The organism is Hymenobacter daeguensis, assembly GCF_054780555.1.
Genome location: NZ_BAAGWC010000001.1, coordinates 57672 through 113851 on the forward strand (window position 1 = coordinate 57672; position 56180 = coordinate 113851).

The following is a 56180-nucleotide window of genomic DNA, read 5'->3' on the forward strand; positions in this document are numbered from 1 at the left end:
GCCCCTTCGCCCCGAATGCGCAGCTGAGCTAGCCCCGAAAACGGCTGCCATTCGCCGCCCGCCGCCTGCCTGCGCCGGTTCATCTCCTTATTTCCTGAACATGAAAAATATCCTGAAAGTCATCGGGGTCCTCCTCGTCCTGCGCGTTGTTTTCCGGTTGTTGCGTGGCCGCCGGGGCCGGTTTGCCGGCGGCCCCTGGCGCCGCCGCATGGCGGGCTACCGCGCCGCCTTCGAGGCCATGCCCGGCGCGCCGGTGCCCATCGACGAGCCGTGGGGCCGGCCCACCCGCGGCCCCCGCAACGGGGCGGCCCGTTCCGTGACGGTTGACTAAGCGCCCGTCCTTTTTTCACTCCCTCAATTTTCTTTTGTCATGTACACCCAACAAGCATCCGATTCCGATTCTCATTTCCAGCAACATTCCTTCGCCGGCTGCGGCGGGCGGGGGCGGCACTGGGGCCGTCATTTTGGCCAGCGCGGCCACCGGGGCGGGCATCCCTGGGCAAAGTTCTTCGGGGCCTTCCAGCCCGTGCCCGTCAACATCGAAACCACCGAAACCAGCTTCGTGCTGACGCTCTTCGCGGCCGGGCTGGCGAAGGAAAACATCCGCCTCACGGTGCAGCACGACGTGCTCACCATCGCCTACAAAGGCACCGATGCCGCGCCGGAAAGCGACGAAGCCGACCCGCGCTACACCCGCCGCGAGTTCCGCAATGCCTCCTTCGAGCGCGCTTTCCAGCTCAACGGCAAGGTGCTCACCGACGGCATCACGGCCGCCTACGCCGACGGCATCCTGACCGTGAAGCTGCCCAAAAACCCGGACACCAACCAGCCCGCGCAAACCATTGGCGTGAGCTAACCCGGGCTGGCCCAGCCCGGGCTTAGCGAAAACAAAAGCCTCAAAAATGCCTTTCACAAGCGTTTTTGAGGCTTTTTGCCATTCCCATGAAACGGTGTACCGGCCACAGAAGCTGACGCCGGCACGGGAACTTTCCCAGCCCGACGGGGGGCCACCGGCCGGTACGGCTGTTTTTTTAAGCTCAACCGGGAGCCCGCCGTTCTATCTTCGGCGCATGAAACCTTTCTTCTTCTGCCTGCTGCTCGGCCCCGGTAGCGTTCTGGCCCAGGCTCATAAGCCCGCCCCCCGGCCGGCCTCCCTTGTCGACAAAACCTTTGGCTTCCGCGATGTGGGCCTGGAAACCGACATTGCCGACCACCCGGAAATGAAGGCCATTGCTGGCGCGGACTCCGTGGCAAGCGACCCCGACAAGACGTATTATTTCCGGCCGCGCGAAAGCCCCCAGATTGGCGAAACCAAGGCCACGGTCATCCAATATTTTTACTACAAAGACAAAGCCGAAGGCGTGCTTGTGGTGGTGAGTGGGGCCGCCGAGCGGCAGAAGCTGCTGACGGCGCTACGCGCCAAATACGGCGAGCCCACCCAGGCACCGGCCGCCGCCAAAGCCAAAGCCCCTGAGGAAGAAGCATTTTTGTGGCCGGGAAAGAAAGCCACGCTCACCCTCAGCAAAATGGCGCCCAACGGCGATGCTTCGCTGCTGCTGCTCTCCAACGCGCTGTGGCAGCGCGAGCAGGCCGACCGCAAGCGCAAGGCGGGCGCGGGGCTGTAGCACACCGCCTCGTGCGGGCAGCTTTCAGTCGGGCTTCATGCTGAAGCCGCCGCTGGACACAAGCCCGTCAGCTGGCTGGAAACAGCTTGCGGCAAGGCCGTGGCAACGTATTTTCGTGCTATGCTGCTGTTCATTGAGGCCGCACCGGCCACTGCTTCGCCCGGCCTGCCGTCGTGGCTGGCCCTTCCGCTGTTGGCGGTGGCCCTGCTGGGCGCGGCCGGGCTTTTTTATAGCATCCGCGGCCTGGTCCGGCTGTTCAACCCCGCCGAGAATGCCTTCACGCTTTCGGCCGCGCAGCCCGTCTTTCGCTTCGTGCTCACCCGGGCCGGCTCCTACGAGGTGGGCTGCACCCGGCCCGGCCGGTGGGGCCTGCGGTTTTCCCTACCGGCGGTGGTGCTGGAAGTGCAGGCCCTGCCCGCCGGCGCGGTGCAGCGCCTCACGCCCCCGCGCTGGAGCCGCACCCAGCGAAGCAGCCTGAGCGGCGACACAACGCTGCGCTTCGCTACTTTCCGGGCCGCCACGCCCGGCGAGTACGAGCTGCGCAACCCCGGCGCGGCGCAGTTCGGCCCCGGCGACCAGCTCCGCATTATCCCCGACGCAGGCGCAAAAACCGTGTTTTTCATCCTGGCCATCATTGCTTCGGCCTTCGCGCTGCTTGGCGGCGGCATCGTGGGCCTGCTGGCGCTGCTGAGCTGAAACCACGGCACCACAGCCCGGCCGCACCAGCACTCCGCGTCTGGCGGATTTGGACAGGCCCGGAAAAGAAAAAGCCCTGTTTCCAACGTGGAAACAGGGCTTTCTGCTGAGAGGATGGGATTCGAACCCACGATAACCTTTTGGGCTATACACACTTTCCAGGCGTGCTCCTTCGACCACTCGGACACCTCTCAAGGTTGGCGGTTCGTGCCGCAAAGATAGAAGCGAAAACGAGTTAAGAGGTAAAAGTTGTGCGCCGGGAGCGGTGATTCTGCTAACTCCCCCCTTTTAACGCGCAACTCTTCACTCATTTTCAAGGCGTTATCTCGCCCCGCAAATCCAGCATCAGCAGCTCGCGGGTGCGCTCGTCGCTCAGGCCGAGGCCGAGCACGAACATGAGCTTGGTGACGGCTGCCTCGGTGGTGATGTCGTCGCCGCCCACCACGCCCAGGTCGGCGAAGTGGGCGCTGGTTTCGTACTTGCCCTGCACCACGCGGCCTTCCTCGCACTGGCTCACGTTGAGCAGCCACACGCCGCGCCGGCGGGCTTCGGCCAGGCAGTTGAGAAACCACGGCGCGGTGGGCGCATTGCCCGAGCCGTAGGTTTCGAGCACGCAGCCGCGCAGGCCGGGCACGCCCAGAACGGCCGCCACCACCGCCTCCGTGATGCCGGGAAACAGGCGCAGCACGGCCACGGCGGTTTCCAGCCGGGTGTGCACCCTGAGGCGGGCCGCGGGCAGCGGGCGGATGCTTTTATCATCGAATTCGAGGGTGATGCCGGCGCGGGCCAGCGGCAGGTAGTTCTCGCTTCTGAAGGCGGCAAACTGCTGGCTTTCCACCTTTTTGGCGCGGTTGCCGCGAATGAGGATGTCGTTGAAAAACACGCACACCTCGGGCACGCGCACGGTGCGGGTGTGCGGCTGGCGCGCTGCCGCGATTTCGAGGGCCGTGACGAGGTTGCGCTGGGCATCGGAGCGGCTGGCGCCCACCGGCACCTGCGCCCCGGTGAACACCACCGGCTTGCCCAGGTGCTCCAGCACGTAGCTCAGCGCCGCTGCCGAGTAGGCCATGGTATCGGTGCCGTGCAGCACCACGAAGCCATCGAAGTCGGCGTAGTGCCGGCCGATGAGCTGGGCCAGAAACAGCCAGTCGGCGGGCGTCACGTTGCTGCTGTCGATGGGCGCGGGCAGGCTCACCAGCTCGATGCGGAAGGGCAGGCGGGTCAAATCGGGCATCTTGCGGTCGAGCCGGCCGAATTTCATGGGCACCAGCTCGCCGCTGTTGTTGAAGGCCATGCCCACCGTGCCGCCGGTGTAGATGATGAGCAGGCGCGGGGCGGTGAGGTCGGCGGCAGCGGCCCGGGTGGGCAGCGGGAGCAGCGGCAGGCTGAGGTCGGGCATGGGCGGGGGCAAGCGGGGCGCGGGGGGTGGCGTTTCGGGAGCGCAAGGTAGCCCGTCGATTTTTTTTCCAACAAACGGCCCCGGTTGGCTGTCTGCCGTATTGCCTTCGGCCTTTACCTAATTTGCATGAACCCCACTTCTTCTGACCAGCCGGTTTCCGACGTTCTCCTCATCGGGGCCGGCATCATGAGCGCTACCCTCGGCGTGCTGCTCAAATCCCTCGACCCCGGCCTCACCATCTCGGGCTACGAGCGCCTCGACGCCGTGGCCGCCGAAAGCTCCGACGCCTGGAACAACGCCGGCACCGGCCACTCGGCCTTCTGCGAGCTGAACTACACGCCCGAGCGGCCCGACGGCTCCATCGACATCAGCAAGGCCGATAAAATTGCCGAGCAGTTTGAGCTGAGCAAGCAGTTCTGGGCTTCGCTGGTGGTGGGCGGCCAGCTGCCCGACCCCACGGCCTTCATCAAGAGCATTCCGCACATGAGCTTTGTGTGGGGCGCGGCCAACGTGGAGTACCTGCGCAAGCGCCACGCCGCGCTGCTGCACTCGCCGCTGTTTCAGGGCATGGAATTCAGCACCGACCCCCGGCAGATTGCCGAATGGATTCCGCTGGTGATGGACGGGCGCGACCCCGCGCAGCCGGTGGCCGCCACGCGCATGGCCGTGGGCACCGACGTAAACTTCGGGGCCCTCACCCGCTCCCTGTCTAATTACCTGAAAGGCCAGCCGGGCGTCGATTTCCACCTGGGCCACGAGGTGGAGAAAATCAAGCGCGAGCCCGACGGCACCTGGCGGCTGAAAATCCGCAACCTGGCCACCGACGAAAAGGTGGTGGCCCGGGCGCGCTTCGTGTTCATCGGGGCGGGCGGGGGCTCGCTGCCGCTGCTCGAAAAGTCGGGCATTCCGGAGGCGTATGGCTTCGGCGGCTTCCCCGTGAGCGGGCAGTGGCTGAAGTGCCAGAACCCCGACGTCATTGCCCGGCACGAGGCCAAAGTGTACGGCAAGCCCGCCGTGGGCTCGCCGCCCATGTCGATGCCGCACCTCGACACGCGCCAGATAAACGGCCGCAAAGAGCTGCTGTTCGGGCCCTACGCGGGCTTTAGCACCAAGTTTTTGAAGAAAGGCTCGTACACCGATTTGTTCCGCTCCATTGAGCTGGGCAACATCCGGCCGCTGCTCTACGCCGGCGCCCGCAACCTGGGCCTCACCAAATACCTCATCGGCCAGGTGCTCCAGACGCCCGCCGAGCGCACCGCCGCCCTGCGCGAATACTACCCCGAAGCCAACCCCGCCGACTGGCAGCTCGAAGTAGCCGGCCAGCGCGTGCAGGTTATCAAAAAGGATAAGAAGGAAGGCGGCGTGCTCGAATTCGGCACCGAGATGGTGACCTCGGCCGATGGCTCCATTGCCGCGCTGCTGGGGGCCTCGCCGGGGGCCAGCACGGCCGTGGCCATCATGCTCGATTTGGTGCAGAAATGCTTCCCCGAACGTGCCGCCACGCCCGAGTGGCAGGCGCATTTCCGCCACCTGGTGCCCTCCTTCGGCCAGAAACTGGCCGACAACCCGGCGCTGGCCGCCGCCGTGCGCGAGCACAGCCGCGGCGTGCTGCGGCTGGAGGCATAGGGGAATATTGACTCGATAAGGAACGGGCAGCGTAGCCTTATGCGTGCCCAGCCTGTCATCCTGCGCTGCGCGCAGGATGACAGGCTGGGCACGTGCTGTTTTGATTTATTCTAAAAACTCCCTTCCAGGCCCGAAAACAAGCCCGTACCTTGCGGGCTTATTGCCGGGCTTATCGGCCCGGGCCTACGCTTTCTGAACAATGATTAAACTGGAACCCTTCACCTCCGACGACTTCACCCAGCTCATGGAATGGGTGGACGACGAGCGGCTAATGAAAGAGTGGAGCGGCTCGATGTTCTCTTTCCCCCTCACCGAGGCCGGCCTGAGCTGGTACGTGGAAGGCGCGAACGACATCAACGACCCCAATGTATTCATCTACAAGGCCGTGGACTCGAAAACGGGCGTCACGGTGGGGCACATCTCGCTGGGCGGCATCAGCACGCGCGACCGCGCCGGGCGCATCACCCGCGTGCTGGTGGGCAACACCACCGAGCGCCGGCGGGGCATCTGCCAGGGCATGGTGAAGGCGCTGCTGCGCATTGGGTTCGAGGACCTGAAGCTGCACCGCATCAGCCTGGGCGTGTACGATTTCAACCACGCGGCCATCAACTGCTACCTCAAGTGCGGCTTTCGGGAAGAAGGCCGCCTGCGCGACGTGGTGCGCCACGGCGACGGCTACTGGACGCTGGTGGAAATGGGCATGCTGGAGGACGAGTGGCGGGGGCTGCACCCGGCCAGGTAGCCAGCCCGTGCTTTAAGCCAGCAGCTTTGTTTCCGTCAGCTGCTCGCTCAACTCCCACAGCCGGCGGGCGTTTTCCGGCGTGTTGAAGCTGCTTTTCACCGGCACGGCCTTTTTCTTGTCGAAATACCCGCCGCTGATGGTGGCCACTTCGGGGGCCGAGGCCAGGAAAATATTGGTTTCGGCTCCTTGCTCGGGCGAAATCATGAACGGGCGGCCCAGCTGCACCAGCACGCTCATCAGGCCATGCGCGCCGCTGCCGAAGCTGCTGGCCACCACGCCGGGGTGCAGCGCATTGGTGGTGACATTGGCAATGCCGTGGGCGCGCAGCCGGCGGGCCAGCTCCTGCGTGAACATGATGTTGTAGAGCTTGGTGTTGGCGTACACGGCCAGCGCCCCGTAGTTTTTCTCCGACTGAAAATCCGCAAAATCGGGCCGCGCCATGCGGTACACCGTCGACGCGACATTGACCACGCGGGCGGCGGGGCTGGCTTGCAGCTTGTCGAAGAGCAGGCTGGTGAGCAGGAACGGCCCGAGGTGGTTGGTGGCCAGGCCCAGCTCGTAGCCGTCGGGCGAGCGCCGGCGCTCGGCTCCGAGGATGAGGCCGGCGTTGTTCACCAGCACGTCGAGGCGCGGGTAGCGGGCCTTGAACTCCGCCGCAGCGCGGCGCACCTGGCCCAGGTCGGCCAGGTCGGCCAACAAGACATCGACCTGGTCGTGGCCGGCGGCGGCTTTGATTTTTTGCTGGGTGGCGGCAGCTTTGTCGGCGCTGCGGGCCAGCAGCACCACGTGCGCGCCCATTTTGGCCAGCGCCGTGGCCGTTACTTCGCCAATGCCGGACGTGGCGCCGGTGACGAGGACAATCTGATTCTGAAGATTAGGCATGAGAAAAGGGCGATGAAATGACACCGCTGCCTGCGTAAACGTAACGGCGGCGCAAATGCTTTTTCTTTCGCTCGGCCGCGTGCAGCCGCAGCATTGCTGCTGCAGGCTTACTTACTTGGCAGCAGTGCATCGACTGCGCGCGGCCGGTCGTTCTTTTGCGCTTGAAAAATTCATTCCTCCCGCCTATGAAAGCCCTGCTGCTCATTGATATTCAAAACGACTTCCTGCCCGGCGGCCGGCTGGCCGTGCCCGAGGGCGACGCCATCATCGGGCTGGTGAATGACTTGCAGCCGCGGTTCGAGCTGGTGGTGGCCTCGCAGGACTGGCACCCGGCCGGCCACCAGAGCTTCGCCAGCAGCCACGCCGGCCGCTCGCAGTTTGAGCAAATTGACCTGCACGGCCTGCCGCAGGTGCTCTGGCCCGACCATTGCACCCAGGCCAGCGAGGGCGCGGCCCTGGCCCCGGCCCTGCACACCGAGCGCATCGAGGCCATTTTTCGCAAGGGCATGAGCCCGGAAATTGACAGCTACAGCGCGTTTTTCGACAATGGCCACCGCAAAAGCACCGGCCTGGCCGACTACCTGCGCGGCCGGGGCGTGACCGAGGTGTACCTGGCCGGCCTGGCCGCCGACTACTGCGTGTATTTCAGCGCCAAAGACGCGCTGGCCGAAGGCTTCGCCGCTACCATCATCGAAGATGCCACCCGCCCCATCTCGGCCGAGGGCTGGGAGCAGGCCAGGGCCGACCTGCTGCAGCACGGCGGCCACCTGGTGCCGGGCAATGCGCTGCCGGCTGTTTAATATGCCGGCTGTTTAATTGGGGCAGCGGCGCATATTTGCGGCTCGTCGTCCGCGCCATTCGCTCATCATTTTTCAACGCTGAGACGCAGGTATGCGTCTCTGCCTCCTCTTTATGGCTGCTTCTTCTCCCCTGTCCTTCGGTGGCTTTGTGGCCATGCTGTTTTTCCTCGCCATTGGGGCGCTGGTGGTGTTTTTTGGCCTGCACTGGCTGCACGTGCCGGTGGGCAGCCTGGTGGACTGGCTGGTGGGCGTGGGCATTTTGTGGTGGCTGGGCGTGGTGACCACCCTGCCCTGGAACGCGCACTTTGCCGCCCTCGGCGTGGTGGAGGAAGCGCAGGCTTCGCGGGAAAAAGGCATTGCCGTGAACGAGGAGCACGTGGCCTTTGCGCGGCGCATGGCCACGCGGTTTCGCACGCTGGCGGTGGGCCTGCACCTGCTCACGGCGGCGGTGCTGCTGGTGCTGGCGTATTTCCGGGTAGTGGCGGTGGGCTACCCGGCGGCCATTGCAGCGCTGGCGCTCACCTTTGCCCGCCCCGCCGCCCGCGCCTACGAGCACCTGGCCGAGCGCCTGCAGCTGATGAAGCACCAGGTGCACTACCCCCGCGAAGACGTGCTGGAGCTGCGCAACCGCGTGCTGGCGCTGGAAACGCAGCTCAAGGCCGTCAACACCTCGCTCGACGTCACCGAAACCGATTCCTGGGCCCACCAGCTGGCCCAGGGCCAGGCCGCCGACGCCCGCCATTTCGACCGCCTCGACCGCCTGGTGGAAGAGCTGACCCGCCAGAACGCCCGCGAGCACGAAGCCCTGGCCCGCCAGACGGCCCAGGAAATTGCCAAGCTCTCGGAAGATGCCCGCTTTCTGAACCAGGTGCGCGAGCTGATTCGCTTCGTGAAAACGGCCTAGTGCGCCCCACACGTCGCCAACAGCCGGGCGCGGGCTCCGTTATTGCACGGCGATGGGAATCCGTCCCCGCGATTCCGCGCCCGGCAGGCAGCGCACCGCCGGCCGCGTCATTTTCGAGTCGGATACCCGCGCCGGGCGGGCGTTCGACGTCGTGCTGCTGGCAGGCCCCGGGGCACCGGCCCGCTGCTGAATTCTGCTGGCGCGGCGGCGGGAAGCTGTAGTGCCAAACGAGGCTTCAGCCAGGGTCTTTCCGGCGAATCCCGACGGTTGGCCGGCCCTTTTCGGGCCGCAGCGGCCTGGCACTGCGCCATGCCACCGCCCCCCTTCCCGCAGCGGCAGTTTGGATGCAACATCAAAAGGGCTCCTCGATTTGAGGAGCCCTTCTGGCATTAGCCGGAGCCCAGGACTATTGCTTCAGCAGCTTGGTGGTGGCGGTGCCGGTAGCGGTGCGGGCCTGCAGCACGTAGAGGCCGGCCGCCGCCGGCATTGGCAGCACAATGCGCTGGCCACTGGCCACGCTCACCTCCTGCTTCGACACCAGGCCGCCCAGGCTGTTGAACAGCTGCAGCTGCACCGGCTGGCCGGCCGCGCCCCGGATTTCGACCTCGGCCGCCTGGCCGGGCACGGGATTGCCGTACACGAGCAGCTGTAAATCAGCCGCGGCGCGGCCGGGCAGCGTGGCCGTGACGGTGGCACAGGCCGTGGGGACGTTGGCCGACCAGTCGCTGGGGGCCATGCCGATGAGGGTGCCCAGGTGGCCGTTGCCGGTGAGGTCGGCGGTGGTGGTGCCGGTGGCTTCGTTGAATTTCCAGTAGGCTTCGAGGTTGGCCGCGGTCGGCGGCACGTCGCAGCGGTTGGCCACGATTTCGGCGGCGGACAGGGCGCGCTTCCACACCCGCACTTCGTCGATGGAACCATCGAGGCAGCGCGAGCTGGCGTAGTTGCGGGCAATGGAGAAGGTGCTGTTGGCAATGGCGTTGCCGCCGGCCGTCATCGAGGCATCGAGCACCCCGTTGATGTAGAGGCGCATGGTGGCCCCGCCGCTGGCCCCGTCGTAGGTGGCGGCAATGTGGTACCAGGTACCGGCCGTGAGCAGGGTGTTGGCCTGCAGCTTGCGGGTAACGCCGCCCAGGTTGGCCACAAACTGCAGCCGGTCGCCGGTAATGCCCGCGTCGCCGAGGCGAATCTGGGCCACGTTGCTGCCATCCTCAATGCCGATGATGCTGGAAATAAAGGGCGAGCTGGTTTTGAAGGTGTTGGCCTTCACCCAGCACTCCAGGCTGAACGGGCTGCTGTTGAGCGAGATAGCGCCAGCATCGACGTACTTGCCCGCCCCGTCGAACAGCAGGGCGGTGTTGCCGCCCACCGGCGGCGCGGCCACCACCGTGATGTAGCCCACCCGCGTCACGGAGTCGCGGCCGATGGCGTTCTGGGCGCGCAGCTTCACGGTGTAGGTGCCGGGCGTGGCGTAGGTCACGGTGGGGTGCACGGCGGTGCTGGTGGCCGCCGAAGCACCGGGCAGCGTCCAGACATAGTCCGTGGCGTTGGTTGAGCTGTTGACGAAAGTGACGGGCTGGGTGGTGAGGACGGTGGTAAACTCCGTGGAGAAGCCCACCGTGGGCCGCGTGGTCACGGCCGCGCCGTTGTAGAGGTTGAGGCGGCCCAGGTTGAGGCGGTAGGCGGGCACGGCGGTGGTGCTGGTGGCCTGCACGCCGACGATGGCCAGCTCGCGGCCGGCGTAGGGCGCCAGGTTGAAGGTATTGGTGTGCCAGAGCGTGTCGGTCACGGCGGGCAGGTCGAGCAGCTCGGGCACGGCCAGGTTGTCGGAGAAGTAAAGGGCCAGCTTGGTATTGCTGTTGCCGGCCACGCCCATTTTATAGGTCAAATCGCAGCGGGTGGGCGCGGTAACGGCAATTTTGGTCTGGTAAATCTTGAGCTCGGCGCTGTTGAGGCCGCTGAGGCTGCCGGCAAATCGGATGGAGTTGCCGCCGTAATAGGCGCGGGCAAAATCGAAGTCGGCCGTGATGCGGGCGACGCCGGTTTTGGCCCACTGCCAGGAGGGCATGATGCTTTGCTTGGCCATGTCGGTCCAGGCCTTCACCACCAGCACGCCGTTGTTGGCGAAGTTTTTCCCCTGCCCGACCGAGAAATAGGAGTTGAACGGCAGCGCGTTGATGACGCTGCGCACGGGCAGGTAATAGCCCAGGCCCTTCCAGCCGGTGGCGTCGGTGGTGGTCACGTCGAGGTCGTTGCCGGCGAAGATGCGCTGCTCGGTGCGGTAGAAGCTGACGTAGTCGGTGGGGTCGTTGTTGAAGTTGCTGAAGCCGCCGTTGAAGGTCAGGTTCGGGGCAAACAGGGCCAGCGACAGCTTGGGCTGGGTGAGGCCGGTGCCGGTGAAATAGTTGTCAATCCAGGTCGTGTTGTTGAACAGCGACTGGTTGGAGCGGTTGGGCCACAAATCGGCGCCCATGTACACGTCGAACGGGTCGCGGCCCAGGCTGTTGGCCGTGGCTACCGAGGTATTGATGTTGGTAGCGCCGGCCCAGAAATAGTTCGTGAAAATGGCATCGCTCACGCGGGTCGAACCTTCCTGAAACAGCAGCTGGTTGTTGGCATTCAGCGCGTTCTGGTAGGAAATACCGCCGCTGGGCAGCATGGCATCGTACCAGTGGATTTCCATGCCGGCCGGCTTGATGACTTGCAGGCGCTTGAGCAGGTTGCGGACTTCGGTAGCCTCCGTTGTGGTCAGGGGCGACTCTTCGTTGAAAAACCAGCCGTCGAAGCCGTAGTAAGTAGCCACGTCAATCAGCTTCTGGGCCCCGATGTAGTTGCCGGCGGCGTCCTTCGCAATGAGGGCCTGGAAGCCCGCGCGGTCCGTGAAGACGGTGCCAATGACTTTCACCCCGTTGCGGTGGGCGGTTTCGACCCACGGCCGGCACGGAATGCCAATGGGGCTGGCAAACCAGGTCAGCACGTCCACATACTGCCAGTGCGTGAAGTTGTAGAGGTTGAAGCGGGGCTGCTCGTTGAGGTAGCCCGAGAAGTTGTTCATGCCGTCGGGGCACCAGTTCACCTTCGTGCTAAAGCTTTGGGCCGGGTTCAGCTGGGTGGTGAGGGTGTTCTGGCGCACGGCCAGCGGCACGGTGCTCACGTTGGCCGGCACGGCGGTAGCGCCGGTGGCCGTCCAGGCCATCAGCTGGGCCGGGGTGAGGGTGGTGTATTGCGCGGCCGGCTCAATCTGCGCGTAGGCAGCCAGCGAAGTGCAAAGCAATACCAACAGCGGCAGGCACTTGCGTAAGTAGGGGTGCATCATGGACAACGAAGGGGGTGAGGGGAAATGAGGGATATTTACGGGGTGGTAAATTTTCGCTCAAGGTACGCCACAGTCCTTGTTGCCGCCATGAAAAAGCTACAGCACAGGCGTTAAAAAGCCTGTCTGTAGCTTTGCCAAATGTTTAAGCCCCTCGCCTCTCTGCTGCTCGCGGCCGCCACCCTGGCCGGCTGCCAGCAAACGCCGCCCCCTGCTTCCGGGCCCACCCAAGCCGAAGCCCCTGCTGCCGCGGCGCCCGCCGCCGCCCCGCAACTTACCGAAGCCGATGCCCGGGCGGCGGTGGGCAAGTACGTTCAGGGCCAGCCCAATGCGGCACTTTTCCTCGTCGATTCGGCGCGGGTGAACGACAACGAGAGCACCTGGCAGGTGCTGGTGCCCCGCACCGACTGGGCCAAACGCATGCCCAACGCCGCCCGCTTCGAGGTAAACAAAGCCACCGGTGCCGTAAGCACGGGCGCGGTGAAATAGGGCTTACAGCCGCTTGGTCAGCAGCATGCCGGAGTAGGCGTAGCCGTTCACGTTCAGGCCCTGCATGGGGGCCAGCGAAACGCCCGTGCTGTTCTTTTTCTTGTGCAGCTGCGGCACCAGCACGCCCATGGTAGCACCCACGGCGTAGCCCACCACGTTGTCAGAAAGAAAGTGCTTGCCGGCCTCGATGCGGGTGTAGGCCACGGCCGCCGGCACCACGGCCGCCGCCGCCCACACAAAGGGCTCGCCCGCGTAGCCGGGGTTGAAGTCGTGCATCACCTTGGCGGCGAAGAAGGTGGCCGTGGCGGTGTGCGCCGTGTGCCCGGCAAAGAAGGAGTTGGTGGCGATTTTGCCGCTGCGGCCGCTGCCGCCTTCGGTGCCGTAGAGGTAGGGCCGGTAGCGGTAGATGTTGCCCACGCTGGTCGTGAACAGCGCGTCGGAGGCCAGCATGGCTTCCACGTACATGCCCAGCACCTGGCCGTAGCGGCCGCGCACCTTGTCGTTGAGGGCCAGCAGGCCGGGCGCAATCACCAGCGTGGGGTAGCACAGCAGGTCGCTGGCCGTCTGAAAGTTGTCGCTGTAGTAACCGGCTGACCACCGGTCGAAGCCTGGCACGTCTTCCTTTTTGAGGTTGGCCAGCTCGGCATCGCTCAGGCCGCTTTTTTGCTGCACGCGGTAGAGGCCGAAGGCACTGGCTGCGCCCAGGCCCAGGATGATGGGGCCATCGACGGCAAAGCGGGTGTGGTAAGGAGAGTCGGCCTGCTGGGCCGAGGCGGTGGGAGCAGCGGCCGTCAGCAGCGTGGCGGCCAGGGCGAGGGAGGAAAAGAGCTTCATGGGAGTATTGAGAACGGATGAAGCCCCAAACGGGAAACCGCCGGCCGGGGTTGGCCACCGTCGGGCCTGGCTCCTGCCGTTCCGCCCCGCTATTCCGGCTCATTACAAGTACGACAGCCACCAATGCGAATGCCGCTGCTTGTAGCCCTGGTACCAGCGGCAGGGCCAGTACAGCAGCAGCACCACGGCCAGCCACACCGCGTAGGCCCGCAGCAGGCTGGGCTGGTAGCCGGCCGGCAGGGCCACGCCGGACGGTGGAAAGGCCAGGTTGAACGGCTTGCCAAACGCCACCCACGTCCAGATAAACGTGCCGGCGCTGATGAGGGCAAAATGCAGCAGGAAATAAAACAAGGGCACTTTGCCGAAGGTGCTCAGCCAGCCGCGCACCCGGCCCGGCCAGCCTTCGGCCACCGACAGCAGCAGCAGCACCAGGCCCAGCATGAGGCTCAGAAACTGCAGCGACGGGGCCTGTTTCGTGACGTTCAGAAACGACAGCCCGGTGTAGAGGCGGCCCCGCGGCTGATGCAGCCACGGCGAAGGGTCGCCGTACCGATTGATGAACCGCAGCACCGCGAAGAGCAGCACCGCCGCCCCGCCCGCCAGGCGCAGCCAGCGCTGGCGCACCGGCAGCGGCGCCCGAAACCACGGCCCGATGACGTAGCCCGCCGCCATTACCGCCGCCCAGGGCAGGATGGCGTAGGCCGCCAGCATGGGCAGCCGGGGCGTGAGCGGGAAAACGAACGGGCTGTTGTACAGCAGGGCCGGCCCGAGGGTGGCCCACGTCACGGGCTGAATGGCAGGCAGGGCATCATGCCCAAAGATGACCACCAGCGCGAACGCAGCCACCAGCCAGCGCGGCAGCCAGATGAGCCCCGCCAGCAGCACCATGCCCCAGCCCAGCGCCCAGATTACCACCAGCAGGAGCAGGTTATACGTCCCCCATTGCAGGATAAGGTTCATCACCACCAGCTCCAGCACCACCAGCCACAGCCCGCGCATGAGCAGAAAGCGGCTCACCCGGCGCTTATCGGGCTGCTTTTGCTGATACAGAAACACGCTGGTGCCCGCCAGCAGCATAAACGCCGGCGCACAGAGGTGCGTGACCCAGCGCGTGAAAAACAGCGCCGCCGACGCGTGCGCGACATCCTCGGGCCGCACGGTGGCAGGGCTCCAGAAGTCGCGGATGTGGTCGAGCGCCATGATGACCATCACCAGGCCGCGCACCACGTCGATGGCCTGTACGCGGGGCGTGGCCGCCCGGGGGGTGGGCGCTGGGGGCGAAACCGTGGGGGACATAGCAAAGCGAAGAAGTTGGCAGCGGCCAAGTTAGGCAGTTTTGCCGATGCTTCGCCCCTACTCCTTCACCGTGGCGCCGTGCACGGCCAGGGCCTCGCCCAGCAGCCAGCGCCGCACAAACACGTCATCGGCAGACACCTTGCCCAGCACGCGGTATTTCGAGCCGAGGGCCCCGCTGCTTTCGGCCGCCTCGCGCACCACCGTGCCGGGGCCCACGTAGGACGAGTGCACCATTTGCACGGCCCCGCCCTCGCGCACCCGCAGGAAGGCCGCGTGGAAATCGAGCCCCAGCACGTAGAGGCCCGGCCCCAGCGCCCGCACCTGCCGCACAAAATCGGCCTGCTCCACGCCCCAATAGCGCGTGATGTGCGCTTCGGAGGTCAGGTTTTTGATGATGACTTCCGAAGCCTGTTTGGCCAGCACGGTGCGCTGCAGGCGCAGGCCGGCATCGTGCAGGGAGGTGGTTACGAAGTAGCCGCAGGCAATGCTGCCGCGCTGGGGCTCCCAGGTGGTGCCGTAAAAAGCCCACGGCGTGCCCTCCCAAGCCGGAAAAATGGTGCTGTCGAGGGCCGTGAGGAATAGCTGCCGCGCCTCGTTGATGCGGGCCGCGCGGGCGCCGGCCGTGGCGGCGCTCCGGTAGCGCCGGGCCAGGTGCAGGCGGCGCGCCTCGAACCGCTGCAGCGCGGCCCGGTAGGCCGGGGCCGAAAACGTGGCCAGCGCCGCGGGCGTATCGGGCCCGGCGGCAGCAGTATCGGGGGCAGAGGTTTGGGCAAAGCAGCCCCGCAAGCCGCCCAGCAGCAGCAGGGCCAGAACACTGATTTTCATACCGAAATGGGTGCCGGCAGCTGGAAGCGCCGGCTGGTTTGCACAACGGTATATGGTGGGGGTTTTATTGTGGCGACGGCCCGTTACGCATTCAATGCCAGCCGTCGCCTCCTGAGCGCAAGCGCAAGCCCTGAAGGCAGCCCTGCCCGGCGGCAACGCCCAGGCCCGTTTCCACGTTGCCGGGATTCCGCTCACTGCTTCATTTCATGCTTTTTCGCCTCCTGCTGGTCTTGCTGCTGGCCGCCGCGTGCGGCCCGGCCCGCGCCTATTCCGTGCTTACCCACCAGGCCGTGGTCGATTCGACCTGGGACGACTGCCTTGCCCCGCTGCTGCGCCACCACTACCCCGGCGGCCCCGCCGAGGCCCTGGACGAAGCCAAAAGCTACGCCTACGGCGGGGCCATTTTGCAGGACATGGGCTACTACCCGCTGGGCTCCACGCTTTTCACCAACCTGACGCACTACGTGCGGGCCGGCGACTTCGTGCGCAACCTGCTGCGCCAGGCCCGCAACCGCAACGAATACGCCTTTGCCCTGGGCGCGCTGGCCCACTACGCCGCCGACAACACCGGCCACCCCGAGGGCACCAACCAGATTATCGGCACGGTGTACCCTGATTTGAAGGCGAAATTCGGGCCCGTAATCACCTACGAGCAGGCCACCGTGCGGCACACCGAGCTGGAATTTTCCTTTGATGTGGTGCAGGTGGCCGCCGGCCGCTACCGCACCCAGGACTACCACAAGGCCATCGGGTTTCGGGTGGCGAAGGACGTGCTGGAACGGGCTTTCCGGCAAACGTATGGCCTGGAGCTGGGGCAGGTGTTCCTGAACGTGGACGCCAGCGTGGCCACCTTCCGCTTTGCCGTGAACCAGCTGCTGCCGGCGGCGGCGCGGGCCGCCTGGCACCACAAGCGCAAGGAAATACGGGCGCTGAGCCCGCGGGCCCGGCGGCGCGACTACCTCTACCACAACCACCCGCGCAAGTTCCGCCAGGAGTACGGCACCGACTACGAGCGGCCCGGCTTCGGGGCGCGGGTGCTGGCGCTGGTGCTGCGGGTGCTGCCCAAAATCGGACCGCTGAAACCCTATGCCTTTACGCTGCCCGATGAGGCCGGGGCCCTGCAGTTTCACCGCAGCTACCGCGCTTCGCTGGCCAGGTTCTGTGCCCTCACCAGGCAGCAGCCCACGGACACCACCAAAACCCTGCCCCTGCCCGATACCAACCTCGACACCGGCCAGCCCACCCGCCCCACCGCCTACGCCCTGGCCGACCAGACCTACGGCGAGTTGCTGCGCGAGCTGCACAAGCACCAATTCGAGCACCTCACCCCCGCCCTGCGCCAGGCCCTGCTCGCCTTCTTCGCCAACGGCGTGCCCACCGCCACGCAGGAAACCGACCACGACGACGCCAAAAAAGAGCGCAAAGCCGGGGACGACCGCCGGGAAACCGAAGCGGCCCTGGCAGCGCTCCGGCAGTTGGCCCCGGGCCCCGGAAAATGAGCTGGCCGGGCTGGCAGGGGCTTGCCGGCCCACCGTTCCGCATCGCCGCGGCATCGCCGCCGCGCACCGTTTGCGGCCGAACGCGCTGGTGGAGGGGCGCGTATGCGGGGAAACGTTTTCTTCAAAACCAGCACTCGTATGCAGAGGCTTTCGTGGTGGCTGCTCAGCTTTTTACTGGCAATGGCGGCACTGGCGCACGCCGCCGTGCCGCCCGCCGCCCTGCCCCCGCGCCCCCGCCCGGCCCGGTTTGTCAACGACCTGGCGGGTGTGCTTGCGGCCGGACAGCGCATGGCGCTGGAGCAAAAGCTGCAAGCCTACAATGACTCAACCACGACCCAGATTGCCGTGGTGCTGCTCAAGAGCGTGGCCCCGTACGAGGTGGCCGATTTTGCCCAGCAGCTGGGCGAGGCCTGGGGCGTGGGCCAGAAAAGCCGCAACAACGGCATCGTCATCCTGGCGGCGGTGGACCAGCGGCGGGTGGCCATCCAGACGGGCTACGGCCTGGAAGCCCGGGTGCCCGACTACGTCACGGCCCTCATTATTCAGCAGCAGTTTCAACCCAACTTCAAGCAAGGGCGCTACTACGAAGGGCTCGACCAGGGCATCGACGTGATTATTCACCGGGCGGCGGGCGAGTTTTCGCCGCTGGCGCCTCACCCGCTTTCGTGGTCGGAGCAGCCGTGGTGGGTGTGGGTGCTGCTGCCGTTCATGGGGCTGGTAGCACTGCTGCTTATCTACGTGGTGTACAACGCTTTTTTTGTGAAAGGCGACAGCCGCCGCCTGGGGGCGCGTTCGACGTTCAGCAGCTCGTCAAGCAGCAGCAGCAGCAGCTCGTCGTCGGGCAGCAGCTCCAGCAGCTTTGGAGGCGGCAGTTTTGGCGGTGGGGGCAGCAGCGGCAGCTGGTGAAACGGGCTGTCATTCGGCCCGGCTGCTGATGCCGGCAGTAGGGCGGGGCGCTTAATCGGGCGAACTGCCGTATAGCCCTGGCGGCCGGGCTGCTTTCGCCCCCAGGCTGCTTCACTCATCATCTCACCCCAAATTCCTGCCCATGTCGGCCCCGCTCCCCACTCTTTCATCCACCTCTTCTCCTGCTGCCGCCGCGCCCGTGGTGCTGGCCGGTGCCACCGGCGCGCTGGGCCTGCTCATTGCGCACCACCTGCGGCGGCGCGGGGCCGCCGTGCGCGCCCTAGTGCGCCCCGAAAGCAGCGCGGGCGCCGAAGCCGACTCCCTGCGCCTGCAGGGCGTGGAAGTGCTGCCCGTGGACTACCGCGACGCGGCCGCCCTCGCCCGGGCCTGCGCCGGCGCGAGGTGCGTGGTATCGGCACTCTCGGGCCTGCGCGACACCATCGTGGACACCCAGACGCGCCTGCTCGATGCGGCTGTGGCGGCCGGCGTGCCGCGCTTTATTCCTTCCGATTTCTCGGCCGATTTCACGAAGCTGCCGGAGGGCGCCAACCGCAATTTCGACCTGCGCCGGGCGTTTCAGCAGCGGCTCGACCAGGCCCCCATTCAGGCCACGTCCATCCTCAACGGCATGTTTATGGACTTGCTCAAGGGGCAGGCGCCGGTGGTGCTGCCAGGCCCGCGCCGGGTGGTGTACTGGGGCGATGCCGACCAGCCGCTGGACTTCACCACCATGGTGGACACGGCCAATTACACGGCCGCTGCCGCCCTCGACCCCACCACGCCCCGCTACCTGCGCGTGGCCGGCCAGGTAGCCAGCATCCGGCAGCTGCGCGACGAGGCCAGCGCGGCGACGGGCAAGGCCTTCAGGCTGTTCCGGGTGGGCAGCTTGGGCTTGCTGGCCACGATGATTAACGTGACGCGCACGCTGGCACCGGCCAAAAACGAACTATTTCCGCCCTGGCAGGGCATGCAGTACCTGCACAACATGCTCAGCGGCCAGGCCAAGCTGAGCGAGCCGCTGGACAATGCCCGGTATCCGGACATCCGGTGGACGCCGGTGCGGGAAGTATTGCGGTAGCCGCCCCGGGGTTCCAGGAAAGGCAGTCGTGGCATGGCTGACCGCCTTCCCTGGTTCATCTGTGCCTGATTCCAACCTTTCAGCCCCGCACCGGGTACAAACTACTCCCCCGGCGCGGCCCTTATGACTGAACGACTCACGCACTTCCTCACGCATTTTCCCGATATTTTCACTGGTTTGGCCGTGCTGCTGGGCGGCATCGCGGCCGGTCTGGTGGTTCGGTTCATCCTTTTTGGCGGGCTGCGGGCCTACGCCCGGCGCGAAGACTCCACGCTGGCCCGCTCCATTGTGCGGCACCTGCGCATGGCCAGCGTGTGGTTTCTGCCGGTGCTGGCCATTTCGCTGCTGCTGCCGCTGGTGCCGCTGCCGCCCAAGCCGTTTGAGGTGCTGCGCCGCTTCGTCGAGTTCGTGCTGATTCTCAGCTTTGCCTGGGGGCTCATCAAAACGCTGGACATTCTGCAGGACCTGGTGCAGCTGCGCTACCACGTTGGCACTTCCGACAACCTGCGGGCCCGCAAGCTGCTCACGCAGCTGCAGTTTCTGAAGAAGCTGGCGGCTTCGCTCATCGGCTTTGTGGCCGTGGGGCTGGTGCTCATGAGCTTCGAAACGGTGCGGCGCCTGGGCACGGGCCTGCTCACCTCGGCCGGCATTGCCAGCGTGATTGTGGGCTTTGCCGCGCAGCGCTCCATCAGCAACCTGCTGGCGGGGTTTCAGATTGCCTTCACCCAGCCCATTCGCATCGACGACGTGCTGGTGGTGGAGGGCGAATGGGGCCGCGTGGAGGAAATCACCTTCACCTACGTGGTGCTCAGCATCTGGGACGAGCGCCGGCTGGTGCTGCCGCTCAACTACTTCATCGAGAAGCCCTTTCAGAACTGGACGCGCACCAGCGCCCGCCTCACCGGCGCGGTCTTTCTCCAAACCGACTACACCGTGCCCATCGAAGCCCTGCGCACCGAGCTGCGCCGCCTGCTGGAAGCCAGCCCGCTCTGGGACCAGCGCGTGTGCGTGCTCCAGGTCACCGACTCGAAGGAGCGCACCCTGGAGCTGCGGGCGCTGGTGAGCGCCGCCAACGCGAGTGCGCTGTGGGACCTGCGCTGCGCCGTGCGCGAGGGGCTGGTGGCGTATTTGCAGCGCGAGTTTCCGGGGGGCCTGCCGCGCACCCGGGCCGAGGTGGCAGTAGCGCGGACTTTGTAGCCCGCGCTACTTCGCGTTTGCCTTCTCCAGCAACCGCACCACCAGGCCCGTCCAGCCGGTTTGGTGGCTGGCCCCGAGGCCGTGGCCGTCGTCGCCGTGGAAGTATTCATGAAAGAGCAGGTGGTCGCGGAAATGCGGGTCGGTTTGCTGCTTTTCGTGCGAGCCGAAGGCGGGGCGGCGGCCGTTTTCATCTTTCAGAAACAGGCGGGCCAGGCGCCCGGACAGCGCATCGGCCACCTGCGCCAGGGTGTGCTGCCGGCCCGAGCCGGTGGGATATTCCACCGTGAAAGAGTCGCCGTAGTAGGTATGAAACCGTTGCAGCGACTCGATAATCAGGTAATTGACCGGAAACCAGACGGGGCCGCGCCAGTTGCTGTTGCCCCCGAACATGTCGGACACGGCCTCGCCGGCCACGTAGGTCACGTCGAAGCTGTCTTCATCGACGTGGTACTCGTAGGGATGGTCGAGGTGGTAGCGCGAGAGCGAGCGGATGCCGTAGTCGGAGAGGAATTCGGTTTCGTCCAGCATGCGGGCGAGCACGCTGCGCAGGCGGCTGCGGCGCATGAGGCCCATGAGGTGGCGGGCAGCCTGGCCGGGGTCCTGCCAGCGGCTCACCAGGTCGGCCAGGCGGGGGCGGCGCTGAATGAGGGCCAGGGCCATTCGCTCAAACTCGGGCACGGTTTGCAGCAGCTCGTCGTCAATCACCTCCACCGCAAACAAGGGAATGAGCCCCACCATGGAGCGGATGCGCAGGCGCGTGCGCGAGTCGTCGGGCGCGTGCAGCACGTCGTAGTAAAACTGGTCCTCGTCGTCCCAGAGGTTGAACTGGCCGCCGCCGCCGCGCGTCATGGCATCGGCAATGTAGAGGAAATGCTCGAAGAACTTCACGGCCATTTCCTGGTAGTTGGGGTTGGTTTTGGCCAGCTCCAGGGCCATCCGCATCAGGTTGAGGGCAAACATGGCCATCCAGCTGGTGCCGTCGCTCTGCTCAATTTTGCCGCCCGTGGGCAGCGGCGAGGAGCGGTCGAACACCCCAATGTTGTCCATGCCCAGGAAGCCGCCCTCGAAGATGTTGCGCTCGTCGCGGTCCTTGCGGTTCACCCACCAGGTGAAGGTCATCACCAGCTTCTGAAACACGGCTTCGAGGAAGGCGGTGTCGGGGGCGCCGTGCAGCTTGCGGTCCATCTGGTACACGCGCCAGGTGGCCCAGGCGTGCACGGGCGCGTTCACGTCCTCAAACTTCCACTCGTAGGCGGGCATCTGCCCGTTGGGGTGCAGGTAGCCGTCCTGGCACAGCAGGCGGAGCTGCTGCTTGGCAAAGTCACTGTCGACCATGGCCAGCGGCAGGCAGTGAAAGGCCAAATCCCAGGCCGCGTACCAGGGGTACTCCCACTTGTCGGGCATCGAAATAATGTCGGCGTTGTGCAGGTGCCGCCAGGTCGAGTTGCGGCCGTCGAGGCGCTCGGGCGGCGGCGCGGGGCGGCCGGGGTCGCCGTCGAGCCACTGGCTCACGTCATAGTAGTAATACTGCTTGCTCCAGAGCATGCCCGCAAACGCCTGGCGCTGCACGCTGCGGGCGTCGGCATCGGTCAGGCCTTCCTGAATGCACTCGTAATACTCGTCGGCCTCGAAGCGGCGGGCGGCAAAGAGCTGGTCAAAATCGGCAAACGGCTCGGCGTGCACGGGCTGGCTGAGGCGCAGGCGCACGGTTCGGGCCTCGCCGGCGGGGATGGTGAGCGGGTAGCGGGCGGCGGCCTTGGTGCCGCGCCGGGCGGGGTTCACGGCCGTCTTCTGGCCGTTCACGATGTACTCGTTGATGCCGTCTTTGTAGTACAGGCCGGCCTTGTTTTTCCGCTTGCGCTTCTTGCCAAACAGCACGGGGCTGGTTTCGTTGTCGCAAAAGAGCAGCTCGGCGGGCTGGTCGCAGTAGAGGCGGTATTCGCCCAGGTCGCGGTGCACGGCTTCAATGAACTGGTTGTCGGTGCCGCGCAATTCGGGCCGGTGGTCGTCGTAGCCCAGCGTCCAGGTGTTGCGAAACCAGAGCTGGGGCAGCACCTGCACCTCGGCCGTTTCGGGGCCCCGGTTGTGCAGGGTAACCTGCACCAGAATGTCGTCGGGGCCGGCTTTGGCGTATTCGATAACGACATCGAAGTAGCGGTTTTCATCGAAAATACCGGTATCGAGCAGCTCGTACTCGGGCTCCTGGCGGGAGCGGGCGGCGTTTTCGGTCCGCAGCTCGTCGTAAGGAAAAGCCTGCTGCGGGTACTTGTACAGCATCCGCATGTAGGAGTGCGTGGGCGTGCTGTCGAGGTAGTAGTAATGCTCCTTCACGTCCTCGCCGTGGTTGCCCTCGGGGTTGGTGAGGCCGAAGAGGCGCTCCTTGAGCTGGTTGTCGGCCCCGTTCCAGAGGCCCAGGGCGAAGCACAGCAGCTGCTTATTGTCGCTGATGCCGCCGAGGCCTTCCTCGCCCCAGCGGTAGGCGTAGGCGCGGGCCATGTCGTGGCTAATGTAGTTCCAGGCGTCGCCGTGGGCGCTGTAGTCTTCGCGCACCGTGCCCCACTGGCGCTCGGTGAGGTAGGGGCCGAATTTCTTCCAGGCGGTGGCGCGGGTGCGGGCTTCGGTCAGTCGTATTTGCTCTTGCATAGCTCAGGGAGGGGCCGGCGCACGGGGGCAGCGGCAGGCATTAAAGCAGGCTTACGCAAGGATTGGGACCGATGGCTGAGGTAGCACGGACTTTGCCGTTTGCCTTTCCGGGAACGTTTGCTGGGCAGCGCGGGGGGCCGCGTCCGGGCTACGGCTTCAGCCGCTTCACCACACGGCAACCACGCAAAACATGGCAAACGGGCGTAACACGGCAAATACGCGCCGCACGGCAAACAGCTGTGACACGGCAAACACGCGCTACACGGCAAACACGAAATACAGGGCACTTGCAGCGGTTTGCGGGCCGCATGAGCGGGTTTGCGGGCCACTTGCGGCGGTTTGCAGGCCGCATGAGCGGGTTTGCGGGGCACTTGCGGCGGTTTGCGGGGTGCATGAGCGGGTTTGCATGCCGCGTGAACGGGTTTGCGGGGTACTTGCGGGCACTTGCAGGGCGTGACAGCGGGTTTGCACGGCAAAAACGGAGGGTAGCGGGGGCTGGACTTTCAGCACGCACCTTCCTACATTTGAAGCGGTTGCGCCACAGTGGCGCCGCTGCAAAACTTCAGTGGAATAATGCCAACAACTACCGCAGAAACAGCCCGCCTGTTTCGGTGCCGGCTCGAAGAGCTGGGCCCGCTCAACGACATGGTGCTCGCCATGTTTACCGCCAACCAGGCCGATTTCGGCAAGGCCTCGCCCGATTACCTCGACAAGGACTACCTCAAGGACTGGAACGCCCGCACGGAAGCCTTTGCCACGCTGGTGCCCACGGGCGTGCGCCGGGCCTCCGACAAGGAGGTGACTAAAACGATGGCGCAGGTGGCGAAAAGCCTGCGCGACCCGCTCAACTTCCTGGACCTGCGCCTGACCCGGGCGGCCAAAAAGGGCGGCCTGACGGCCAGCGTGGCCGATTTTGGGCTGGGCAAGGTGCGCACCGAAATCACGACCCGCGACATGGAAGGCCTTGACAGCGCCCTGGGCCACTTGCTGCAGCTGGTGCAGCAGCCGGCCAACCTAGCGGCCCTCACCGCCCAGGGCCACACGCCCGCCGACACGCAGGCCTTGACGGATGCCCGCCAGCAGCTCAGCGCCTTCAACACCGCCCAGAACACGAACCAGAACGCGGCCCTGGAACTCACCGACGAGAACGTGAAGGCCGGCAACGCCCTCTGGGAGTACATCATGGACGTGCTGGGCACGGGCGCGCTGATGTACAAGGAAACCCAGCCCAAGAAAGCCAAAACGTTCTCGATGACGACGCTGCTCAAGCGGATTCGGAAGGAGCACGGCGGCGGCGGGGGGACGCCAGCGCCGGGGAAATTGTAATTTGATTCCGACTACAAAAAAACGGCCCCGCTGCGGATGCAGCGGGGCCGTTTTTTTGTAGTCGGAATCAATCTATTTACTTTTTAAGAACTTCATTCTATACATAGAATATGATATTGCATCTTTAGCAGAGTTATAAGAACAAAACACACCGTAAAAAAACAATGACAGAAATGATGATACAAATAACTTACCCTGCTCTTTTATTCCTATATTATTCAAATACGAAGTAGCAACTGAAGCAGCAATAGAAAATACCAGTCCAATAAATAATACCTTGAGAGTATACTTATAAAGACCTATTATAGCCGAATAACTCCCATCCTTTTCTAAAAAAGCCACAAATTCATCACTCGAAGAAGACAAAATAATTGCTAATGCGGCAAAATAGACAGAAAACAGAATAGACAGAACAGATACCCCGGTATTATAGCAAACAACTGCAAAATCCTGACTTACACAATCTGGAAGAAGGTAATACGACAGCATTAGCACAAGTATTGCACCAGCTAAATCCCAGCTTAATATAATTGATTTAAATGTCATTACTTGTCTTTTATACGATTAATAATTTTCTGTAAAAACGGCAATACATACTCCACTAAAACAGACGGCTCAAGCTTATCGTCGTCTAGCTTGAAAGTTTCAGGATTATCCGCAGTTGAATATCGAACACTTTCGCCTTCTTGATTCAACCCCGCAGCTGATGCGATTCCATATCCGTCCTCAGCCATTGCAATAGATTGCTCAATTTGAGCATCGGTTTCCAATGACTGACCTTGTGGCTTTGCTTCATATATCTGAACATACTTCCCTGCATGCAGGTTCTGTATTCTTTCGTCAATATTTCTCCAAACACGCGAAGAACTTGGATTTGATGGATGAAGGTTTATTCGAATCTCTCTTATCCGAATCATAGATTTTAATCTATCAAGAAGATTGCCTCTATCTTCTATAGATTCTATGGTAGCTTGCACAAAGAAATTATCATTTGCTTTTTCAAAAAGCTCCGAAAATCTATTTGCAAAGGATTGCTGGGTAAACTTCCTATTGGGAGCATGATAAGCAATTAGCCCAGTCTGGCTGTCCAACACAAACCTAGCCATAGCTATTATTTCATTTGTTACATCAACTTCATTTACTTCACCATTTCCTTCATCAACTACCGAATGAGGTTCACTTTCACTATATTTAATGAGGTAACCAACAAAGAGAAGCCTATCACCACTCTTTACTTCATCTATTTTGGAAAATTTATATTTAAATTGCAAGTGTTCAGTAGCAATACTAGTAGATAAACTATTTCTTATAATAACTTCTTTTTGCTCATACGAATCGTAATTGGCTAATAGATTGAATCTACCCAAGCAGAAAACCTTGTCCATACTATTGATTTATTGTTTTTATTTATCAATTCAAGTAACCGCTATTACATCTGATATGCAAAGCGTAACCTGATTTTGATAGTTGTAAAATTTTCGATACTAAGCTACCAAAGTTTCTCTAAGCAGCAACTAAGGAGTTGGGAAAAGCGGTAGGACGAAACGCCCAAATCTAAAACCGGGGCACAAAAAAACGTCAGGCCGGGCGGCCTGACGTTTTCTGTTTGGCGGTTGCCGGCGGGCTACTTCAGCTTCACGCCCTGGTCGGCCATGGCCTGCTCGGTTTTGGCGTGGTTGGCCTTGTACTCGGCGTGCTGGGCCTCGGTGCGCTTCGAGCCGAGGCTGGCGAAGTGTTCGCGCAGCTTGTCGGCGGGCAGGTCGGCGCCGTAGGACGGGGTGCCGGGCTGCTGGCGCCACGACTCGTGCAGGGTGCCGTCGTCCACGGCGTCGAAGCCGAGCTCTTCCACCAGGGCCATTACTTTCTGCTTGGCGGCGGCATCGTCGCCGGCCACGGGCAGGGCGATGCGGCCGGGCGTACCGGCGGCCACGCCTTTGTTCTGCAGGTGGTCGGCGTAGATGTTGTTGAACACCTTCACCACCGGGCGGCCCAGGTGCTGCTGCACCCACTCGCTTTCGGTGAGGTCGCCGGTTTCCAGCTCCGCGATTTTGCCGTCGCGCAGCAGCGGGTAGTAGTTGCTGGTGTCGATGACGGGCACGTCGGCGGGCACACCCGCGAACAGGTCTTTGGGCAGGTCGGGAATGTTTTTCAGCGGGATGGTGACCACGATGAGGTCGGCGCCTTTGGCCGCTTCCTCGGCGGTGACGGGGGTAGCGCCGGTTTTCTGGGCCACGTCGCCCAGCGTTTCGGGGCCGCGCGAGTTGGCGATTTTGACCGAGTGGCCGAGGCTGACGAGCCGCGTGGCCAGGGCGCTGCCGATGTGGCCGGCGCCGATGATTCCAATGTTCATGAGGTGAAAGATTAAGCGTGTTGTGCGGTGCGAATTGCTGCCGCAGGTAGCTTAACAGTTTCGGGGGGCGTTTGCTTTTTTTGGGGTGAAGTAGCTCAAGGGGACGTAGCCGTTGAAGCCGATTGCAAAGACGAAAAGCCCTGTCATCCTTCGCTGCGCTCAGGATGACAGGGCTTTCCTCTGTCGCTAATCTGCCCGGCTCCTATCGCAGGCCCGGAATTCTGGCGCCGCGCTCGCGGGCCACGTCCTGGGCCAGCTCGTAGCCGGCGTCGGCGTGGCGGAAAATGCCCATGCCGGGGTCGGTGGTGAGCACGCGGCGCAGGCGCTCGGCTTTTTCGGGGGTGCCGGTGGCCACTATCACCATGCCGGAATGGGTGCTGTTGCCGATGCCCACGCCGCCGCCGTTGTGCAGGCTCACCCAGTCGGCGCCGCTGGCGCAGTTGGCCAGGGCGTTGAGCAGGGGCCAGTCGGCCACGGCGTCGGAGCCGTCCTTCATGCCTTCGGTTTCGCGGTTGGGCGAGGCCACCGAGCCGCAGTCGAGGTGGTCGCGGCCGATGACGATGGGGGCCGACACCTCGCCCCGCGCCACCAGGTCGTTGATGACGAGGCCGAACTTCTCGCGCTCGCCGTAGCCCAGCCAGCACACGCGGGCCGGCAGGCCAATGAAGGGAACTTTGGCCTGGGCCTTTTCAATCCAGCGGGCCAGCAGCTTGTTGTCGGGAAAGGTTTCGAGCAGGGCGCGGTCGATGCGCAGAATGTCCTGCGGGTCGCCGCTGAGGGCCGCCCAGCGGAATGGCCCCTTGCCCTCGCAAAACAGCGGGCGAATGTAGCCGGGCACGAAGCCGGGGTATAGGAACTGGCCGGCGTCGTCGCGCACATTTAGGCCGCCTTTTTCGGCCTGGCCGCGCAGGTTGTTGCCGTAGTCCACGGCAATGGTGCCGCGCCGCTGCATCTCCAGAATGGCCTCGACGTGCCTCACAATGGCGGCCAGGGCCTGGCGCCTGAACTCCTCGGGGTTGGCTTCGCGCAGGGCCAGCACTTCGGTGATGTCGCCTTCGGGAATGTAGTCCATCAGGTCGTGAGCCGAGGTCTGGTCGGTCACGATTTCGGCCTGGAAACCCAGCTCCAGCAGGCGCGGCAGCACGGTGGCCGCGTTGCCGGTGAGGCCGACGGACCAGCCTTTGCCATCGGCCTTGGCGCGCTCGCACAGCTCCAGGGCGTGGCCCAGGTCGCGGGCCTGCTCATCCACGTAGCCTTCGCGCACCTTCTGCTTCACCCGCTCGTCGATGGGCTCGATGACGAGGCACACGCCGTCGTTCATGGTCACGGCCAGGGGCTGGGCGCCGCTCATGCCGCCCAGGCCGGCCGTCACGGTGATGGTGCCGCGCAGGCTGCCCTCGAAATGCTTGTCGGCCATGGCGGCAAACGTCTCATAGGTGCCCTGCAGGATGCCCTGGGTGGCAATGTAAATCCAGGAGCCGGCCGTCATCTGGCCGTACATCATCAGGCCCATTTTGTCGAGCTCGTCGAAGTACTCCTGGGTGCTCCAGGCGGGCACAATATTGGAGTTGGCGATGAGCACGCGGGGGGCGTGGGGCCAGGTTTTGAGCACGCCCACGGCCTTGCCGCTCTGCACCAGCATGGTTTCGTCGGCCTCCAGCTCCTTCAGGGTCTTCACAATGGTTTGATACTCCTTCCAGTTGCGGGCGGCGCGGCCGGCACCGCCGTACACAATCAGCTCATCGTACACCAGGCTCACGGCGGGGTCCAGGTTGTTTTCCAGCATCCGCAGGGCGGCTTCGGCTTCCCAGGTTTTGCAGCGCAGCTCGGTGCCGTGCTTGGCCTTCACGGTTTCTTCGGGCTTGAACTCGTAGAACATCGGGCGCTTGCCGTCGTGCTTTTGAGAAGCAGTGGAGAGGGAGGTGGCTTCGAGGTTGAGCTCGGCGGTCTGGTCGGTGGTGGGCGTCATGAGGGGGATGTTTGGGTGGTGCGGCGAAGATAGGAAAATGTAACACGATGTAGGGGCGGGGCTTGCCCCCGCCCGGACGTATGCGCCGCACCAACAAAACCGTACCACCGATTGTCGTTCAACAACGGGCGGGGGCAAGCCCCGCCCCTACTCCCTATGAGCACCGACTACAAACCCATCGACTGCAACTTCTACGACGAGTTGGAAGCCGCCGCCACCCAGCGCCGCCGCGTGGCCCTGCAATACTTCAACGACCTGCGCCAGCTCTGCCTGGAATCGGGCGTGATTGACACGCTGTTCATCCGCGACAAAGTGGAGTACATGCGCCTGAAATCGGGCGAGGAAATCCGGCTCGACCACCTCATTCGCCTCGACGACAAGCCGGCGCCGGGGTATGCCGACTACCCGGATTTCAGCTGCGGCTGCTGAAGTAAGCAGCCAAAAAAGAACGTCATGCCGCGCGGAGCCGAGGCATCTCGCACGTGGTAGTAACGCAATCGTTGAACGAAAGAATTACCATTGCACGCGAGATGCCCCGGCTCCGCCCGGCAGGACGTTTTGAGTTTGCAGCTTTGCCCTAGTCGCGCTCCTGGCTCAGGTCGATGCCGCCGTTGGTGGTCACGGCCTTCACCGTAGCGCCGCCCTGGCCCAGGCTGGCCGTCACTTCCTTGTGGAACAGGCCCGATTTGGTGACCGGCAGGCCCGTGCGGATGCCGCCGTGGCTGGTGCTGGTGTAAAGCCGGGCCGAGTACGTGCGGGGCAGCTTCCAGTGAATGCCGCCGTTGGTAGTGGCCACATCGAGGCCCTTGCCCTCCCATTTGCTGCCCGTGAGGGTGATGTTGATGCCGCCGTTGGTGGTTTCGCCCTTCACTTGCCCGCCCAGGTTGGCGAGGCTGATGCCGCCGTTGGTGGTTTCGAAGGTGATGGCGGCGTTGAGGTTGTCGAGGCTGATGCCGCCGTTCACGGTGTTGAGGACCAGGGCCGTGGTGCGGGGCACGAAGATTTCATAGCTCACGCTCCAGTTCTTTTCGTTACCGGGCTCGGCGGCCCGCAGGGTGTTGTTGGCAGTACCGATGGTGATGCGCTTGGCGCGGGCGGCGGCTTCCGCCTCGGTGTCGGACCAGGTCTGAATTTTGGCCCGGATGCGGACGTTGGGGCCGTCCCAGCCGTGCACGGTGATGCCGCCGTTGGGGTCGGCGTTCACGGTGAGGGGCTGGCCGGCGGGGGCGGCCATGGTCAGGTCGCGGGTTTCGCAGAAACCCTTCAGGGGCTTGTTGTGGCCCCAGCTTCCGTTGTCACAAGTCATTTTGAATGGGGGCTCGGTTTGGGCGAAAGCCGAAAGCGTGGCGCAGCCCAGCACGAGTGCAGAAATCAGGGTTTTCATGGGGTTTGGGAATGACGGTTAGGAATTGATAAAGAGCTGCTGCCATACCCGGCCGGGCCATTGCCCACGGCGAGAGGTGGAATGGGTACCCGCCTTTGGCCGATTCGTTACGGCACGGCCCCAACTTTTTTCGAACACCTGCCCGCCTTTTTCCCGTATTCCCTGCAATCGCATTCCCCACCCCCATTCCTCCTGCCCTATGGATACCGTAGCCGCTGGCGTTACCCAGCTTCGCATTCAGCGTTTTGTCAATGTTTATTTCGTCGAAACCGGCACGCCCGGCGAGTGGGTGCTGGTTGATACCGGCGTGCCCGGTAGCAAGAAAACCATCCTCGAAGCTGCCGACAAGCTGTTCTACCCGGGCTCCCACCCCGAGGCCATCATCCTCACCCACGGCCACCTCGACCACGTCGGCTCGGCCAAGGAGCTGGCCGACCACTGGAACGTGCCCGTCATCGTGCACCCGCTGGAGCTGCCCTACGTGACCGGCAAGGCCAAGTACCCGCCGCGCGACCCCACCGTGGGCGGCTCGCTGGCCTTCCTCACCCGCTTCTTCCCCACTGATTTACCCAACCTCGAAGACCGGGTGCAGGCGCTGGATGCGGACGATTCCTCCACGCCCTTCCTCATGGCCTGGCGCTGGTTTCACACGCCCGGCCACGCGCCCGGCCAGCTGTCCTTCTTCCGCGAAGCCGACCGCGTGCTTATTGGCGGCGATGCCTTCGCCACCTGCAACCACGACTCCATTCCGGATATTCTGCTGGGCCTGCCCAAAATCAGCCGCTGCGGCACCCCCTTTAATTACGACTGGGAAGCCGCCCGCAAGTCGGTGCAAACCCTGGCCGATTTGGCGCCCAAAGCCATTGGCTGCGGCCACGGCCCGGTCATCACCGGCCCGGGAGCGGCCGCCGGCCTGCGCGAGCTAGCCGATAATTACCCCATTCCCACCCACGGCCGCTACGTGGCCGAGCCCGCCCGCACCGATGCCAGTGGCGTGGAATTCCTGCCGCCCGCGCCCAAAGACACCCTGCCCCTCAAGGCCGCCATCATCGGCGGCAGCCTGCTGGCGGCGGGGGCAGCCTGGCTGCTCAGCGGCGGGCGCCGCAAGGGCAAAAAAGAATCGAAAGCCTACCGGAAAGCCGTAAAAGCCGCGGCCAAAAAGTCGAAGGGCTACAAGTCGCCCACGCCTCCGCCACCGCTGTACCGGGGCGGCGTGGGCAGCTAGGCCAACGGGTAGCGTGCTACCGCGCCTATGCGAAAAGGGCTGCGAATGCATCGCATTCGCAGCCCTTTTTATGCTTCTGTAAAACAACAGAAAGCCAATACTATAGCCGTTTATAGGCTACGCTGTTGAAATAAAACCGCCGGACCTGCCCGGTTTTATCGTCTTTTTCGATGGGGTAGGCCACGCCGCGTGAAGTGCGGCCCGCTGCGTCCGTCAGCGTAAGCGTCCAGCCCGAAAGCGCCCAGCGGCCGGCCGTTTCGCCCGAGCTGCCAATGCGCGAGTTGCTGTCGCTGGTGTTGGTGCTGAACGACGAGGCGCTGCCGCCACTATAAGTGCCGTCGGCCCGGAAAGTAAGGCTGCTCACCGCAGCCGCAGAGCCGCTGCTGCTGCTCACCGAATTGCCGCCCTCGAAGGCCCCCACCAATTGCCGGGCGTTGGCGAATGGCCCCATGCCCACAAAAATGCCCATGTCCCAGTTGAAGGCGTTACCGGAAGGGTCTTCGAGCGTCGATTTGGAGGTTTGCCCGTCGGCCCACTTCACGTTCAGGCTCCCCCCGGCCACGCTGTAGCTGCCGCGGTTGTGGGGAGACAGCGCAGCCAGGCTAGCCGGGTTGAAATCAACGGGGTTGACGAACACCGAGCCGCCTGGGGTGAAGTAATAGGTGGCTTTTTCGAGGGAGTGAAACGCAATAATGTAGCGCGTCATAAAAAACAGCCCCACGGGTTTGCCGCCCACCACTTTGCCGGCAATGGGCGCGACGGCAGCCCCCGCTGGCATCGGGCGGGGCGCCGCAGCCGCACCGGGCGCGGCGCTGGCTTTTGCAGCCGGCGCTTTTTCACCCAAAGCCTTTTTGCCCGCCAATGCCGCCACCATGCCGTCGGAATCGTCGACGCTGGTGTACGCTTCGTAGGCCTGCTGGTAAGCCGCTGCCGCGCCGGCTTTGTCGCCGGCGGCCTGTAGTTTTTGGGCTTTTTGCATGTGCACCGCGCCGGGCGGGCCGCTATACGCAGGTTGGGCAGCGGCAGCACCCGCCAATAGAACCAGCACGACAGCGCTGCTGGCGATAATACGAGAAATTAGATGACGCATGGCGTTCAGGTAAAAAATGGTGAAAATTCGTGCAAGCAGTCAGGCTCCCCCACTTCCTGGGCGGCTACTCGTCAGGGAGGCATTTCAGCCCGCTTACCTCCGTGCACGGGAGCGCCGGGCCCGGCAGTTTGGCGCGGCAGCCGGGGCCCCGGCTGGCGGTTCCACCCCCTGCACGGAAGACTGCTGAAGGGCAACGTTTTCATGAGGTATAGTTATAGATATTTTTCTGCTTTCAAAAGCGTAGCTGGGCATTGTCTTTGCCAAAGCCCGGATTTTGGCCATCTTTCATCGTGTATCTGCCGCCGGGCCTACCTTCGGGGCCGGCTTGCCAAGTGTTTTCATTTCCATCTGCTGTGACTGCTTCTTCCTGTTCGCTGCGCCTGCTGGCTTTGGGCAGCCTGCTACTGACGGGCCTGCTGCCCGCGAAGGCCCAGGCCCCTCGTCCGCTGCCCAGCTTCTTTGGCACCTATACCTACACGGCCTACACCGTGCACGACACCACCAGCGCCGACCCACCCACCGTGGTGCAGGGCGTGGGCGGCACCCTCACCCTGAACGCAGCCGGCACCTACGCCAAGCGCCTCAGCATTGCGGGCCACAGCGGCCCGATGCTGTTTCGGCAGGACGGCACGTTCACCCTGACCGGCGACAGCATCCGCTTCGCTTTTCGCGACCAGAAAGGCCCCGATGTGCAGCGCGGCACCTTCCGCTTCAACCCCGCCACCCGGCACCTCACCATCACCATTCTGGGCTACCCGGCCGGCAACCGGGGCGTGTACGAGCTGGTGGCCACCGGGCCATCCAAACCGGCCAGCCACTCAGTTCCGAAAACCGGCAAAAAGCGCCGCCGCTAGGCCGGCGCATTGCTTAGCCGTTGCCCCCTCCGTCCCTTCTGGCTAACTTGCGGCCCGTTTCGGAAATTCTGCTTTCAGCCGGTCTTTCCGAAGGGGTTCACTGCTCACTGTTAACTGTAAACTGACTCCCTATGGGACGCGCATTCGAATTTCGCAAAGGCCGCAAAATGAAGCGGTGGGATAAAATGTCGAAAGACTTCACCCGCATCGGCAAGGAAATCGTGATGGCCGTGAAGGAAAACGGCCCCAACCCCGACACCAACGCCCGCCTGCGCGCCGCCATGCAAAACGCCAAAGGCGTGAACATGCCCAAAGACCGGGTGGAAGCCGCCGTGAAGCGCGCCAGCAGCAAGGAAGAAAAAGACTACGCCGAAGTGGTGTACGAAGGCTACCTGCCCCACGGCGTGGCCGTCGTCATCGAAACCGCCACCGACAACCCCACCCGCACCGTGAGCAACGTGCGCCTCATCTTCAACCGCAACGAGGGCACGCTGGGCACCGCCGGCTCGTCTGATTACACCTTCACCCGCAAGGGCGTCTTCAAGCTGGCCGCAGAAGGCCTCGACCGCGACGAGCTGGAGCTGGAGCTCATCGACTTCGGGGCCGAAGACGTGTACGAAACCAGCGAGGAAGACGAGCACGGCGCCGAGCACAAGTTCATTGTAGTCGAAACCGCCTTCACCGACTTCGGCCAGATGCAGAAAGCCCTCGAAGCCCAGGGCCGCCACGTGGTGAGCGTCAACCTCCAGCGCGTGCCCAACACCACCGTCACCCTCACCGACGAGCAGGCCGAGGAAATCATGACCATCATCGAGAAGTTCGAAGACGACGAGGACGTGCAGGCCGTGTACCACACCCTGGGCTAAGCCCCTGCCTATCTGATAGCAAAGGAACGTCATGCTGAGCGGAGCCGAAGCATCTCTACCGCAATAGGTAAATGGATTACTTGCGCGGTAGAGATGCTTCGGCTGCGCTCAGCATGACGTTCTGTTTTGACTCCTTCCAGCACCGCCTCACCCTCTGCCCCGCCCCTCGCCTACCGCCCCGGCCTCAACGGCATCCGGGCTATTTGCGTCTGGCTGGTTATTCTGGCGCATTGGGTCCGCCCGCCGTTTCCCATTGGCGAGATGGGCCGCATCCCGTTTTTCGTCCTCAGCGGCTACCTCATTTCCGGCATCATCTGGAAGAAAAAGGTATATCCCGGCGCACCCGGCGCGTGGCGGCAGCGACTTGGCACCTTCTATAAGCGGCGCATGCTGCGCATTCTGCCGCCCTATTACCTGGCTTTATTTCTGGGGGCGCTGCTGCCCCTGGCGACGCTGCGCGAATACCCCGCCTGGTTCCTGCTCCCGGTTTCCAACCTGCTTTTCTACCGCCTCCACCACTGGGGCGAGGGCGTGGGCCACTACTGGACCATGGCAGTCGATGAGCAGTTTTACCTGCTCTGGCCCCTGTTGCTGGCCGTAGTGGGCCGCCGCACCGGCTGGCTGCTGGCCGTAGCAGTGGGCAGCCTTGTGTTCCGCACCGTCTGGACCGTCTGCGTCGAGCCCGATTTCGTGTTCGTACTCCTGCCCTCCTGCCTCGATATGTTTGCCCTCGGGGCCATCCTCAGCCTCATCGAGCATCAGCCCTGGGTGCAGCGTTTGGCGCGCGGCCGTTGGGTGCTGCTGGCCTGGGCCGGCTGGTCGGCGCTGTGGGCCGCCCTGCACCTGAGCGGCGCGCACGCGGTCTGGCTGCTGGTTTCCACCAGCGCCGGCAGCTTGGCCTCCGCCTTCACATTGAATTGGGCCATTCAGCAGCCCCAGGGCCGCTTGGTCGGCAGTGCCCGCGTGCTGATTTCACCAGTGCTGCAATGGGTGGGGGTGCGCAGCTACGGCTGCTACCTCTACCATCTGCTGCTCGTGGTGTTCTATCAGCGGGCCATATTCCATCTGTTTCCCGCTGCCGAAACCCGCCAGCTCTGGCTCAGCCCCTGGCTCACGGTGCTGGTGCTCACGCCCGTATTGTTGTTGCTGGCCGCCTCCTCCTGGCGCTGGCTGGAGGCTCCGCTGAACCAATGGAAAAACCGATTAGCATACAGTAAGTAGAACCTGCCCTCTGCTAACCGAACCTACTTTTTTATACCTTGTACTGCGTAAACCCAACCAACGGTAGCATGCTTGCCGCAATTAGTAATTCACCAGTTGCGGCAACCCAAATGTTGGCGGCAATTATACAGACCATCCTCGTCATAAGAACTTTCAATATTATTCACTTTAACTGACAAAAGAACAAGCCATGGACATCAATTTATCCCAAGCACTTGAAAACTTTATAGGCTTCTTTGAAAACGGAATGTTTATAGTTCCGCCTGACTCAAACAGACTTGGCAACTATTCACCCAATTTCATAGCTTTAAACAATCAACGAGACGAACTCGGTATTATTGGTCAAATTCAAGAAGACAATATAACAATTGATACTGGCGATTCTGCCCATAAGACAGGGATTATTGCCTTCTGTAATAGTAGAGAAGACCAAGCATTGTTACACAATTTTGAAAGGAATGGCATCATGGTTAGACACCCCTCTCATGTCCCCTGGAATAATTGGAAGAATTGTAGTCGAGACCAACTATTGGCATATGTTTCAGGATGTTGGCGTTCAAATCAAAATAATATTGTTAGCCGACTTTTAGACAAACATTACGAAAGGACAATCGCAGGCATTCCAACATGTCAAAACACAGAGGCTGACTATGAAGGAACAACTAAAAGTCCTGCTATTGGAGACCCACTAGCACCGCATGACATAATGTTTCTGCGTGTTTGTAGTGGCATTGACAATGCTCATTTAGATTTGCTTGGTCAATTTGCGTTGCAAGTCGCTATTGAAGTTACACCTAAAAGCTTCGAAGATGAATACACTCAACTACTGCTTGAAGCAATTGTATGTGGAAGACTAGACTTGTTTGTTCAGGTGCATACAGAATACAAGAAAAACCTTAGATATTATTGGACACGTAGAAAACAATCAGAAATTGCGGAATCACTAATTCATATTATTGAATTGGAATTGCCAAGATATGAGGGACAGTTTCCAATTCCACTTTTAATCCCAACCAATTTATTGAATGAAATTTATAAACTTGATTTAATAAACGAGATTTTAAGTATCGACCCGATAAGGAAAATCGAATTAGCTAACAGGTTTTTGCAAGCTGCCTTCAAAGATACTCAACAATATGCTCTATATCTTTACAAGCTTAATATCGCCTTATTAAACATAGCAGGAAAAGCGTTAACATGGGTAGGTGATGGTATTGCCGATGTAATAAATTTTATAGGAGAAGGAATATCTTTTGCTGTAAATGTTCTTCTTGACGGACTGACACAAAGAGGTCAAGACCTTAATAAACTTTTCCAGCAATTTGCCGACCAAATCGTCAATCGTTTGTCAGTAAAAATGAAAGAAATTATTGACGAGGCATTTTACAACGACAACATGCTTGAACTAAAAGTAAAGACTACTGCATTAGAGCAAACTTATCGACAGTACTTAATTGTCAAAGAAGAACACAAGTTAGAATATGCGGAAAATGTATCCAATGAGATTAATGCCTTAGCTATTAGTTTAGGGCTATCTGCTTTAGGTATTTTTAGCATACAAAAACTTATACAAATTGCCATTTTCAATGAAAGAGCCAAGTCCAACCCAAAGTATAAAGAAACTATCCCTCAATTAATCGCTGAAGCTGAAAACCATATCAACGGTTTATATGAACGAGCCAAAAATGATATTAAAAATGGCTTCACATATACCTCACACTTATTAAGTAAACCAAAAGACCCTGCCGAGCTTCAAGCCAACCGATATAAAATCTATTATGACGGCATTCTTCTCAACGAAATAGAATTGCCGGTTGAAAAGGTTAACGGAAAAATGTTTGAAAATCATTATCAATCTTTAATAGCGGATAGACAAAAACAGCTTAAAAATGAAGTCTTTAATACAGCTTTTGAAATTATTACGACACTCAAACAATAACTGCCACCGACAAGGTATTGCCAAAAGCGGGGCGGAACGGCTTCGATTGGGCATTTGTGCAAGGTTCAATATTCGTTCTTCGATTGAACTTTTGTGCTAAAAATCCCCGCCTTCGGCAATGCCCAAACCGTTAGCCGTTGAAACAGAGAAGCCCCGCTACTGAAGTTTAGTAGCGGGGCTTCTCTGTTTCAATGCAGCAGCAACCTAATCTACATTGTCGTGTAGAAACCGGTTATCGCCCAACAGTTCATTGTCGTCTGACAAATTAAACCGGGAGATATTCTGCGCCGAGCTGGGCTCTACGTTTTCCAGCTTCACCTGGCGGCGCAGGTAGGCGGGTGTGTCGTATTGGGCCACGGCTTCGGGCGGCAGTCCGTTGCTCAGCTCCTGCAGGCGGCGGCGGCGCTCCAGTGCCTGGGCATCCATGGCCGGGCGCGGGCGGTGCGCTTCGGGCGCCGGTGCCGGAGCGGGCGTATTAGAGGTCAGCACGGGTTCGCCGGGCGCCGTGGCGGGAATGCCGGCCAGCGGGGGCGCGGTGTGCGCCGAAGGGCCGTGCAAATCGAACGTCACACGCGAGGGCTCGGGGCTGCCAAAGCTGGGCACGAACGGGGCCGTAGCCGCAGCCGCAGCCGGAGCTGCGTCTGGCTGCGGCGCGGCGGCCACCGGAGCCGGAGCCACAACGGGCTCAGCCGAAGCGCCGGCGGCTGGCGTAGTAATGGAATGCGCCTCGCGGGCAAAGCCCGTGGCAATCACCGTTACCCGGATGCTCTGGCCCAGCGTGTCATCCACGCCGTGGCCAAAAATCATTTCCGCATCCTGCCCCGCTTTTTCCTGGATGTAGTCCGTAATTTCGGTCAGCTCGTCCATTTCCAGCTCGTGCTCCACGCCCGACATGATGGAGAGCAGAATGCGCTGCGCGCCATGAATATCGGTGTTGTTGAGCAGTGGCGAGTTCAGGGCTTCCTCGGCGGCGCGGCGGGCGCGGTTTTCGCCTTCGGTCACGCTGCTGCCCATCACGGCAGCCCCGCTGTCCTTCATCACCGTTTTCACGTCTTCAAAGTCCACGTTCACATCGGCCGTCACCGTGATGATTTCGGCAATGGACTTGGCGGCCGTGGTCAGCACGGTATCGGCCTTGGCGAAGGCGGCGCCCATCGTCAGGTTGCCAAAAATCTGGGGCAGCTTGTCGTTGAGAATTACCAGCACCGTGTCGCAGTGCTCGCTTAGCGCCTTAATACCCTCTTCGGCCTGCTGACGCTTTTTCTTGCCCTCGAACATAAACGGAGCCGTCACGATGCCCACCGTCAGAATGCCCAGCTCCTGCGCGACCTGCGCGATAACCGGGGCCGCGCCAGTGCCCGTACCGCCGCCCATTCCGGCGGTGATGAACAGCATTTTGGTGCCGTGGTTGAGCAGGTCGCGGATTTGCTCCTTGCTCTCGATGGCGGCCTGCCGGCCGCGCTCGGGCTTGGCCCCCGCGCCGAGGCCTTCGGTCAGGTCGACACCAATTTGCAGCTTATTGGGCACCGAGGAGCTTTGCAGCGCCTGGTGGTCGGTATTGCAGATGATAAACTCCACGTCCTTGATGCCCTGCTTGTGCATGTGCTTCACGGCATTGGAGCCACCGCCGCCAACCCCAATCACCTTGATGATGGACTTGTTCTGGGCGGGAATGTCGAATTTGTAATTCATCTTTTTTAATTATGAATTATGAATTATGAATTATGAGATGCGAACAGGTTATTCTACTTCGTAGCCAATTCATAACTCATACTTCATAATTCATAATTAGTATCTAGTACTGTTTATCGTCGTAGTCGTCAATCAGCAGCCCTTTGGTGCGGGTGATGATGTCCTTGAAGAAGCGGCTGGCAGCGCCGGGCTCCTTGGGCTTGGCCGGCTGGGGAGCCGGAGCCGGGGCCGGAGCGGGCGGCGTCACGGCCCGGGTTTCAGCAGCCGGAGCGGGAGCGGGTTGCGGAGCAACCGCAGGCGCGTAGTACGTGGGCACCACGGGCTGCTCTTCTTCGTAGCTGGGGCGCGACACCTGGCGCTCGTCGAGCGAGTGGTAGCCGGTCAGCACCAGACCTACCGTGGTAGCGTACATCGGCGATTTTACGGCCTCAATGCGGCTCTTGCCGAGGTGCTGGTTGGGATAGCCGATGCGGGTATCGAGCCCGGTGATGTACTCGGTGAGCTGCTCCAGGTTCTGGAGCTGCGAGCCGCCACCCGTGAGCACGATGCCGGCCGACAGCTTGTCGTGCAGGCCCATGCGGTAGATTTCGGCATACACCAGCTCCATGATTTCCGACATGCGGGCCTCGATGATGTACGCCAGGTTTTTTAGCGACACTTCTTTCGGGGCCCGGTTGGGCAGACCGGGGATGCTCACGATTTCGTAATCGGAAGCCTCCTGGGCAATGGCTTTGCCGAATTTCACTTTCAGCTGCTCGGCCTGGCCGGGGGCCACGTTGCAGCCGGCTTTGATGTCCTGCGTGATGATGTTGCCGCCAAAGGGCAGCACCGCCGCGTGGCGGATGATGCCGTCTTTGAAGATGGCGAGGTCGGTGGTGCCGCCCCCGATGTCAATCAGGGCCACGCCGGCTTCCTTTTCCTCCTCCGAGAGGATGGACATGGAGCTGGCCAGCGGTTCGAGAATCAGGTCGGCGATTTCGAGACCGGCCTTGGTCACGCACTTGTTGATGTTGTTGATGGCCGTGCTCTGAGCCGTGATGATGTGGAAGTTGCCTTCCAGGCGCACGCCTTCGTAGCCCACGGGGTCGGAGATGCCTTCCTCGTAGTCCACTTTGTAGTCCTGCGGCATCACGTGAATGATTTGCGAGCCGGGCTGGGTCACCAGCCGGTACATGTCCTGCGTGAGGCGGGCCACGTCGTCGGGGCCGATGGTATCGTGCGAGTTGCGGGTGATGCTACCGTTGTGCTGGAGGCTCTTGATGTGTTGGCCGGCAATGCCGACGTTTACCACTCCAATGCTAATTCCCGATTGTTCTTCGGCCTGCCGAATGGCCCGTTTAATGGCGTCTACCGTCTTGTCAATATTGAGCACAATGCCCCGCGAAACCCCCTCCGACACGGCTTTGCCCATGCCCAGGATTTCGAGTTTACCGAATTCGTTTTTGCGGCCCACCAGGGCGCAGATTTTTGTGGTGCCAATGTCGAGCCCGACGACGATTTTGTCTTGTTGCATGTGAAGCGGTGCTGGCGAGCAGTGAAGATGCGTGGGTTGGGAAGTGAGTTTTCTCGGCTTTACAGCCTATGTTTCAGCGAATTACTATTCGCAAATAATCTGATTCTGGTATTCGACGTTTACGCGGTGGTAGGTGTCCCACCCCAAAACTGACGGAATTTGACGGTAAAATACCATAAGCTTTGCGAATTTTTCGGAAATATTTTCGGGTGGCCCGAATTCAATACGTTGGTCGCCTACCTGCTGCGTAAACGACAGCTTGCCGCCCGGCTCAATAAACACCTCCGAAACCTGCGCTTTCCAGAATTCATGCTCGTCTACGTAGCGCAGAAACTCAAGATACCGTCGCCCCACACTATCCTGGAAAAATCCAGTTGGCACACTGGCGCCTCCGGGCCTCGCAATGGTAGCTACCCGGGCCGTGAACAGGGGTGAAAGCGGTAAGGAATGGCCCTCGGCATCGAGGTAGGTATCAAGGCGGGTATCGGAGTGCGTGAGGCGGGCAATGGGCCGGTTCTGGCGCACGTCGGCGTGCAGGTTGCCGGCCAGGTCGCGGTACACCTGGGCGTCGCGCACGAAGGGATGGGCCTTCAGGCGGGCCTCCAGCTCGCGCAGGCGCGGGCCTTCGGGACGGGAGCCCAGCACGGGCTCTTTGCCGCCCTTGGTGAGCAGGGCCGTAACGCCGCGCTCGCTGATGAAATAATTATCAAACTCGTTGGCAATGGTGACTTTGACCGAATCGACCGGCCGCGTGGCCTGGCGCACGGCCGCAAACACGCCCAGCCCGATGAGTACCAGCAGGCAGGCGGCCGCAACGAGTAAATTTCTAACAGTGCGTTCCAAAGAGAATTGTTATTTTCAAACTGAAAGTCAGTCCATTAATCAACATCATGCGCTATTTCCAACGCTCACTCAGCAGCAGCTTCAGCTGCGGTATCAGGGTGTCGATGTCCCCCGCTCCTACCGTGGCCAGCACGTCGAAGGAATCGTCGGCTTGGGCAGCGGCCAGCACCTGCGCTTTGGTGACGATGGCTTTGGTGGGCGCGGTGATGTCAGGCAAGAGCATTTCGGAGGTGATGCCGGGTAGCGGCTTCTCGCGGGCTGGGTAAATATCCAACAAAAACACCTCATCTGCAATACTTAAGCTTTTGGAAAAGCCTTCGGCAAAGTCGCGGGTACGGGTGAACAGATGAGGCTGAAAGATGACGCGCAGCCGCCTGGTGGGGTACAGCGCCCGCACTGAACGCAGGAAGGCTTCGATTTCGCGTGGATGGTGGGCGTAATCGTCCAGGTAAACGTTGTGGGGCGTGGTCACCACGAATTCAAACCGGCGCTTTACGCCTCGGTATGCGGCGACGGCGGCTCGTAGCCTGGCTTCGCTTACGCCCTGGATTTGGGCGACTGCCGCCGCCGCCAGCATGTTTTCCACGTTGTGGAAGCCCGGCACGGCCAGTTCCAGGTCGTTTACGCGCCCGGCCGGCCCCTGTAAATCGAAATGAAACTGATGCCCCTGCGCCGTGATATTCGTCGCAAACAGCTCCGGTCCTTGTTCGGCCGTGAGGCCGTAGCGGATGACGCGGGTGCCGGCCGGTACGGCCGCAGCTACGCTCGGGTGCGCGGTGTGGTTGATGAGCAGGGTGCCGCCGGGCTTCAGCTGGGCCACAAACTGGCGGAAAGACTCAATCAGCGCCGTTTGGTCGCCGTAGATGTCGAGGTGGTCGGCATCGGTGCTCGTGACGATGGCCACGTCGGGAAACAAGGTCAGGAAGCTGCGGTCGTACTCGTCGGCCTCCACCACAATGGGGGCTTCGGGGGTAGCAGGAAGCAGCAGGTTGCTGCCCAGATTCACCGAAATACCGCCCAGGAAAGCGCCGGCGTCGAGGCCGGCGTGGTGCAGCAGGTGGGCCACCATGCTGCTGGTAGTGGTTTTGCCGTGGGTGCCGGCCACCGCAATGGTGTAGCGGCCCTGCGTGAGCACGCCCAGCACCTGGCTGCGCTTGCGGATATCGTACCCCTGCTCGCGCAGCCAGGCCCACTCAGCGCTATCGGCCGGGATGGCGGGCGTGAGGACTACCAGCGTTTGTGCCCGGTTTTCGCGGACTTCGGCCGGGATGTTTTCGACAGCATCGGCGTAGTGCACGGCAATGCCCTCGGCGGCCAGGGCCTGGGTTAGCGGCGTTTCGGTTTTGTCGTAGCCGCTCACCTGGTGGCCGTTGGCCCGGAACCAGCGCGCCAGGGCCGACATGCCAATGCCGCCGATGCCGAGAAAGAAAACGTAGGGAAACTGCTTCAATTGGTTGCTTTTAATCGATTCCTAAGCCGTCATGCAACGCACTGCGTGACGTTCGTTTTGTAATTGCGTCATGCCTTTTTCAACAGCTTCAGCAGCTCATCCACGATGGTGACGGTGGCAGCGGGCCGGGCCAGCTCGCGCACGCGGGCGCTGAGCTGCTCCTGGCGCCCGGGGTCGGCGAGGAGGCGCAGGGCTTCGTCGTAGAGGCGGGCGGGCGCGTGCTCATCGGTGATGAGCACGGCGGCCCCTTTGCTGACCAGCGCCAGGGCGTTTTTGGTCTGGTGGTCCTCGGCCACGTTGGGCGAGGGCACCAGGATGCTGGCCTTGCCCGTGAGGCAGAGCTCCGACACGGACAAGGCCCCGGCGCGGCTGATGACAACATCGGCCGCCGCGTAGGCCAGGTCCATGCGCTTGATGAACTCGAGGGCGTGCAGGTTGGCTTCCTGGTGGGCTTCGGCCTGCTGCCGGGCTTCGGGGAAATAGAGCTTGCCGGTTTGCCAGAGCAGCTGAATGCCGGCCTCGCGCAGGCGCGGCAGCGCGGCGGCCGTGGCCTGGTTGAGGGTGCGGGCGCCGAGGCTGCCGCCTACCACCAGCAGCGTTTGCTTGTTGGGGTCGAGGCCGAAGAACTTCAGGGCTTCGGCGCGGTCGCCGCTGGCAATTTCGGTGCGAACGGGGTTGCCGGTGAGCACCAGCTTCTCGGCCGGAAAGAACTTCTCCATGCCGTCGTAGGCCACGCAGATTTTGTTCACCCGCTTGGCCAGCAGCTTGTTCACCAGCCCGGCGTAGGAATTCTGCTCCTGGATGAGCGAGGGAATGGCCCGCGACGTAGCCGCCAGCAGCACCGGAGCCGAGGCATAGCCCCCCACGCCCACCACGGCATCGGGCCGAAACTCCTCAATCAGCTTGCCGGCCTTGCGCACCGAGCGGAACACGCGCACCGGGAACAGGAGGTTCTGCGGCGTGAGGCGGCGCTGCAGGCCGGTAATATCCAGGCCTACAATTTTATAGCCGGCTTCGGGCACGCGCGTCATCTCCATGCGGCCGTTGGCCCCCACGAAGAGGATTTCGGCCTCGGGCAGGCGGCGGCGCAGCTCATTGGCAATGGCCACGGCCGGGAAAATGTGCCCGCCCGTGCCGCCGCCGGAGATGATGAAACGAAGTGGGGAATTAGTCATGGAAAGAAGAACGTCATATTCAGACCTTCATGCTGAGCGCAGCCGAAGCATGAAGGTCTGTTAGCATGGCCTTTCAATTTAAGGCATTTACGCATACGCCGCCCGCTGGCTGGGGATGCGGGCCGTGTCGTCGGGCTCGCCGGTCATGGGCCGAAGCTCGCGCTCGCCCCGGCTCACGGCCAGGATGATGCCGATGCTGATGCCCGTGAAAATGAGCGAGGTGCCGCCCATGCTCAGCAGCGGCAGCGGCAGGCCGGTGATGGGGCCCAGGCCCACGGCCACGCCCATGTTCACCAGCGCCTGCAGCACGAGGCTAAAGCTCAGCCCCGCCGACAGCAGCCCGCCGAATGCCCCGTAGCTGTTCATCACCGTTTTCAGCCCCCGGTAGAGGAAGGCCAGGTAAAGAAACAGCACCACCGCGCCGCCCAGCAGGCCGTATTCTTCGATGATGACGGCGTAGATGAAGTCGGAGTACGGGTGCGGCAGAATGTTGCGCTCAGTGCTCTTGCCGGGGCCTTTGCCCGCAATGCCGCCCGTGGCAATGGCAATGTAGCTGTGCTCGAGCTGAAAGGGTGTTTTCTTGGTCTTGTCGGTGAAGTTGGTGACGCGCGACATCACGGTGCCCAGGCGCTGGCCCGCCGCCAGGCCGGCCCCGCCCAGCACCACGAAAATGCCCACCATCACGGCCATGTGCTTGAGCGGCACCCGGCCGATGAACATCAGCAGCATGCAGGTGGCAAACAGCAGCAGCGCCGTGGAAGCGTTACTCAGAATGATGAGGCTGCAGATGGTGCCCACCCACAGCATCACCGGAAGCAGCGTCGACTTAAAATCGTCGAGGTGCTGCTGCCGGCGGCTGAGCATGCTGGCCAGGTGCGAAATCAGGGCCAGCTTGGCCAAATCCGACGGCTGAAAGGTTTGGTTGATAACCGGAATGGTCATCCAGCGCGAGGCACCGTTGGTTTCGCCGCCCATGAAGAACGTGAACAACAGCAACGGCACCGACACCAGCAGCGCGTAGAGCGACAGCCGCGAGTAGTGGCGGTAGTCGATGCGGTGCGCAAGCCACATGCAGCCCAACCCCACAAAAATCAGGCTGGAGTGCTTGAAGAGGAAGGCTTCGGTGTTGCCGTTCATCTTCTTATATGCCAGCGTGCCGGTGGCCGAGTACACCACGGCAATGCTGATGAAGGAAAACAGCAGCACGATGGCCCAGAGAATGGGGTCGCCCTTGAGGTTGCGTTGCAGCCAGTCTTTCATGACAATGGGTGAATGGGTGAAGGATTGATTGGGTGAATAGCTTTGAGGATGAGACGCTTGCCGAAGCAGGCGCTCATTTCCCCATTCGCTCGCTCACGCATTGAATAAACTGCCGGCCCCGGTCCTCGTAGTTTTTGAACAGGTCGAAGCTGGCGCAGCAGGGCGAGAGCAACACCACGTCGCCGGGAGCGGCGTGGGCGGCGGCGCGGGCCACGGCATCGGCCATGCTTTGGGTTTCTTCCACCTGCGGCACCACGCTGTCGAAGGCGGCGTGGAGCTTGGCGTTGTCCACGCCCAGGCAGATGAGGGCCTTCACGCGGTGCTGGGCCAGGTTGAGCAGGCTGCTGTAGTCGTTGCCTTTGTCGGTGCCGCCCGCAATCCAGACAATGGGCTGGTGAATGCCATCGAGGGCGTACCAGGCGGCTTCCACGTTGGTGGCCTTGCTGTCGTTGATGTAGCGCACGCCGTCAATCTCGCCCACCAGCTGCAGGCGGTGGTCGGCATTCTCGAAGGTGGCCAGCGCGGTTTCAATCTGAACCCGGCTGAGGCCGGCCACGCGGGCGGCAATAATGGCCGCCATCATGTTCTGGCGGTTGTGCTGGCCGATAAGCGGCGAGTTGGCCGTGCTGATTTCTTCCGTCGGGCTGTAGTAGCCGGGCAGCAGGTCCAGGCATATCAGGTCTTCGGTTTCGTAGTAGGCCGCCAGGTGGGTATCAGGCCGATGGTGCAGGCTGAAGGGCATCTGGTGCACCGGCCGCAGCGCCGACTTGAAGTAGCGCTGAATGTTCTCGTCGTCGGCGTTGTAGATGAAGGTGCCGCTGCTGTCCTGGTTGCGCACAATGCGCAGCTTGGCCATGGCGTACTGCTCCAGCGAGTAGCCGTACCGGTCAAGGTGGTCGGGCGTGATGTTGAGCAGCATGGCAATCCACGGCTGGAAATCGTGGGTGTCGTCGAGCTGAAAGCTGCTCATTTCCACCACGTAGTAATCGAACTTGTCCTCAATCACCTGCTCGGCCAGCGAGTAGCCCACGTTGCCGGCCAGGCCCACGCTCAGGCCGGCTTCCTTCAGCAAGTGGTAGGTGAGCAGCGTGGTGGTCGTTTTGCCGTTGGTGCCCGTGATGCAGATGCACCTGGCCCGGGTGTAGCGGCCGGCAAACTCAATCTCCGAAATAACCGGAATTTTCTGCTCCCGCAGCGCCTGAATAACCGGCGCTTTCTCCGGAATGCCGGGGCTTTTCACTACCTCATCGGCTTGCAGTACGCGCTCCAGCGTGTGCTGATTTTCTTCAAATTCGATACCGGCCCGGGTGAGCTGCGCCTTGTAGTCGGGCTGAATAGCGCCACGGTCCGACACGAACACCGTGTGGCCTTTGGCCTGGGCCAGCAGGGCGGCGCCTACGCCGCTTTCGGCCGCTCCGAGGATGACAATGTTAGACATGGGATGGTGAGATATGAGAAGTGGGATAATAAGTTGATACAACAGCCTTCAGTGCAGCTCCCGGCTCACTTCTCAGCGCTCATTGTCTCAATTCTCATCATTAGCGCAATTTGAGCGTAACCAGGGTGATGACGGCCAGCATGATGCCGACAATCCAGAAGCGCGACACGATTTTGGACTCGTGGTAGCCCAGCTTCTGGTAGTGGTGGTGCAGCGGCGACATGCGCAGCAGGCGGCGGCCTTCGCCGTACTTCTTGCGGGTGTATTTGAAGTAGCTCACCTGCACGATAACCGACAGGTTTTCAATCAGGAAAATGCCGCACAGCACCGGAATCAGCAGCTCCTTGCGCACGATGAGCGCCAGCGTGGCAATGATGCCGCCCAGCGCCAGCGAGCCCGTGTCGCCCATAAAAACCTGCGCCGGGTAGGAGTTATACCACAAAAACCCGATGCATGCCCCCACGAAGGCCGTACAGAAAATAACCAGCTCGCCGGAGTCCGGAATGAACATGACGTCCAGGTAATCGGCCAGCAGCGCGTTGCCGCTCACGAAGGCGAAGATGGCCAGCGTGACCCCGATGATGGCCGAAGTGCCGGCCGCCAGCCCGTCGAGGCCGTCGGTGATGTTGGCGCCGTTGCTCACGGCCGTAATCAGGAAGATGACGATGGGGATGTAGAGGAAGCCGTACAGGCCGTTGAAGAACGTGCCCGCCGTGGCGAATAAGTCGCCGTAGTTCAGCTCGTTGTTCTTCATGAACGGCACGGTGGTAATCATCAGGTGCACGTCTTTGAAAACCTTGCTGGCCTCGATGGCCGAAAACTGCCCATTGGGCAGCAGGTACTCGCGCACCGTCACTTCGTTGCTGTAAAACAGCACCCAGCCTACCGTGATGCCCAGGCCCACCTGGCCCAATACTTTGAACCGGCCGCTCAGCCCTTCCTTGTTCTTGCGAAAGACCTTGATGTAGTCGTCGAGGAAGCCAATCAAGCCCAGCCATACCGTGCTCAGCAGCATGAGGATGATGTAGATATTGCGCAGCCGGGCCAACAGCAGCACCGGCACCAGAATGGCCAGAATGATGATGAGGCCGCCCATCGTGGGCGTGCCCTTCTTCTCATTTTGCCCTTGCAGGCCCAGGTCGCGAATGCTTTCGCCCACCTGCTTGCGTTGCAGCACCCGAATGAGGCGGTGGCCAAACGTCTGGGCGATGAGCAGGGAAATAACCACCGCCAGCCCGGCCCGGAACGTGGTGTACTGAAACACCCCGGTGCCGGGCAGGTGAAAATGGTCGTGCAGGTAACGGAAGAGGTAATAGAGCATTCGAGGAGGTCAGAGAATCGGGTTGGTTAGCTGAAATCCGTCCGTCATCCTGAGCGCAGCGAAGGATGGCGGACGAACCACACGCAGCATAACGGACTATTTGTTTAGTTCTGAAAAAATGTCGGTCAGCACCTCCTTATCATCGAAATGCGACTTCACGCCGCGAATTTCCTGATAATTTTCGTGGCCTTTGCCAGCCACCAGCACAATATCGTTGGGGCCAGCCAGGCGCACGGCGCTTTCGATGGCTTCGCGGCGGTCGGGCACGGTCTGCACCTTGGCCGAATCGGGCGCGGTGACGCCGGCCTGCATCTGGGCCAGAATTTCCAGCGGGTCTTCGAAGCGCGGGTTGTCGGAGGTCAGGATGACTTTGTCGGACAGCCGCGCGGCCAGGTTGGCCATGATGGGGCGCTTGGCCGCGTCGCGGTTGCCGCCGCAGCCCACCACCGTGATGATGCGCTGGCTGGGCTGCCGGATTTCGTGGATGGTCTGGAGCACGTTTTCCAGCGCGTCGGGCGTGTGGGCGTAATCGACGATGCCGGTGATGCGCTGGCCCTCCGACACCACCGGCTCGAAGCGGCCGGGCGCGGTGGTCAGCCCCGAGAGGATGGTCAGGACTTCGGTGGGGTCCTCTCCCAGCAGCACGGCCGCGCCGTACACGGCCAGCAGGTTGTAGGCGTTGAACACGCCGATGAGGCGGAACAGGATTTCGCGGCCGTCGATTTCGAGGTGCAGGCCGTGGACTTCATTGGCCACCAGCTTGGCGCGGAAGGTGGCGGCTCCGCGCAGCGAGTAGGTTTCGCGGCGGGCGGCGGTGTTTTGCAGCATCACCGGGCCGCGCTTGTCGTCGGCGTTGGTGAGGGCGAAGGCGGTTTTGGGCAGCGCATCGAAAAAGCCCTTTTTAGCTTTCAGGTAGTTGTCGAAGGTGCCATGGTAGTCGAGGTGGTCGTGGGTGAGGTTGGTAAACATCCCGCCCGCAAAGCGCAGGCCCGTGATGCGGTGCTGCGCCACCGAATGGCTGCTCACTTCCATGCAGGCGTGGGTACAGCCGGCGGCCACCATGCGGGCCAGCAGCGCATTCAGCCGGATGGCGTCGGGCGTGGTGTGGGTGCTCGGAATCACCTCCTCGTCAATCTGATTCTGCACCGTGCTGAGCAGGCCGCAGTGGTAGCCCAGCTCGCGCAGCAGCTTGTGCAGCAGCGTGGCGCAGGTGGTTTTGCCGTTGGTGCCGGTCACGCCCACCAGCTGCAGCTGCCGCGACGGATGCCCGTGAAACGCGGCGGCCATGTGGCCCAGGGCTTCGGCGCTGTCATTAACCACCACGTAAGCCGTGGCCGGGTTCAGCGTGGCCGGCAGCGCTTCGCAGATAACCGCCGCCAGGCCCTTTTCAACCGCACCGTCAATAAACTTATGGCCATCGGTGGCGGTGCCGCGCAGGGCAAAAAAGGCCACGCCCGGCCCGGCCTCCCGCGAGTCGAGGGTGAGGCCGGTAATGGGCACATCGGTGGGGCCGTGCTGGGTGAGCACGGCAACGTCGGTGAGCAGGGAAAAGAGCGGAAGGGAAATCATGCGGGGAGTTAGGAGTTAAGAGTGTTGAGTTGAGAGTTTAATGCTGCCGGGCAGCAAGCATCGGCTCCTGACTCATCACCGTTAACTGGTTCAGGCACGGCGCACCGCGGGCTTGGGCGACGCGGGCTTTTTTGCCGGCTTGCCGGGAGTTGATTGACGAGGCGTTTCGTTGGCCTTGCCGGTGTTTTTTGGTGAAGTCTTCGGCGAGCTGGCCGCTGTTTCCTTCGGCTTGCCTGCCGTGGCAGCGGGTTTGCTGGCCGGTTTGGCATTTGGCTTCACGCCGGCCGAGCGTTCGGGCGCTTTGGGCCCTACTTTGGCTTTTTCGCCGTCGGCGAATGATTTGCGCGGCTTGCTGGCCGACTCCAGCTCCACGGGCACTAGCAGCTTGTTTTCGGCGAGGTCGGTGTGCTCCGGCTCGGGCAGGGCAATGGGGGCGGCCAGGCGCGGGCCGGTTTCGGCCAGCGTGAGGGTTATCAGCTCGCCACGCTTCACGGGCGTGCCCGGCGCAATGGACTGCTCCCGCACCCGGCCCGTGCCAATGGCCCGCACGTGCAGGCCCCGGTTTTCGAGCAAAAACAAGGCATCGCGCAGGCTCAGGCCCCGAGCCTGCGGCACGCGGTTGGGCCGCACGCTCGTGTTTTCAACCAAGGCCACGGTGCGGGCATGAAACGCGGTATCGGAGGCGGCGCGCACCCACTCCTCGCCGCCGGTGGCCTGCGTGTTGCCGGCCAGGCCCAGCTTCTGGCACACCAGCGCCAGCTCGTCCTGCATGCCGGCGCGCACCAGCGGCACGTGGCTCTTGTTGAGGCGGGCCTTGGCCAGCAGCGGGCGCTGGCTGAGCAGGTCGCGGGCCATGCACTTGTCGGCCACCTCGCGGAACACCGGGGCGGCCACATCGGCCCCGTAGATGCGGCCGTTGCGGGGCGAGTCCACCACCACAATGCAGCTGTACTTGGGCTTGTCGGTGGGGAAATAGCCGCAGAAGCTGGTCGAATACGTCTTGGTGTACTGGCCGTTTTTGAACTTCCAGGCCGTGCCGGTTTTGCCGGCAATGCCGTAGTCCTTGGGCCGGATGCTGCGGGCCGTGCCGGCAATGACCACGCCCTCCATCATCGACTTCAGCTTGGCCAGAGTGGCGTCGGAGCAGATTTTTGGGTTCAGTACCTTGGTTTCGTTGTGCAGCAGCACCTGGTCGGCCTGCTTGATTTCGCGCACAATCATGGGCTGCACCTTCACGCCGCCGTTGGCCACGGCGTTGTACATGGCCAGCGTTTGCAGCGGGGCCAGCTTCAGCTCGTAGCCGATGCTCATGGTGGTGAGCGAGGTGCGGCTCCAGCTGCGGTCCTTGGGGTCTTTCACGTAGGGCACCGCTTCGCCCGCCATCTGGAAGCCCAGCGGCTTGTCGAGGCCAAATTTTTTCAGGTAATCGGTGTACTCGGTGGGGTTGCCGGAGAAATATTTGTCTACCAGCTTGGCCACGCCGATGTTGCTCGACTTCTCAAACACCTGCTGCACCGTGATGCGGCCGTAGCCGTGCGAGTCCGATTTCACGGCCCCGCCCACGTACATGCGGCCGTTGCCGGTGTCCACCATGTCGTCGAGGCTCACCTCGGGCCGCGCCTCAAACAAGGCCATCATCGACGCCAGCTTGAACGTGGAGCCCGGCTCGGTGCGGCCCTGGTCGGCGAAGGCGTAGTTGTAGTCTTCCTTATAAGTATCGTCCGAGGCCTTGCCCAGGTTAGCCACGGCCTTGATTTCGCCGGTGGCCACTTCCATCAGAATCACGCAGCCGTACTGGGCGTTGTTATCCACCAGCGACTTGTAGAGGGCATTTTCGGCCACGTCCTGCAGGTTGATGTCGAGCGTGGTTTTCACGTCGTAGCCCGGCAGGGGCTTGATTTCGGTACCGTCGTACACGGGCTTCACGCCGCCCGGCACCCGCTCAAACAGCGCCTCGCCCGGCTTGCCGGCCAGGCTTTGCTCAAACGTGTATTCCAGGCCCGCGCCGTGGTGGTCTTCGTTCACGAAGCCAATGGTGCGCTGCGCCAGCCCGCCGAAGGGCCGGAAGCGCTTGTCCACTTTCTCAAAAATGGCCCCGCCCCGGTTGCGCCGCTCCCGAAATACGGGCCAGTGCGCCATCATCTTCTTCTCCTGAAAGTTGATTTGCCGGGAGTTGAGACGGATGTAGCGCTGCCTGGCCGTGCGGGCATTCGTTAGCCGGCGCTTGTATTCCTGCACGCTCCGGTCCTGAAAAAAGTGCGACAAGTGCCAGGCCAGCGAGTCGACGCCGGTTTTAAAAACCCCATCTTCTACCACGCCAGGGTCCCAGGCTACCCGATAGAATGGCAGCGAGGTAGCCATAATACTCTCATTGTCAGAGTAAATATTACCCCGCGTAGCCGGCACCGACTGGTAGCTGATGCGCCGCTCCTGCTCCAGCGCCCGCCACTTGGCCCCTTCCTGAAACTGAATCTTGGTCGCCTTCCAGAAAATGGCACACGAGAATACGGCTACCCCCAAAAAGGCCAGCCGTACGCGCGTTACTATCGACTTTTTAACACTTCCTTTCATCGGGAATGAGCTTTAACTTTCTGCCTATCTGCCGATTTACTTTTAGACACCTTTGTACCCTTTTGTACCTTTTGCTTACTGTCGGGCTTTTTTGCCTTCGCTTTACTGGTTGTGGGGGCAGCCTTCCTAGGAGCTGCTTTGTGGGCTGACCTGGCCGGGGCTGCGTGGGCGCCCACCGCGCGGTGCGCTTCAGGCGCGGCGGCCTGGGCAGAGTCGCCATCGAGGGCTTGCGGCGGTGCAATGATTTCGGGGCCACTGTCCACGTCGCCCTCATCGGCCGAACGGCGGCGGCCGGCTTTCGCATCGGCTTGCACGGCCGCAATGGAGTCGCGGGCGGCGCGGGCGGCCAGCGTGTCGGCCGTGAGCACGGGCATCAGCTCCAGCTCGGCCGCATCGAGGTGGCCGGCCGGCACGGTGATGCGGAAGGGCGGCGACGAGCTTTCCACCAGCCCGATGGCGGCTACTTTGCGGGCCACCTCGCTCTGCTTGCTGGCCTCCATGTAGTCCGATTTCAGGGTGGTGTAGTCGGCGCGCAAATCCTCGGTTTCCTGCTTGAGGCGCTGAATGTTGCGGTTCATGCGGTTGCCGTAGTGCGTGTTGCCGATGTAGAGCAGCACCAGCAGCATCACAAACAGCAGCTTGGGCAGGTAGCGCACCGGCAGCCCGTCCCGAAACAGGCTGTCCACGCTCGTCACCCGGTCCAGCAGCGAGAAGATGCTCCACGAGCTGCGCGGCGCCGCTTCAACGGCCGTCTGACGCACGCGCTTTTCGCGTTTCGGAGCCGGCTCGGGAATGGGTTCGGGCTCGGGGGCCACTTCTTCGGCCACGGGGGGCAGGGGCAGCACCTCCGGCTCGGGCGCGGCTACCGGGCGGGGCACGTTGGCGCGGCGCGGGCTGTCGGTGGGACGGAGCGTATTTGCGGCCATTTTTATCTCCTATTTTCTGATTGCAACCCGCAATTTAGCACTCCGGGCCCGGCTGTTCAGCGCCACTTCGGCCGCGTCGGCTTCCTCGGGCTTGCGGTTCAGGGCCTCAAACGGCTTGCTCTCATTGCCAAAGAAGTCTTTTTCGACTTCCCCAAAAAACTTGCCCTTCGCAATGAAGTTCTTCACTAGCCGGTCTTCCAATGAGTGGTAGCTCATCACCACCAGCCGGCCGCCGGGGCGCAGCACGTCGGCCGTTTGCAGCAGCATTTCCTGCAAAGCCTGCATTTCCTGGTTCACCTCAATGCGCAAAGCCTGAAAAACCTGGGCCAGGTACTTGTTCTCCTTGCCACGCGGCGTGCAGGGCTGAATGGCCTGCTTGAGTTCGGCAATGGTTTCGAGCCGCCGGCCGCGCCGGGCCGCGCCCACGGTCTGAGCCAGGGTGCGGGCATTGGTCACTTCGCCGTACATGCCGAAGATGCGGTGCAGGTCGGCTTCCTTGTAATCGTTGAGAATATCGGCTGCCGTAAGGGGGCCATTGGGGTCCATCCGCATATCGAGCGGGCCGTCGAAACGGGTCGAGAACCCCCGCTCCGGCGTGTCGAACTGGTGCGAGCTTACGCCAAGGTCGGCCAGCAGCCCATCCACCGGCACGCCTCCAAGCTGCTCTAATTCAGATAGTAGCTCCCGAAAGTTAGCCTTTACAAATGTAAATTGCGGCCGTTTCAGCTTCACGGCTTCGGCTTCGGCATCGGCATCCTGGTCGAAGCTGAACAGATGGCCGGTGGTCAGCTTTTCCAGAATGCGGGCCGAGTGGCCGCCCCCGCCAAAGGTGACGTCGACGTAGCGGCCGTCCGGCCGCAGGTCGAGGCCGGCCAGGCACTGGGCCAGCATCACGGGGCGGTGGTAGGCCTGGTCGTTGTCGTATTCGGTCGTGCTCATGCGGCCAGGCCGCCGAGCGGCGGGGTGTCGGTTGATAAAAACTTCTGGGCCAGCTTGCTAAAGCTCTGCTGGTCCTTGATGAGGAACTCGTCGTAGCGGGCCGGGTCCCAGATTTCGCAGCGGTTGCCCAGCCCCACAATAATGGCCTCCTTCTCAATGCCCGCGTAGCGCAGCATGGTGCGCGGCAGCATAAAACGGCTGATGCTGTCGAGCTCTACTTCGGTCATTCCCCGAAAAAAGTTGCGCTGAAACTGCCGGTATTCCTCGTTGAACTCGTCCAGGGCCATCACCTTTTCGTGAATAACGCGCCAGGCAGCCCGCGGGTACAGCACCAGGCAGGGCTCGAAGCCGCGCACCAGCACCAGCTGGTTGCCGGACTGCTCGGGCAGGTTGCCCTTCACCTTGGCCGGCAATACCAGCCGCCCCTTGGGGTCGAGCTTGCATTCGTATTCGCCGGAGAGCAGGTTCATGGGCACAGGCCACCGGGTGGGAGAACGGCGACATTGGCAAATGTACGGGAACCCTCCCGAAAATCAACCACGATTTACCATTTCCTACCACAATTGCAAAACCCTCTAATTCGCGTTTAAAACCGCTTTTTTCGGGTTTCCGGTTTCAATCAGGCTACTTTGGGGGATGTTAATCGTTCGCTTTGCCAAATTGGCAGACGTTTGCACAAGCCCCGCACCCAGGCAGGCTACGGCCGGATAATGCACCCTGACGGGCCGATTTTCATACGCTCATCCACTGATGCCGGGCCGTATCTTTGCCGATGCAATGCGTCCTCATTCCCGGTTCCGTCGCTTCGTCAGCCTGCTGCTGGCCGTGCTGGTGCTCACTACTTCGGTGGGCCTCACGGTGCAGCGCCTGACCTGCCGCATGAGTGGGCGCAGCACGGTGGCCGTTTCGGTAGCCGGCCGGGCCGACCTGCGCGGCTGCACCGGCGGGCAGGCCCCCGCCACCCCGGCCGCCAAGGACAACTGCTGCGATTTCAGCAAGCAGGTCCACAAGCTCTCGCTGCCCACCCACGCGCTGGCCAGCAAAATTATGGTTCCGGCCCCGCTGCTGGCGGTGGAAACCCTGGTTTTGAGCTGGCCGAAACCAGCCGTAGCAGCGCCGCTGCACGACGGTGGGGCGCGCTGGTTCGCGGCCGATTCTTCGCCCCCGCCCCTGGGCGGGCGCGGGCTGCTGACGTTCGTCTGCACGCTGGTGGTATAGGTTTTTCTGAATGTGTCCGGGGCCATATTACTGGCTGTGGGCTGGTGGGCGCGCTACTGCGGTGTCACTATTTTCAGAAATACCTAACTTACAGACGATATGAAACCTTCAGGCGGGAGATTCCCGCGCTTTTGCTTTTTCCTGCTCTTAGCGTTCGGCTTACGGCCGGGATGGGTGGCAGCGCAGTCGTCGGCCATTGCGCCGGTACGGGGCGAAGTGACGGAGGCCGGCAAGGCCACTCCCCTACCCGGCGCGGTGCTGCGCCTGCTCTTCGATGCGCCGGATGCCAGTGCGCCGGTCATTACCACGACAACCGATGCAACGGGGCGCTTTACGCTGGTGCGGCCGGCGCGGGCGGCGTCGCGGCTGGCGGTGCAGGCGCTGGGCTACGCGCCCGATACCATCGTTGTGCCTACTGCCGGCACGCCTTATCTGCGGATAGCTCTGAAGGCCGGCCAAGAGCTGGGCGAGGTGACCGTGACGGCACGCGGCCCGGCTTACTCGGCCATCACGCCGGCCAACGCGCAGCTGATTTCGAGCCGCGACCTGACCAAATCGGCCTGCTGCAACCTGGCCGAGAGCTTCGAAACCAATGCCTCGGTGGAAGTCACGACTTCGGACGCGGTGTCGGGCGCTAAACAGATTCAACTGCTCGGGCTGGACGGCAGCTACTCGCTGCTGACCGTGGACAACCAGCCGGCCCTGCGCGGGCTGGCGGCCCCCTACCGCCTGGGCTACCTGGCCGGGCCGTGGATTGAGAACATTGAGATTATCAAGGGCACGGGCTCGGTGGTGAACGGCTACGAGGCCATTTCGGGGCAGGTGAACGTGAAGCTGAAGGAACCCGAAAAAACTGACCAGCTGCTGTTCAACATCTACGGCAACGACCTCGGCAAATTCGACGTCAACCTGAACACGTCGGCCCGCATCAGCCCCAAATGGAGCACCGTGCTGCTGCTGCACACCGACCACCTCGGCAACCGCGTGGACCGCAACCAGGACGGCTTTCTGGATTTGCCGCTGGCCACGCAGTTCAATGCCTTTAATAAGTGGAAGTACATCTCGGGAACTGGTTTTGTGAGCGAAGTGGGGCTGGGCGCGCTGCGCGAAACCCGGCAGGGCGGCCAGCTGGAGTTTCGGGATACCGGCCCGGCCGCTTTCACGCAGCGCTACGGCACCACGCAGGCCACCACCCGCTACACCGGCTACGCCAAGACCTCCTACACCTGGCCCTCGCGGCCGTTCCAGAGCCTGGGCCTGCTGCTGAGCGGCACCAACCACGATTTTACC

General features: G+C 62.3%; 49 protein-coding genes and 1 tRNA gene (1 of these 50 only partly in view). 23 read left to right on the forward strand and 27 right to left on the reverse strand.

The genetic code is table 11. From position 1 onward, the window contains the following. The first annotated feature begins 100 nt into the window (after positions 1 to 100). The 4 genes from ACYVHT_RS00235 (at position 101) to ACYVHT_RS00250 (ending at position 2321) form a co-directional block, all read left to right on the forward strand. Positions 101 to 331: a hypothetical protein gene (locus tag ACYVHT_RS00235; RefSeq protein WP_460546736.1), complete on the forward strand. Its 231-nt coding sequence runs from the start codon at positions 101 to 103 to the stop codon at positions 329 to 331. Positions 332 to 370: 39 nt separating this feature from the next. Continuing rightward, complete coding sequence (locus ACYVHT_RS00240; protein WP_460546738.1) at positions 371 to 856, forward strand: Hsp20/alpha crystallin family protein; 486 nt, start codon at positions 371 to 373, stop codon at positions 854 to 856. A gap of 214 nt (positions 857 to 1070) precedes the next feature. Further along, positions 1071 to 1625 carry a hypothetical protein gene (locus ACYVHT_RS00245; protein ID WP_460546740.1) on the forward strand — a complete coding sequence of 185 codons (555 nt, stop codon included), beginning with the start codon at positions 1071 to 1073 and terminating at the stop codon, positions 1623 to 1625. A 120-nt stretch (positions 1626 to 1745) separates the two neighbouring features. After that, on the forward strand, positions 1746 to 2321 hold the full coding sequence (locus ACYVHT_RS00250; protein WP_460546742.1) for a hypothetical protein: 576 nt from the start codon (positions 1746 to 1748) through the stop codon (positions 2319 to 2321). 106 nt (positions 2322 to 2427) lie between these two features. Here ACYVHT_RS00250 and ACYVHT_RS00255 read toward each other — a convergent pair. Both ACYVHT_RS00255 and ACYVHT_RS00260 read right to left on the reverse strand, forming a co-directional pair. Continuing rightward, positions 2428 to 2515 (reverse strand) — tRNA-Ser (locus ACYVHT_RS00255). A gap of 119 nt (positions 2516 to 2634) precedes the next feature. Continuing rightward, positions 2635 to 3720, reverse strand: a complete 1086-nt coding sequence (locus ACYVHT_RS00260) for an asparaginase (protein ID WP_460546744.1) — start codon at positions 3718 to 3720, stop codon at positions 2635 to 2637. Between the two features lie 120 nt (positions 3721 to 3840). Here ACYVHT_RS00260 and ACYVHT_RS00265 point away from each other — a divergent pair, with 120 nt between their 5' ends. Then, positions 3841 to 5346, forward strand: a complete 1506-nt coding sequence (locus tag ACYVHT_RS00265) for a malate:quinone oxidoreductase (protein WP_460548049.1) — start codon at positions 3841 to 3843, stop codon at positions 5344 to 5346. Positions 5347 to 5545: 199 nt separating this feature from the next. Next, positions 5546 to 6088 (forward strand): GNAT family N-acetyltransferase, encoded by a 543-nt coding sequence (locus tag ACYVHT_RS00270; protein ID WP_460546746.1) that lies wholly within the window; start codon positions 5546 to 5548, stop codon positions 6086 to 6088. Positions 6089 to 6100: 12 nt separating this feature from the next. Here the strand turns inward: ACYVHT_RS00270 and ACYVHT_RS00275 are convergent, their stop codons facing one another. After that, a complete protein-coding gene (locus tag ACYVHT_RS00275; RefSeq protein ID WP_460546748.1) occupies positions 6101 to 6970 on the reverse strand; it encodes an SDR family oxidoreductase in 870 nt (289 codons plus the stop codon). 185 nt (positions 6971 to 7155) lie between these two features. Between ACYVHT_RS00275 and pncA the strand changes: the two genes are divergently transcribed. The 3 genes from pncA to ACYVHT_RS00290 all read left to right on the forward strand — a co-directional run bounded on the left by pncA (position 7156) and on the right by ACYVHT_RS00290 (position 8864). Further along, positions 7156 to 7770 (forward strand): nicotinamidase, encoded by a 615-nt coding sequence (gene pncA / locus ACYVHT_RS00280; RefSeq protein ID WP_460546750.1) that lies wholly within the window; start codon positions 7156 to 7158, stop codon positions 7768 to 7770. Positions 7771 to 7882: 112 nt separating this feature from the next. Then, positions 7883 to 8674 (forward strand): hypothetical protein, encoded by a 792-nt coding sequence (locus ACYVHT_RS00285; protein WP_460546752.1) that lies wholly within the window; start codon positions 7883 to 7885, stop codon positions 8672 to 8674. A 52-nt stretch (positions 8675 to 8726) separates the two neighbouring features. After that, a complete protein-coding gene (locus tag ACYVHT_RS00290) occupies positions 8727 to 8864 on the forward strand; it encodes a hypothetical protein (protein ID WP_460546753.1) in 138 nt (45 codons plus the stop codon). Positions 8865 to 9080: 216 nt separating this feature from the next. On the opposite strand, the gene ACYVHT_RS00295 is transcribed toward ACYVHT_RS00290, so the two are convergent. After that, entirely contained in the window at positions 9081 to 11987 is a 2907-nt protein-coding gene (locus ACYVHT_RS00295; protein ID WP_460546755.1) for an endo-beta-N-acetylglucosaminidase, read from the reverse strand. A 138-nt stretch (positions 11988 to 12125) separates the two neighbouring features. Here ACYVHT_RS00295 and ACYVHT_RS00300 point away from each other — a divergent pair, with 138 nt between their 5' ends. After that, positions 12126 to 12473 (forward strand): hypothetical protein, encoded by a 348-nt coding sequence (locus tag ACYVHT_RS00300; RefSeq protein WP_460546757.1) that lies wholly within the window; start codon positions 12126 to 12128, stop codon positions 12471 to 12473. 3 nt (positions 12474 to 12476) lie between these two features. On the opposite strand, the gene ACYVHT_RS00305 is transcribed toward ACYVHT_RS00300, so the two are convergent. From ACYVHT_RS00305 to ACYVHT_RS00315, 3 genes are all read right to left on the reverse strand, one after another. Continuing rightward, positions 12477 to 13307, reverse strand: coding sequence for a phosphatase PAP2 family protein (locus ACYVHT_RS00305; RefSeq protein ID WP_460546759.1), 831 nt, complete (start codon positions 13305 to 13307; stop codon positions 12477 to 12479). Positions 13308 to 13409: 102 nt separating this feature from the next. After that, a complete protein-coding gene (locus ACYVHT_RS00310) occupies positions 13410 to 14603 on the reverse strand; it encodes a DUF1624 domain-containing protein (protein ID WP_460546761.1) in 1194 nt (397 codons plus the stop codon). Positions 14604 to 14660: 57 nt separating this feature from the next. After that, on the reverse strand, positions 14661 to 15428 hold the full coding sequence (locus tag ACYVHT_RS00315) for a hypothetical protein (protein ID WP_460546763.1): 768 nt from the start codon (positions 15426 to 15428) through the stop codon (positions 14661 to 14663). Positions 15429 to 15634: 206 nt separating this feature from the next. Between ACYVHT_RS00315 and ACYVHT_RS00320 the strand changes: the two genes are divergently transcribed. From ACYVHT_RS00320 to ACYVHT_RS00335, 4 genes are all read left to right on the forward strand, one after another. Beyond that, positions 15635 to 16927, forward strand: a complete 1293-nt coding sequence (locus ACYVHT_RS00320) for a zinc dependent phospholipase C family protein (protein WP_460546765.1) — start codon at positions 15635 to 15637, stop codon at positions 16925 to 16927. Between the two features lie 138 nt (positions 16928 to 17065). Further along, a complete protein-coding gene (locus ACYVHT_RS00325) occupies positions 17066 to 17833 on the forward strand; it encodes a TPM domain-containing protein (RefSeq protein ID WP_460546766.1) in 768 nt (255 codons plus the stop codon). A 142-nt stretch (positions 17834 to 17975) separates the two neighbouring features. After that, a complete protein-coding gene (locus ACYVHT_RS00330; protein WP_460546768.1) occupies positions 17976 to 18911 on the forward strand; it encodes a Rossmann-fold NAD(P)-binding domain-containing protein in 936 nt (311 codons plus the stop codon). Positions 18912 to 19034: 123 nt separating this feature from the next. Then, positions 19035 to 20108, forward strand: a complete 1074-nt coding sequence (locus tag ACYVHT_RS00335; RefSeq protein ID WP_460546769.1) for a mechanosensitive ion channel family protein — start codon at positions 19035 to 19037, stop codon at positions 20106 to 20108. 6 nt (positions 20109 to 20114) lie between these two features. Here ACYVHT_RS00335 and ACYVHT_RS00340 read toward each other — a convergent pair whose 3' ends face one another. Then, a complete protein-coding gene (locus tag ACYVHT_RS00340) occupies positions 20115 to 22751 on the reverse strand; it encodes a glucosidase family protein (RefSeq protein ID WP_460546771.1) in 2637 nt (878 codons plus the stop codon). Between the two features lie 573 nt (positions 22752 to 23324). Between ACYVHT_RS00340 and ACYVHT_RS00345 the strand changes: the two genes are divergently transcribed. After that, positions 23325 to 24077 (forward strand): hypothetical protein, encoded by a 753-nt coding sequence (locus ACYVHT_RS00345; protein WP_460546773.1) that lies wholly within the window; start codon positions 23325 to 23327, stop codon positions 24075 to 24077. Between the two features lie 72 nt (positions 24078 to 24149). On the opposite strand, the gene ACYVHT_RS00350 is transcribed toward ACYVHT_RS00345, so the two are convergent. The 4 genes from ACYVHT_RS00350 to hutU form a co-directional block, all read right to left on the reverse strand. Further along, positions 24150 to 24623 carry a hypothetical protein gene (locus tag ACYVHT_RS00350; protein WP_460546776.1) on the reverse strand — a complete coding sequence of 158 codons (474 nt, stop codon included), beginning with the start codon at positions 24621 to 24623 and terminating at the stop codon, positions 24150 to 24152. After that, positions 24623 to 25462, reverse strand: coding sequence for a DUF4747 family protein (locus ACYVHT_RS00355; protein WP_460546778.1), 840 nt, complete (start codon positions 25460 to 25462; stop codon positions 24623 to 24625). The genes ACYVHT_RS00350 and ACYVHT_RS00355 overlap by 1 nt, the downstream gene beginning before the upstream one ends. A gap of 239 nt (positions 25463 to 25701) precedes the next feature. After that, positions 25702 to 26427 (reverse strand): NADPH-dependent F420 reductase, encoded by a 726-nt coding sequence (locus ACYVHT_RS00360; protein ID WP_460546780.1) that lies wholly within the window; start codon positions 26425 to 26427, stop codon positions 25702 to 25704. 202 nt (positions 26428 to 26629) lie between these two features. Next, complete coding sequence (gene hutU, locus ACYVHT_RS00365; protein ID WP_460546781.1) at positions 26630 to 28396, reverse strand: urocanate hydratase; 1767 nt, start codon at positions 28394 to 28396, stop codon at positions 26630 to 26632. A 156-nt stretch (positions 28397 to 28552) separates the two neighbouring features. Between hutU and ACYVHT_RS00370 the strand changes: the two genes are divergently transcribed. Further along, the gene (locus ACYVHT_RS00370; protein ID WP_460546783.1) at positions 28553 to 28825 is read left to right on the forward strand and encodes a hypothetical protein; all 273 of its coding nucleotides are present in this window, start codon (positions 28553 to 28555) and stop codon (positions 28823 to 28825) included. A 148-nt stretch (positions 28826 to 28973) separates the two neighbouring features. Here ACYVHT_RS00370 and ACYVHT_RS00375 read toward each other — a convergent pair whose 3' ends face one another. Further along, positions 28974 to 29780 (reverse strand): DUF4097 family beta strand repeat-containing protein, encoded by an 807-nt coding sequence (locus tag ACYVHT_RS00375; RefSeq protein ID WP_460546785.1) that lies wholly within the window; start codon positions 29778 to 29780, stop codon positions 28974 to 28976. A gap of 199 nt (positions 29781 to 29979) precedes the next feature. Between ACYVHT_RS00375 and ACYVHT_RS00380 the strand changes: the two genes are divergently transcribed. Then, entirely contained in the window at positions 29980 to 31005 is a 1026-nt protein-coding gene (locus tag ACYVHT_RS00380) for an MBL fold metallo-hydrolase (protein ID WP_460546787.1), read from the forward strand. Positions 31006 to 31105: 100 nt separating this feature from the next. Here the strand turns inward: ACYVHT_RS00380 and ACYVHT_RS00385 are convergent, their stop codons facing one another. Further along, on the reverse strand, positions 31106 to 32095 hold the full coding sequence (locus tag ACYVHT_RS00385; RefSeq protein WP_460546789.1) for a hypothetical protein: 990 nt from the start codon (positions 32093 to 32095) through the stop codon (positions 31106 to 31108). A 353-nt stretch (positions 32096 to 32448) separates the two neighbouring features. Between ACYVHT_RS00385 and ACYVHT_RS00390 the strand changes: the two genes are divergently transcribed. The 4 genes from ACYVHT_RS00390 to ACYVHT_RS00405 all read left to right on the forward strand — a co-directional run bounded on the left by ACYVHT_RS00390 (position 32449) and on the right by ACYVHT_RS00405 (position 36975). Then, positions 32449 to 32949, forward strand: coding sequence for a hypothetical protein (locus tag ACYVHT_RS00390; RefSeq protein WP_460546791.1), 501 nt, complete (start codon positions 32449 to 32451; stop codon positions 32947 to 32949). Positions 32950 to 33080: 131 nt separating this feature from the next. Continuing rightward, complete coding sequence (locus ACYVHT_RS00395) at positions 33081 to 33815, forward strand: YebC/PmpR family DNA-binding transcriptional regulator (protein WP_460546792.1); 735 nt, start codon at positions 33081 to 33083, stop codon at positions 33813 to 33815. A 126-nt stretch (positions 33816 to 33941) separates the two neighbouring features. Then, entirely contained in the window at positions 33942 to 35036 is a 1095-nt protein-coding gene (locus tag ACYVHT_RS00400) for an acyltransferase family protein (protein WP_460546794.1), read from the forward strand. Between the two features lie 190 nt (positions 35037 to 35226). Next, positions 35227 to 36975: a hypothetical protein gene (locus ACYVHT_RS00405; protein ID WP_460546796.1), complete on the forward strand. Its 1749-nt coding sequence runs from the start codon at positions 35227 to 35229 to the stop codon at positions 36973 to 36975. Between the two features lie 204 nt (positions 36976 to 37179). On the opposite strand, the gene ftsZ is transcribed toward ACYVHT_RS00405, so the two are convergent. From ftsZ to mraZ, 13 genes are all read right to left on the reverse strand, one after another. Further along, entirely contained in the window at positions 37180 to 38667 is a 1488-nt protein-coding gene (ftsZ, locus tag ACYVHT_RS00410) for a cell division protein FtsZ (protein WP_460546798.1), read from the reverse strand. 103 nt (positions 38668 to 38770) lie between these two features. Next, positions 38771 to 40180, reverse strand: coding sequence for a cell division protein FtsA (ftsA, locus tag ACYVHT_RS00415; protein WP_460546800.1), 1410 nt, complete (start codon positions 40178 to 40180; stop codon positions 38771 to 38773). An 84-nt stretch (positions 40181 to 40264) separates the two neighbouring features. Continuing rightward, positions 40265 to 41023: a cell division protein FtsQ/DivIB gene (locus ACYVHT_RS00420; protein WP_460546802.1), complete on the reverse strand. Its 759-nt coding sequence runs from the start codon at positions 41021 to 41023 to the stop codon at positions 40265 to 40267. 52 nt (positions 41024 to 41075) lie between these two features. Next, a complete protein-coding gene (gene murC / locus ACYVHT_RS00425) occupies positions 41076 to 42473 on the reverse strand; it encodes a UDP-N-acetylmuramate--L-alanine ligase (RefSeq protein ID WP_460546804.1) in 1398 nt (465 codons plus the stop codon). A 68-nt stretch (positions 42474 to 42541) separates the two neighbouring features. Next, a complete protein-coding gene (murG, locus tag ACYVHT_RS00430; protein WP_460546806.1) occupies positions 42542 to 43648 on the reverse strand; it encodes a UDP-N-acetylglucosamine--N-acetylmuramyl-(pentapeptide) pyrophosphoryl-undecaprenol N-acetylglucosamine transferase in 1107 nt (368 codons plus the stop codon). An 87-nt stretch (positions 43649 to 43735) separates the two neighbouring features. Further along, positions 43736 to 44908 (reverse strand): FtsW/RodA/SpoVE family cell cycle protein, encoded by a 1173-nt coding sequence (locus ACYVHT_RS00435; protein ID WP_460546808.1) that lies wholly within the window; start codon positions 44906 to 44908, stop codon positions 43736 to 43738. A gap of 73 nt (positions 44909 to 44981) precedes the next feature. After that, positions 44982 to 46346, reverse strand: a complete 1365-nt coding sequence (murD, locus tag ACYVHT_RS00440; RefSeq protein ID WP_460546810.1) for a Mur ligase family protein — start codon at positions 46344 to 46346, stop codon at positions 44982 to 44984. A gap of 100 nt (positions 46347 to 46446) precedes the next feature. After that, positions 46447 to 47667 (reverse strand): phospho-N-acetylmuramoyl-pentapeptide-transferase, encoded by a 1221-nt coding sequence (gene mraY / locus ACYVHT_RS00445; RefSeq protein ID WP_460546811.1) that lies wholly within the window; start codon positions 47665 to 47667, stop codon positions 46447 to 46449. A gap of 96 nt (positions 47668 to 47763) precedes the next feature. Further along, the gene (locus ACYVHT_RS00450) at positions 47764 to 49236 is read right to left on the reverse strand and encodes a Mur ligase family protein (RefSeq protein ID WP_460546813.1); all 1473 of its coding nucleotides are present in this window, start codon (positions 49234 to 49236) and stop codon (positions 47764 to 47766) included. Positions 49237 to 49326: 90 nt separating this feature from the next. Next, positions 49327 to 51807, reverse strand: a complete 2481-nt coding sequence (locus tag ACYVHT_RS00455) for a penicillin-binding protein (protein WP_460546816.1) — start codon at positions 51805 to 51807, stop codon at positions 49327 to 49329. Beyond that, positions 51804 to 52733: an FtsL-like putative cell division protein gene (locus ACYVHT_RS00460; RefSeq protein WP_460546818.1), complete on the reverse strand. Its 930-nt coding sequence runs from the start codon at positions 52731 to 52733 to the stop codon at positions 51804 to 51806. Before ACYVHT_RS00460 ends, ACYVHT_RS00455 begins: the two co-directional genes overlap by 4 nt. Before the next feature lie 9 nt (positions 52734 to 52742). Continuing rightward, positions 52743 to 53672 carry a 16S rRNA (cytosine(1402)-N(4))-methyltransferase gene (gene rsmH, locus ACYVHT_RS00465; RefSeq protein ID WP_460546820.1) on the reverse strand — a complete coding sequence of 310 codons (930 nt, stop codon included), beginning with the start codon at positions 53670 to 53672 and terminating at the stop codon, positions 52743 to 52745. Continuing rightward, positions 53669 to 54142: a division/cell wall cluster transcriptional repressor MraZ gene (gene mraZ, locus ACYVHT_RS00470; protein ID WP_460546822.1), complete on the reverse strand. Its 474-nt coding sequence runs from the start codon at positions 54140 to 54142 to the stop codon at positions 53669 to 53671. Before mraZ ends, rsmH begins: the two co-directional genes overlap by 4 nt. Before the next feature lie 307 nt (positions 54143 to 54449). Between mraZ and ACYVHT_RS00475 the strand changes: the two genes are divergently transcribed. Then, a complete protein-coding gene (locus ACYVHT_RS00475; protein ID WP_460546824.1) occupies positions 54450 to 54890 on the forward strand; it encodes a hypothetical protein in 441 nt (146 codons plus the stop codon). Positions 54891 to 54989: 99 nt separating this feature from the next. Next, on the forward strand, positions 54990 to 56180 hold the beginning of the coding sequence (locus ACYVHT_RS00480) for a TonB-dependent receptor (protein WP_460546826.1). The gene runs 1206 nt beyond the window's last position; 1191 of the gene's 2397 nt are visible here — the first part of the coding sequence; it begins with the start codon at positions 54990 to 54992; the stop codon falls past the right edge of the window.

Excerpts from the sequence above, each read along its gene's own strand:
- ACYVHT_RS00455 (WP_460546816.1), bottom strand. The coding sequence starts at position 51,807 with ATGAAAGGAAGTGTTAAAAAGTCGATAGTAACGCGCGTACGGCTGGCC.
- ACYVHT_RS00270 (WP_460546746.1), top strand. The coding sequence starts at position 5,546 with ATGATTAAACTGGAACCCTTCACCTCCGACGACTTCACCCAGCTCATG.
- ACYVHT_RS00435 (WP_460546808.1), bottom strand. The coding sequence starts at position 44,908 with ATGAAAGACTGGCTGCAACGCAACCTCAAGGGCGACCCCATTCTCTGG.
- ACYVHT_RS00370 (WP_460546783.1), top strand. The coding sequence starts at position 28,553 with ATGAGCACCGACTACAAACCCATCGACTGCAACTTCTACGACGAGTTG.
- ACYVHT_RS00300 (WP_460546757.1), top strand. The coding sequence starts at position 12,126 with ATGTTTAAGCCCCTCGCCTCTCTGCTGCTCGCGGCCGCCACCCTGGCC.
- ACYVHT_RS00310 (WP_460546761.1), bottom strand. The coding sequence starts at position 14,603 with ATGTCCCCCACGGTTTCGCCCCCAGCGCCCACCCCCCGGGCGGCCACG.
- ACYVHT_RS00325 (WP_460546766.1), top strand. The coding sequence starts at position 17,066 with ATGCAGAGGCTTTCGTGGTGGCTGCTCAGCTTTTTACTGGCAATGGCG.
- ACYVHT_RS00250 (WP_460546742.1), top strand. The coding sequence starts at position 1,746 with ATGCTGCTGTTCATTGAGGCCGCACCGGCCACTGCTTCGCCCGGCCTG.
- ACYVHT_RS00285 (WP_460546752.1), top strand. The coding sequence starts at position 7,883 with ATGGCTGCTTCTTCTCCCCTGTCCTTCGGTGGCTTTGTGGCCATGCTG.
- ACYVHT_RS00350 (WP_460546776.1), bottom strand. The coding sequence starts at position 24,623 with ATGACATTTAAATCAATTATATTAAGCTGGGATTTAGCTGGTGCAATA.
- pncA (WP_460546750.1), top strand. The coding sequence starts at position 7,156 with ATGAAAGCCCTGCTGCTCATTGATATTCAAAACGACTTCCTGCCCGGC.
- ACYVHT_RS00275 (WP_460546748.1), bottom strand. The coding sequence starts at position 6,970 with ATGCCTAATCTTCAGAATCAGATTGTCCTCGTCACCGGCGCCACGTCC.
- mraZ (WP_460546822.1), bottom strand. The coding sequence starts at position 54,142 with ATGAACCTGCTCTCCGGCGAATACGAATGCAAGCTCGACCCCAAGGGG.
- ACYVHT_RS00245 (WP_460546740.1), top strand. The coding sequence starts at position 1,071 with ATGAAACCTTTCTTCTTCTGCCTGCTGCTCGGCCCCGGTAGCGTTCTG.
- ACYVHT_RS00460 (WP_460546818.1), bottom strand. The coding sequence starts at position 52,733 with ATGGCCGCAAATACGCTCCGTCCCACCGACAGCCCGCGCCGCGCCAAC.
- ACYVHT_RS00475 (WP_460546824.1), top strand. The coding sequence starts at position 54,450 with ATGCGTCCTCATTCCCGGTTCCGTCGCTTCGTCAGCCTGCTGCTGGCC.
- ACYVHT_RS00335 (WP_460546769.1), top strand. The coding sequence starts at position 19,035 with ATGACTGAACGACTCACGCACTTCCTCACGCATTTTCCCGATATTTTC.
- murD (WP_460546810.1), bottom strand. The coding sequence starts at position 46,346 with ATGTCTAACATTGTCATCCTCGGAGCGGCCGAAAGCGGCGTAGGCGCC.
- ftsA (WP_460546800.1), bottom strand. The coding sequence starts at position 40,180 with ATGCAACAAGACAAAATCGTCGTCGGGCTCGACATTGGCACCACAAAA.
- ACYVHT_RS00355 (WP_460546778.1), bottom strand. The coding sequence starts at position 25,462 with ATGGACAAGGTTTTCTGCTTGGGTAGATTCAATCTATTAGCCAATTAC.
- ACYVHT_RS00240 (WP_460546738.1), top strand. The coding sequence starts at position 371 with ATGTACACCCAACAAGCATCCGATTCCGATTCTCATTTCCAGCAACAT.
- mraY (WP_460546811.1), bottom strand. The coding sequence starts at position 47,667 with ATGCTCTATTACCTCTTCCGTTACCTGCACGACCATTTTCACCTGCCC.
- ACYVHT_RS00450 (WP_460546813.1), bottom strand. The coding sequence starts at position 49,236 with ATGATTTCCCTTCCGCTCTTTTCCCTGCTCACCGACGTTGCCGTGCTC.
- ACYVHT_RS00295 (WP_460546755.1), bottom strand. The coding sequence starts at position 11,987 with ATGATGCACCCCTACTTACGCAAGTGCCTGCCGCTGTTGGTATTGCTT.
- ACYVHT_RS00235 (WP_460546736.1), top strand. The coding sequence starts at position 101 with ATGAAAAATATCCTGAAAGTCATCGGGGTCCTCCTCGTCCTGCGCGTT.
- ACYVHT_RS00345 (WP_460546773.1), top strand. The coding sequence starts at position 23,325 with ATGCCAACAACTACCGCAGAAACAGCCCGCCTGTTTCGGTGCCGGCTC.
- ACYVHT_RS00360 (WP_460546780.1), bottom strand. The coding sequence starts at position 26,427 with ATGAACATTGGAATCATCGGCGCCGGCCACATCGGCAGCGCCCTGGCC.
- ACYVHT_RS00290 (WP_460546753.1), top strand. The coding sequence starts at position 8,727 with ATGGGAATCCGTCCCCGCGATTCCGCGCCCGGCAGGCAGCGCACCGCC.
- ACYVHT_RS00305 (WP_460546759.1), bottom strand. The coding sequence starts at position 13,307 with ATGAAGCTCTTTTCCTCCCTCGCCCTGGCCGCCACGCTGCTGACGGCC.
- ACYVHT_RS00340 (WP_460546771.1), bottom strand. The coding sequence starts at position 22,751 with ATGCAAGAGCAAATACGACTGACCGAAGCCCGCACCCGCGCCACCGCC.
- ACYVHT_RS00330 (WP_460546768.1), top strand. The coding sequence starts at position 17,976 with ATGTCGGCCCCGCTCCCCACTCTTTCATCCACCTCTTCTCCTGCTGCC.
- ACYVHT_RS00385 (WP_460546789.1), bottom strand. The coding sequence starts at position 32,095 with ATGCGTCATCTAATTTCTCGTATTATCGCCAGCAGCGCTGTCGTGCTG.
- ftsZ (WP_460546798.1), bottom strand. The coding sequence starts at position 38,667 with ATGAATTACAAATTCGACATTCCCGCCCAGAACAAGTCCATCATCAAG.
- ACYVHT_RS00380 (WP_460546787.1), top strand. The coding sequence starts at position 29,980 with ATGGATACCGTAGCCGCTGGCGTTACCCAGCTTCGCATTCAGCGTTTT.
- ACYVHT_RS00260 (WP_460546744.1), bottom strand. The coding sequence starts at position 3,720 with ATGCCCGACCTCAGCCTGCCGCTGCTCCCGCTGCCCACCCGGGCCGCT.
- ACYVHT_RS00315 (WP_460546763.1), bottom strand. The coding sequence starts at position 15,428 with ATGAAAATCAGTGTTCTGGCCCTGCTGCTGCTGGGCGGCTTGCGGGGC.
- rsmH (WP_460546820.1), bottom strand. The coding sequence starts at position 53,672 with ATGAGCACGACCGAATACGACAACGACCAGGCCTACCACCGCCCCGTG.
- ACYVHT_RS00320 (WP_460546765.1), top strand. The coding sequence starts at position 15,635 with ATGCTTTTTCGCCTCCTGCTGGTCTTGCTGCTGGCCGCCGCGTGCGGC.
- ACYVHT_RS00375 (WP_460546785.1), bottom strand. The coding sequence starts at position 29,780 with ATGAAAACCCTGATTTCTGCACTCGTGCTGGGCTGCGCCACGCTTTCG.
- hutU (WP_460546781.1), bottom strand. The coding sequence starts at position 28,396 with ATGACGCCCACCACCGACCAGACCGCCGAGCTCAACCTCGAAGCCACC.
- ACYVHT_RS00405 (WP_460546796.1), top strand. The coding sequence starts at position 35,227 with ATGGACATCAATTTATCCCAAGCACTTGAAAACTTTATAGGCTTCTTT.
- murG (WP_460546806.1), bottom strand. The coding sequence starts at position 43,648 with ATGACTAATTCCCCACTTCGTTTCATCATCTCCGGCGGCGGCACGGGC.
- ACYVHT_RS00395 (WP_460546792.1), top strand. The coding sequence starts at position 33,081 with ATGGGACGCGCATTCGAATTTCGCAAAGGCCGCAAAATGAAGCGGTGG.